This is a genomic window from Acinetobacter kookii (assembly GCF_900096895.1).
In the GTDB taxonomy this organism is placed as follows: domain Bacteria; phylum Pseudomonadota; class Gammaproteobacteria; order Pseudomonadales; family Moraxellaceae; genus Acinetobacter; species Acinetobacter kookii.
In genome coordinates, this window is the sequence record NZ_FMYO01000002.1 from 1 (window position 1) to 57,671 (window position 57,671).

The 57,671-nt window shown below is 44.1% G+C and carries 57 protein-coding genes (1 of these 57 running past the window's edge); 24 read left to right on the plus strand and 33 right to left on the minus strand.

Annotated features, from left to right (window positions below; genetic code table 11):
* Positions 1 to 218 precede the first annotated feature (218 nt).
* The 4 genes from BLP85_RS04620 to tig all read right to left on the minus strand — a co-directional run bounded on the left by BLP85_RS04620 (position 219) and on the right by tig (position 4,584).
* On the minus strand, positions 219 to 932 hold the full coding sequence (locus tag BLP85_RS04620) for a DUF2846 domain-containing protein (protein ID WP_092818973.1): 714 nt from the start codon (positions 930 to 932) through the stop codon (positions 219 to 221).
* A 185-nt stretch (positions 933 to 1,117) separates the two neighbouring features.
* Complete coding sequence (clpX, locus tag BLP85_RS04625; RefSeq protein WP_092818974.1) at positions 1,118 to 2,428, minus strand: ATP-dependent protease ATP-binding subunit ClpX; 1,311 nt, start codon at positions 2,426 to 2,428, stop codon at positions 1,118 to 1,120.
* A 27-nt stretch (positions 2,429 to 2,455) separates the two neighbouring features.
* Positions 2,456 to 3,061: an ATP-dependent Clp endopeptidase proteolytic subunit ClpP gene (gene clpP, locus BLP85_RS04630; protein WP_086198326.1), complete on the minus strand. Its 606-nt coding sequence runs from the start codon at positions 3,059 to 3,061 to the stop codon at positions 2,456 to 2,458.
* Between the two features lie 191 nt (positions 3,062 to 3,252).
* Complete coding sequence (gene tig, locus BLP85_RS04635; RefSeq protein WP_092818975.1) at positions 3,253 to 4,584, minus strand: trigger factor; 1,332 nt, start codon at positions 4,582 to 4,584, stop codon at positions 3,253 to 3,255.
* A 285-nt stretch (positions 4,585 to 4,869) separates the two neighbouring features.
* Between tig and BLP85_RS04640 the strand changes: the two genes are divergently transcribed.
* The 11 genes from BLP85_RS04640 (at position 4,870) to rdgB (ending at position 19,979) form a co-directional block, all read left to right on the plus strand.
* Positions 4,870 to 7,056 carry a TonB-dependent receptor domain-containing protein gene (locus BLP85_RS04640; RefSeq protein WP_092818976.1) on the plus strand — a complete coding sequence of 729 codons (2,187 nt, stop codon included), beginning with the start codon at positions 4,870 to 4,872 and terminating at the stop codon, positions 7,054 to 7,056.
* 212 nt (positions 7,057 to 7,268) lie between these two features.
* A complete protein-coding gene (locus tag BLP85_RS04645; protein WP_092818977.1) occupies positions 7,269 to 9,548 on the plus strand; it encodes a TonB-dependent receptor in 2,280 nt (759 codons plus the stop codon).
* A gap of 109 nt (positions 9,549 to 9,657) precedes the next feature.
* A complete protein-coding gene (locus tag BLP85_RS04650; RefSeq protein ID WP_092818978.1) occupies positions 9,658 to 10,341 on the plus strand; it encodes a Fe2+-dependent dioxygenase in 684 nt (227 codons plus the stop codon).
* 368 nt (positions 10,342 to 10,709) lie between these two features.
* Entirely contained in the window at positions 10,710 to 12,959 is a 2,250-nt protein-coding gene (locus BLP85_RS04655; RefSeq protein WP_092818979.1) for a catecholate siderophore receptor Fiu, read from the plus strand.
* A 109-nt stretch (positions 12,960 to 13,068) separates the two neighbouring features.
* Entirely contained in the window at positions 13,069 to 13,752 is a 684-nt protein-coding gene (locus BLP85_RS04660; RefSeq protein ID WP_092819238.1) for a Fe2+-dependent dioxygenase, read from the plus strand.
* The gene (locus tag BLP85_RS04665; protein WP_092818980.1) at positions 13,749 to 14,855 is read left to right on the plus strand and encodes an alpha-hydroxy acid oxidase; all 1,107 of its coding nucleotides are present in this window, start codon (positions 13,749 to 13,751) and stop codon (positions 14,853 to 14,855) included. The genes BLP85_RS04660 and BLP85_RS04665 overlap by 4 nt, the downstream gene beginning before the upstream one ends.
* Before the next feature lie 266 nt (positions 14,856 to 15,121).
* Complete coding sequence (gene leuA / locus BLP85_RS04670; RefSeq protein WP_092818981.1) at positions 15,122 to 16,819, plus strand: 2-isopropylmalate synthase; 1,698 nt, start codon at positions 15,122 to 15,124, stop codon at positions 16,817 to 16,819.
* A gap of 88 nt (positions 16,820 to 16,907) precedes the next feature.
* On the plus strand, positions 16,908 to 18,068 hold the full coding sequence (gene metX, locus BLP85_RS04675) for a homoserine O-succinyltransferase MetX (protein WP_092818982.1): 1,161 nt from the start codon (positions 16,908 to 16,910) through the stop codon (positions 18,066 to 18,068).
* On the plus strand, positions 18,068 to 18,661 hold the full coding sequence (gene metW / locus BLP85_RS04680; RefSeq protein WP_086175817.1) for a methionine biosynthesis protein MetW: 594 nt from the start codon (positions 18,068 to 18,070) through the stop codon (positions 18,659 to 18,661). Before metX ends, metW begins: the two co-directional genes overlap by 1 nt.
* Complete coding sequence (locus tag BLP85_RS04685; protein ID WP_092818983.1) at positions 18,658 to 19,245, plus strand: tetratricopeptide repeat protein; 588 nt, start codon at positions 18,658 to 18,660, stop codon at positions 19,243 to 19,245. The genes metW and BLP85_RS04685 overlap by 4 nt, the downstream gene beginning before the upstream one ends.
* Before the next feature lie 107 nt (positions 19,246 to 19,352).
* Positions 19,353 to 19,979: an RdgB/HAM1 family non-canonical purine NTP pyrophosphatase gene (gene rdgB / locus BLP85_RS04690; RefSeq protein ID WP_092818984.1), complete on the plus strand. Its 627-nt coding sequence runs from the start codon at positions 19,353 to 19,355 to the stop codon at positions 19,977 to 19,979.
* A gap of 117 nt (positions 19,980 to 20,096) precedes the next feature.
* Here rdgB and BLP85_RS04695 read toward each other — a convergent pair whose 3' ends face one another.
* The gene (locus BLP85_RS04695) at positions 20,097 to 20,978 is read right to left on the minus strand and encodes an AEC family transporter (protein WP_092818985.1); all 882 of its coding nucleotides are present in this window, start codon (positions 20,976 to 20,978) and stop codon (positions 20,097 to 20,099) included.
* A 190-nt stretch (positions 20,979 to 21,168) separates the two neighbouring features.
* On the opposite strand from BLP85_RS04695, the gene tatA reads away from it, so the two are divergent.
* The 4 genes from tatA (at position 21,169) to BLP85_RS04715 (ending at position 25,016) form a co-directional block, all read left to right on the plus strand.
* Positions 21,169 to 21,402 (plus strand): twin-arginine translocase TatA/TatE family subunit, encoded by a 234-nt coding sequence (tatA, locus tag BLP85_RS04700; RefSeq protein WP_092818986.1) that lies wholly within the window; start codon positions 21,169 to 21,171, stop codon positions 21,400 to 21,402.
* Between the two features lie 6 nt (positions 21,403 to 21,408).
* Positions 21,409 to 21,876, plus strand: a complete 468-nt coding sequence (gene tatB, locus BLP85_RS15145) for a Sec-independent protein translocase protein TatB (RefSeq protein WP_092818987.1) — start codon at positions 21,409 to 21,411, stop codon at positions 21,874 to 21,876.
* Positions 21,873 to 22,652, plus strand: coding sequence for a twin-arginine translocase subunit TatC (gene tatC, locus BLP85_RS04710; protein WP_092818988.1), 780 nt, complete (start codon positions 21,873 to 21,875; stop codon positions 22,650 to 22,652). The genes tatB and tatC overlap by 4 nt, the downstream gene beginning before the upstream one ends.
* 156 nt (positions 22,653 to 22,808) lie before the next feature.
* Positions 22,809 to 25,016, plus strand: a complete 2,208-nt coding sequence (locus tag BLP85_RS04715) for a PhoX family protein (protein ID WP_092818989.1) — start codon at positions 22,809 to 22,811, stop codon at positions 25,014 to 25,016.
* Positions 25,017 to 25,058: 42 nt separating this feature from the next.
* Here the strand turns inward: BLP85_RS04715 and BLP85_RS04720 are convergent, their stop codons facing one another.
* Complete coding sequence (locus tag BLP85_RS04720; RefSeq protein ID WP_092818990.1) at positions 25,059 to 25,841, minus strand: NRDE family protein; 783 nt, start codon at positions 25,839 to 25,841, stop codon at positions 25,059 to 25,061.
* 93 nt (positions 25,842 to 25,934) lie between these two features.
* Here BLP85_RS04720 and lgt point away from each other — a divergent pair, with 93 nt between their 5' ends.
* From lgt to BLP85_RS04735, 3 genes are all read left to right on the plus strand, one after another.
* Positions 25,935 to 26,747 carry a prolipoprotein diacylglyceryl transferase gene (lgt, locus tag BLP85_RS04725; protein ID WP_092818991.1) on the plus strand — a complete coding sequence of 271 codons (813 nt, stop codon included), beginning with the start codon at positions 25,935 to 25,937 and terminating at the stop codon, positions 26,745 to 26,747.
* 82 nt (positions 26,748 to 26,829) lie between these two features.
* Entirely contained in the window at positions 26,830 to 27,216 is a 387-nt protein-coding gene (locus tag BLP85_RS04730; protein ID WP_092818992.1) for a hypothetical protein, read from the plus strand.
* Complete coding sequence (locus BLP85_RS04735) at positions 27,216 to 27,581, plus strand: hypothetical protein (protein WP_092818993.1); 366 nt, start codon at positions 27,216 to 27,218, stop codon at positions 27,579 to 27,581. The genes BLP85_RS04730 and BLP85_RS04735 overlap by 1 nt, the downstream gene beginning before the upstream one ends.
* A 128-nt stretch (positions 27,582 to 27,709) precedes the next feature.
* Here BLP85_RS04735 and rplT read toward each other — a convergent pair whose 3' ends face one another.
* Complete coding sequence (rplT, locus tag BLP85_RS04740) at positions 27,710 to 28,069, minus strand: 50S ribosomal protein L20 (RefSeq protein ID WP_004647525.1); 360 nt, start codon at positions 28,067 to 28,069, stop codon at positions 27,710 to 27,712.
* Positions 28,070 to 28,080: 11 nt separating this feature from the next.
* Positions 28,081 to 28,275, minus strand: coding sequence for a 50S ribosomal protein L35 (gene rpmI / locus BLP85_RS04745; protein ID WP_092818994.1), 195 nt, complete (start codon positions 28,273 to 28,275; stop codon positions 28,081 to 28,083).
* A 236-nt stretch (positions 28,276 to 28,511) separates the two neighbouring features.
* Here rpmI and BLP85_RS04750 point away from each other — a divergent pair, with 236 nt between their 5' ends.
* Together BLP85_RS04750 and BLP85_RS04755 are read left to right on the plus strand one after the other, a co-directional pair.
* Positions 28,512 to 29,771: an MFS transporter gene (locus tag BLP85_RS04750; protein ID WP_092818995.1), complete on the plus strand. Its 1,260-nt coding sequence runs from the start codon at positions 28,512 to 28,514 to the stop codon at positions 29,769 to 29,771.
* 103 nt (positions 29,772 to 29,874) lie between these two features.
* Entirely contained in the window at positions 29,875 to 30,615 is a 741-nt protein-coding gene (locus BLP85_RS04755) for a TonB family protein (protein WP_092818996.1), read from the plus strand.
* A gap of 37 nt (positions 30,616 to 30,652) precedes the next feature.
* Here the strand turns inward: BLP85_RS04755 and BLP85_RS04760 are convergent, their stop codons facing one another.
* The 4 genes from BLP85_RS04760 to BLP85_RS04775 all read right to left on the minus strand — a co-directional run bounded on the left by BLP85_RS04760 (position 30,653) and on the right by BLP85_RS04775 (position 32,927).
* Positions 30,653 to 31,078, minus strand: a complete 426-nt coding sequence (locus tag BLP85_RS04760; protein WP_092818997.1) for a YqaA family protein — start codon at positions 31,076 to 31,078, stop codon at positions 30,653 to 30,655.
* 15 nt (positions 31,079 to 31,093) lie between these two features.
* Positions 31,094 to 31,378 (minus strand): hypothetical protein, encoded by a 285-nt coding sequence (locus BLP85_RS04765; RefSeq protein WP_092818998.1) that lies wholly within the window; start codon positions 31,376 to 31,378, stop codon positions 31,094 to 31,096.
* Between the two features lie 65 nt (positions 31,379 to 31,443).
* On the minus strand, positions 31,444 to 32,310 hold the full coding sequence (locus BLP85_RS04770; RefSeq protein ID WP_092818999.1) for a HEPN domain-containing protein: 867 nt from the start codon (positions 32,308 to 32,310) through the stop codon (positions 31,444 to 31,446).
* Positions 32,307 to 32,927 carry a glutathione S-transferase N-terminal domain-containing protein gene (locus tag BLP85_RS04775; protein WP_092819000.1) on the minus strand — a complete coding sequence of 207 codons (621 nt, stop codon included), beginning with the start codon at positions 32,925 to 32,927 and terminating at the stop codon, positions 32,307 to 32,309. Before BLP85_RS04775 ends, BLP85_RS04770 begins: the two co-directional genes overlap by 4 nt.
* 324 nt (positions 32,928 to 33,251) lie before the next feature.
* On the opposite strand from BLP85_RS04775, the gene BLP85_RS04780 reads away from it, so the two are divergent.
* Positions 33,252 to 33,743, plus strand: a complete 492-nt coding sequence (locus BLP85_RS04780; protein WP_092819001.1) for an Hsp20 family protein — start codon at positions 33,252 to 33,254, stop codon at positions 33,741 to 33,743.
* A gap of 91 nt (positions 33,744 to 33,834) precedes the next feature.
* Here the strand turns inward: BLP85_RS04780 and infC are convergent, their stop codons facing one another.
* The 4 genes from infC to BLP85_RS04800 form a co-directional block, all read right to left on the minus strand.
* Positions 33,835 to 34,386: a translation initiation factor IF-3 gene (gene infC, locus BLP85_RS04785; protein WP_092819002.1), complete on the minus strand. Its 552-nt coding sequence runs from the start codon at positions 34,384 to 34,386 to the stop codon at positions 33,835 to 33,837.
* Between the two features lie 5 nt (positions 34,387 to 34,391).
* On the minus strand, positions 34,392 to 36,314 hold the full coding sequence (gene thrS, locus BLP85_RS04790; RefSeq protein WP_092819003.1) for a threonine--tRNA ligase: 1,923 nt from the start codon (positions 36,312 to 36,314) through the stop codon (positions 34,392 to 34,394).
* 234 nt (positions 36,315 to 36,548) lie between these two features.
* On the minus strand, positions 36,549 to 37,703 hold the full coding sequence (locus BLP85_RS04795) for an alanine racemase (RefSeq protein ID WP_092819004.1): 1,155 nt from the start codon (positions 37,701 to 37,703) through the stop codon (positions 36,549 to 36,551).
* 16 nt (positions 37,704 to 37,719) lie between these two features.
* Positions 37,720 to 39,000, minus strand: coding sequence for a D-arabinono-1,4-lactone oxidase (locus BLP85_RS04800; RefSeq protein WP_092819005.1), 1,281 nt, complete (start codon positions 38,998 to 39,000; stop codon positions 37,720 to 37,722).
* 235 nt (positions 39,001 to 39,235) lie between these two features.
* On the opposite strand from BLP85_RS04800, the gene BLP85_RS04805 reads away from it, so the two are divergent.
* Positions 39,236 to 40,876 (plus strand): acyl-CoA synthetase, encoded by a 1,641-nt coding sequence (locus BLP85_RS04805; protein ID WP_092819006.1) that lies wholly within the window; start codon positions 39,236 to 39,238, stop codon positions 40,874 to 40,876.
* Positions 40,877 to 41,022: 146 nt separating this feature from the next.
* On the opposite strand, the gene yjgA is transcribed toward BLP85_RS04805, so the two are convergent.
* From yjgA to mazG, 9 genes are all read right to left on the minus strand, one after another.
* Positions 41,023 to 41,556 (minus strand): ribosome biogenesis factor YjgA, encoded by a 534-nt coding sequence (gene yjgA, locus BLP85_RS04810; protein ID WP_092819007.1) that lies wholly within the window; start codon positions 41,554 to 41,556, stop codon positions 41,023 to 41,025.
* Between the two features lie 2 nt (positions 41,557 to 41,558).
* The gene (locus BLP85_RS04815; RefSeq protein WP_086175841.1) at positions 41,559 to 41,828 is read right to left on the minus strand and encodes an HPr family phosphocarrier protein; all 270 of its coding nucleotides are present in this window, start codon (positions 41,826 to 41,828) and stop codon (positions 41,559 to 41,561) included.
* On the minus strand, positions 41,825 to 42,676 hold the full coding sequence (rapZ, locus tag BLP85_RS04820) for an RNase adapter RapZ (protein WP_092819008.1): 852 nt from the start codon (positions 42,674 to 42,676) through the stop codon (positions 41,825 to 41,827). Before rapZ ends, BLP85_RS04815 begins: the two co-directional genes overlap by 4 nt.
* A 26-nt stretch (positions 42,677 to 42,702) precedes the next feature.
* Entirely contained in the window at positions 42,703 to 43,548 is an 846-nt protein-coding gene (panC, locus tag BLP85_RS04825; protein WP_092819009.1) for a pantoate--beta-alanine ligase, read from the minus strand.
* 2 nt (positions 43,549 to 43,550) lie between these two features.
* The gene (panB, locus tag BLP85_RS04830; RefSeq protein WP_092819010.1) at positions 43,551 to 44,360 is read right to left on the minus strand and encodes a 3-methyl-2-oxobutanoate hydroxymethyltransferase; all 810 of its coding nucleotides are present in this window, start codon (positions 44,358 to 44,360) and stop codon (positions 43,551 to 43,553) included.
* A gap of 47 nt (positions 44,361 to 44,407) precedes the next feature.
* Positions 44,408 to 44,896: a 2-amino-4-hydroxy-6-hydroxymethyldihydropteridine diphosphokinase gene (gene folK / locus BLP85_RS04835; RefSeq protein ID WP_092819011.1), complete on the minus strand. Its 489-nt coding sequence runs from the start codon at positions 44,894 to 44,896 to the stop codon at positions 44,408 to 44,410.
* Entirely contained in the window at positions 44,893 to 46,353 is a 1,461-nt protein-coding gene (gene pcnB / locus BLP85_RS04840) for a polynucleotide adenylyltransferase PcnB (protein WP_092819012.1), read from the minus strand. The genes folK and pcnB overlap by 4 nt, the downstream gene beginning before the upstream one ends.
* 136 nt (positions 46,354 to 46,489) lie before the next feature.
* Positions 46,490 to 46,900 (minus strand): ComEA family DNA-binding protein, encoded by a 411-nt coding sequence (locus BLP85_RS04845; protein ID WP_092819013.1) that lies wholly within the window; start codon positions 46,898 to 46,900, stop codon positions 46,490 to 46,492.
* A 13-nt stretch (positions 46,901 to 46,913) separates the two neighbouring features.
* The gene (gene mazG / locus BLP85_RS04850) at positions 46,914 to 47,675 is read right to left on the minus strand and encodes a nucleoside triphosphate pyrophosphohydrolase (RefSeq protein WP_092819014.1); all 762 of its coding nucleotides are present in this window, start codon (positions 47,673 to 47,675) and stop codon (positions 46,914 to 46,916) included.
* Positions 47,676 to 47,795: 120 nt separating this feature from the next.
* Here mazG and BLP85_RS04855 point away from each other — a divergent pair, with 120 nt between their 5' ends.
* Both BLP85_RS04855 and BLP85_RS04860 read left to right on the plus strand, forming a co-directional pair.
* Positions 47,796 to 48,569, plus strand: a complete 774-nt coding sequence (locus BLP85_RS04855) for an SDR family oxidoreductase (RefSeq protein WP_092819015.1) — start codon at positions 47,796 to 47,798, stop codon at positions 48,567 to 48,569.
* A gap of 368 nt (positions 48,570 to 48,937) precedes the next feature.
* Positions 48,938 to 49,366: a hypothetical protein gene (locus BLP85_RS04860; RefSeq protein ID WP_092819016.1), complete on the plus strand. Its 429-nt coding sequence runs from the start codon at positions 48,938 to 48,940 to the stop codon at positions 49,364 to 49,366.
* A gap of 175 nt (positions 49,367 to 49,541) precedes the next feature.
* Here BLP85_RS04860 and BLP85_RS04865 read toward each other — a convergent pair whose 3' ends face one another.
* The 8 genes from BLP85_RS04865 to pilW form a co-directional block, all read right to left on the minus strand.
* Positions 49,542 to 50,189, minus strand: coding sequence for a 4'-phosphopantetheinyl transferase family protein (locus BLP85_RS04865; RefSeq protein ID WP_171259653.1), 648 nt, complete (start codon positions 50,187 to 50,189; stop codon positions 49,542 to 49,544).
* A gap of 90 nt (positions 50,190 to 50,279) precedes the next feature.
* Positions 50,280 to 51,692 carry a ribosome biogenesis GTPase Der gene (der, locus tag BLP85_RS04870; protein ID WP_092819017.1) on the minus strand — a complete coding sequence of 471 codons (1,413 nt, stop codon included), beginning with the start codon at positions 51,690 to 51,692 and terminating at the stop codon, positions 50,280 to 50,282.
* 162 nt (positions 51,693 to 51,854) lie between these two features.
* Positions 51,855 to 53,003 (minus strand): outer membrane protein assembly factor BamB, encoded by a 1,149-nt coding sequence (bamB, locus tag BLP85_RS04875; RefSeq protein WP_092819018.1) that lies wholly within the window; start codon positions 53,001 to 53,003, stop codon positions 51,855 to 51,857.
* Positions 53,003 to 53,704, minus strand: a complete 702-nt coding sequence (locus BLP85_RS04880; RefSeq protein WP_092819019.1) for a YfgM family protein — start codon at positions 53,702 to 53,704, stop codon at positions 53,003 to 53,005. Before BLP85_RS04880 ends, bamB begins: the two co-directional genes overlap by 1 nt.
* Positions 53,705 to 53,733: 29 nt before the next feature.
* Entirely contained in the window at positions 53,734 to 55,029 is a 1,296-nt protein-coding gene (gene hisS, locus BLP85_RS04885; RefSeq protein WP_092819020.1) for a histidine--tRNA ligase, read from the minus strand.
* 3 nt (positions 55,030 to 55,032) lie between these two features.
* Positions 55,033 to 56,154 (minus strand): flavodoxin-dependent (E)-4-hydroxy-3-methylbut-2-enyl-diphosphate synthase, encoded by a 1,122-nt coding sequence (gene ispG, locus BLP85_RS04890; protein WP_092819021.1) that lies wholly within the window; start codon positions 56,152 to 56,154, stop codon positions 55,033 to 55,035.
* Between the two features lie 24 nt (positions 56,155 to 56,178).
* The gene (locus BLP85_RS04895) at positions 56,179 to 56,970 is read right to left on the minus strand and encodes a helix-turn-helix domain-containing protein (RefSeq protein WP_092819022.1); all 792 of its coding nucleotides are present in this window, start codon (positions 56,968 to 56,970) and stop codon (positions 56,179 to 56,181) included.
* Positions 56,961 to 57,671, minus strand: partial view of a type IV pilus biogenesis/stability protein PilW gene (gene pilW / locus BLP85_RS04900; protein WP_171259654.1) — the 3' portion only. Its footprint extends 51 nt past the window's final position; the window shows 711 of its 762 coding nt (coding positions 52-762); the start codon falls outside the window, past its right edge; its stop codon occupies positions 56,961 to 56,963. Before pilW ends, BLP85_RS04895 begins: the two co-directional genes overlap by 10 nt.

The following is a 57,671-nucleotide window of genomic DNA, read 5'->3' on the forward strand; positions in this document are numbered from 1 at the left end:
CGTTTATTGCGAATTATTCAGGTCAATTTATTTGAAAGGAAACTTTTAAGGTCACTCTTTGTGCCTGATAAAAAATGGCGAAAACAAGAAGAACCTCAATTGAGGTTCTTCTTGTGATATTTGTGGGACAGCAGTGCCCAAATGGGTGCTTTTTTTTTTGCATTATTGATCTCTGCTATATGCAATCAATCAGCTGTCTTTTCAAACCTGAAAGCCCTTTACCACGTAAGAGGATTCCAAATCTTAAACGGCTTGGTCAGTTGCACATCTTCCGCTGGATCATATTTTGCTGGTTTCAGTTTTTGCGCTTTCTTACGTAACTTCCCGCTTTTTTGATCCAGGGCAACAAAGTTATAACTTTCTGACTTCAGCTGGGTGTAGGCAATTTCATTTAAACCGGTTTTTTCCGGCACCATAATTAAAGGTCCGGAAACTTCACGACGGGTACTCAAGTTTTCTTCATCATACTTAATAAAATAAGACTGTCCCGCTTGCACGATAAAATCCAGATATTTCGGCTTTTGAAAATGCTGCACGCCCACGGGGCGGCTGGTTGATATGCGATAGGTTCCGGCAGGCAGTTCTACCCAATAATAGTGATTATTTAATAAGCTTGGGATACGCTCACTATTAATAAACAGACTGGATGCCACAATTTCCTGACGGTTCCATTTGCTGTCAGGACGGTATAGATACACTATGGCAGCCTGCTCATCTTGCGCCTGCACCGGTTGAAAGCGCTGTCCCATTTTTTGATTGACCCAACCGCCAATGCTAAACATGCCAAAACGGTATTGTTCCAATAGTCCCGGTTCATGCTCAGTATCTACAGGTTTTAAGGTTGATGTCACTTGGGTGTGTTCCATAGCAGATTTGCCATGACATCCCAATAAAATAAAGCTTGCACAGACTGCAATACAGACTCCACGCATGATTTTCCCTCACCGCGTATTTTTTATTTTTGTACGAAATTAAATTAAGCACTTCATTGTTCGCTATGTATTGATTTTATTTAGGCGTCCACGCCTAATCACCGAGATTAGCATTGCGTTTTATTTTTGAAAATAAAAAACGTGCGAAAACACAAGTTTTCCGCACGTTTCTGACGAATAGCAAATTAAGCAGATTTAGAATTGACTACTTTTAAATCTACTTTAGAGGCATTTTCAGTCTCTGACTTGGGCTGACGTTCTGCTTTTAGCACGGGTTTTGCTTCACCAGAAATCACTGCATCATTCACAATCACAGTCCCTATATCGGTACGGCTTGGTAAATCATACATGGTTTCAAGTAATGCATTTTCCAGAATTGAACGCAGACCACGTGCACCCGTATTACGCTCCAGGGCTTTCTTCGCTACCGCACGCAGTGCTGAATCTTCAAATACCAGATCCACATTTTCCATATCAAACAAATATTGATATTGACGGGTTAAGGCATTTTTCGGTTCAGTCAGAATCTGCATCAAGGCTTCCTCATCCAGTTCATCCAAAGTTGCAATGACCGGCAAACGACCAATAAACTCAGGAATCAAACCAAATTTCACCAAGTCTGTTGCTTCAACCTGACGGAACAAATCAGACAACTTCTTGGTTTCATCCTTGTTCTTCACTTCTGCAGTGAAACCGATCCCACCTTTTTCCTGACGCTGTTGCACGATTTTCTCTAAACCTGAGAAAGCACCACCACAGATAAACAGGATATTTGAGGTATCAATTTGAATGAACTCTTGCTGCGGATGCTTACGGCCACCTTGGGGTGGAATTGAAGCAACCGTACCTTCAATCATTTTCAGTAAAGCTTGCTGAACACCTTCACCGGATACATCACGGGTAATCGACGGGTTTTCAGATTTGCGGGTAATCTTGTCGATCTCGTCGATATAGATAATACCCTTTTGCGCTTTTTCTACATCATAATCGGCTTTTTGCAACAGCTTCTGTACGATGTTTTCAACATCTTCACCAACATAACCTGCTTCGGTCAACGTGGTGGCATCTGCCATGGCGAATGGCACATCCAGCAAACGCGCTAAAGTCTGTGCAAGCAAGGTTTTACCCGAACCTGTTGGTCCAACCAGTAAAATATTACTTTTCGCCAGTTCAACCGCATCATCATGCTTATGACCGCTATGAGTCACTTTTAGACGCTTGTAATGGTTATAGACTGCAACTGAAAGCGTTTTCTTCGCCACATCCTGACCAATCACATATTGATCAAGTGCAGCGCGAATTTCGTGTGGCTTAGGCAAAGGCTTACTTGCCCAATCACCAGATTCAACCTGCTGGCTGGTTTGGACTAAATCCAGGCATACGTCCACACACTCATTACAGATGTAAGCGTCCTCACCTGCAATCAGTTTCCCGACTTCAGACTGCGTTTTACCGCAAAATGAACAATGCTTTTGTCCTTGAGGATGATCGGACATATTCACTCCAATATAAAAATCTGAAAATTATGGACGTTTGCTTAACACTTCATCCACGAGACCGTACTCTTTAGCAGCCTGCGCTGTCATAAAGTTGTCACGGTCAGTATCTCTGGCAACAGTTTCATAGTCTTGACCACTATGCTCTGCCATTAAACGGTTTAAACGTTCTTTAATGAATAGAATTTCACGTGCGTGAATTTCAATATCCGATGCTTGACCACGGAAACCACCAAGTGGCTGGTGAATCATCACACGGGCATTTTCCAGGCAATAACGTTTACCTTTAGCTCCTGCATTGAGCAGGAAAGCTCCCATAGAGGCTGCCTGTCCCATACAATACGTCACGACATCAGGTTTAATGAATTGCATGGTATCGTAAATCGCCATACCTGCAGTCACTGAACCTCCTGGTGAATTAATATAGAGGTGTATATCTTTATCTGGGTTCTCTGCTTCTAAAAACAACATTTGAGCAACAATTAAATTTGCCATATTGTCTTCGACTTCACCGGTTAAAAAGATGACGCGTTCACGCAAAAGACGTGAGAAAATATCGAAAGAACGCTCACCACGAGAAGACTGTTCAACCACCACTGGCACTAAAGCGTTATCAATTGTTGGAACATACATACGTTATTTATTCCTAAATTTTTTGTTACTCAACTCATAGTCACAATATGAGGGATAATTGCTGAAAATGCAAAATATTCCCAATTAAATAACAGATATTTTTTATATAAGCATTGTGAATTCAGGACAGGTTTACGATAAGCCTGTACATAAAAAAAGGCGCATGATGCGCCTTTTTCAGTCAGCTAAGCTTAACCTTGTTGACGAGCTTGCTGCTCTTTCAATAAGTCTTCATAGCTTACTTTTTTGTCAGTCACTTTAGCAGAAGCCAAGATGTGATCAACAACCTGATCTTCTAATACAACAGCTTCGATTTGAGCACGTTGCTGTTTGTCATTTTTGAAGTATTCAATCACTTCAGTTGGGTCTTCGTAAGAAGAAGCCATATCTTCGATGTAAGCGTCAACGCGAGCAGGATCTACTTCAATTTTAGCGTCCGCTAAAACCTTGCTCACCAACACGCCAAGTTTTACAGATTTTTCAGCTTGTTCTTTGAACAGGTCATCTGGAAGCATGCTGCTGTCAAATGCTTTCGCACCTTGAGCACCAAACTGTTGAGTGAACTGTTGAATCATTTGCTGACGTTGACGATCAATTTCTTGAGACAACATGGCAGCAGGAACTTCAACTTCATTTGCAGCTACAAGGGCATCAAAAGTCGCGCCTTTTACCTGGTTACGAAGACCGTTTTTCACTTCACGTTCCATGTTTTTACGAACGTCAGCTTTTAATTTTTCAACGCCTTCTTCTTCAGTTAAACCGAAGATTTTCAAGAATTCAGCATCAACTTCTGGAAGTTTTTGTTTTTCAACAAGCTTCACAGTGATTTTGAATTGAGCTGCTTTACCCGCAAGGTTTTCAGCCTGGTAGTCTTCAGGGAAAGTAACATCAATCACTTTCTCTTCGCCTTTCTTCATACCAACGATACCGTCTTCGAAGCCAGGGATCATACGACCAGAACCTAAAACAAGTTTAAAGTCAGTTGCAGAACCGCCTTCAAATTTTTCGCCATCTACTGAACCTTCAAAGTCGAAAGTCACTTGCATGTCTTTTTTAGCCATGCCTTTGGTTTCAGTCCAGCTTGCACGTTGCTTTTGAAGGTTTTCGATCATTTGATCAACGTCTTTGTCGCTTACTTCAGTTGCTTTACGTTCAACTTCCAAGCCGTCAAATTTAACGTCAACTTCTGGATAAACTTCTACAGTTGCTTCATAAACAAGAGCGTCTTCCTTGTTTTCAACTTTTTCAATGTTTGGCATGCCAACAGCATTGATTTTCTCTTGCTGGATCGCTTCAAACACTGTGTCACGAATTACATCGTTCACAACTTCTTGATAAATGCTTGCGCCATATTCGCGACGTACTACATTTAAAGGTACTTTACCTGGACGGAAGCCGTTGATCTTCACAGTTTTAGCAGTGCGTTTTAAACGAGCTTCAAATTGCTCGTTCACACGGCTCGTCGGTACAGATACATTTAAACGACGGGCAACGCCCGAAACCGCTTCAGAAGTTACTTGCATGGCTTCCTCGATATAGAAATAGTAATTGCAATTTTGAAAGTGCCACATTATATGACAACATTGAAAGATATACAAAGCAGTATGAATTAACCACTATTTTTGTCTTGTTCTGCGATTAAATTTAAATTGAATGTAATGTAAAAAATCTCCTCTCTTTATTCCCACTTTAATATTTTTGTATATTTTTTATTGCAAATGATAAGTCTTATCATTACCATTAATGCGTTTTATTCTGTCTTGTTTATTTTCAGTTAGTTATCTCGTCCATCTTTGGAATTCTATTGTATGAGTCAGTTCAATCTCCGCCCGCTTGGCCTTGCCATTCTAGCAATTACCTCTCCTTCCATTTTTGCCAATACTGAAACACAATCTGCTCCCCATCAGCTTTCCACTCTTGTGGTATCCGCTACAGGCTACGAACAAAAATTAAAAGATGCGCCTGCATCCATTACAGTCATCACAGCAGAAGACTTGAAAAATAAAAGAATTACTTCGATTGCAGATGCTTTAGTAGATGTGGAAGGTGTCGATATTAGCCCGACCGCGGGTAAAACTGGCGGGCTAAACATTCGTATTCGTGGAATGGACTCAGAATACACCTTGGTATTAGTCGATGGTCGTAGACAAAATAGTACTGGCGATATTTCACCGAATGGATTTGGTGAATCTAACAATAGTTTTATTCCGCCTGTTTCCGCAATCGAGAGAATTGAAGTGATTCGTGGCCCTGCATCTACGCTTTATGGTTCAGATGCAATTGGGGGTGTGGTGAATATCATCACTAAAAAGGTTTCACCTGAATGGACAGGCGCTGTAACACTTGAAGGGACCCTTAACCCGAACTCCTCTGACTTTGGCAACCAGCGTGCTGTAGATGCCTATGTCACTGGTCCCTTGATTCAGAATTTACTGGGTATTCAGCTCCGTGGCCGTAAGGCTGAACGCGATCAATCGCACATAACCACAGATGCCAATTCCGATACCGAATTAACTCAAGGCAATAACCCGACAAAGTCTGATCTGGAAACTATTGGCGTTCGTCTGACTCTAACCCCTAACGATGATCATGATATCTCAGCAGAATATGAACAGACCGAACAATGGTATGACAACAGTAATGGCCAGCTCGGTACTCTAGGTGCCAATGGCGGTTATAACTCTGCGCAAGAATATAACCGTGAAAAAATCATTCTTGCCCATAGCTGGAAAACCAGTGTGGGGACTTTGGATTCAAGTATCAGCAATACACAGACAGAAACGGTTGGCCGCTTAATCCCTTCGCGTGCACAAGGTCTATCACAAGCCGTGACCCCACGGCTGCTAGAAAGTGAAGACACCATTTTTGATAGCAAATTTACCACGCAACATTTTAGTGGACACAATATTACCCTCGGTGGTCAATGGTGGGATGCCAGCATTAAAGATGGTTTACGTGTCAATAAAGAAGTGTCATTTGATCAACTGGGTTTATTTGCAGAAGACACCTGGTCATTTACAGACAGCCTGGCTTTAACTCTCGGTCTACGTTTTGATGATCACAGCACATTTGGCGACTTTTGGACGCCACGCGCTTATTTGGTCTGGAATGCAAATGATAACTGGACCTTTAAGGGAGGCTATTCAGAAGGTTATAAGGCTCCACGTTTGGAACGTCTCACCACGGGTATTTATAATGTTAGCGGTCAAGGGCGTACCCCGGTTTTTGGTAATCCGGATTTAAAACCTGAAACCAGTAATAACTTTGAAATCGGCACGTATTTTAATAACAATTCTAATTTTGATGCCAATATCACGGCCTTTTACAGCCAGATTGAAGACAAAATCGTTACCGGCAATGTTGAACAAAGATGTAATACCAATACCAATAAAACTGTTTGTGAAGAGTTTATGGCATCCATTGGTACACCTTGGGTCATGGATTACTATCAGAGCCGAGGACAAAAACTTCCCGATTCGTGGAATGTTACCCGTCCTACCAATGCAGAAAAAGCGGAAGTCTATGGAATTGAAACCGGCTTCAACTGGGAATTTGCACCGGCATGGAAATTCGGTGTGAATTACACTTGGACAGAAACTGAAATTAAAGACAGTACTTTAGGTAATCCTCCGCTTAACGATACGCCAGAACATATCGTAAATGCCTCATTAAAATGGCAAGCCGATGACAATATTCAGTTATGGGCACGTGGCGAATACCGTAGCGAACGGACACGTTTCACTTCAACTTATGAGAACTTAACTGCTGCAAATCAAAAAGTTTATGATGCTTTAGGTGAGTTTAAAAGTTATGCATTGCTGCATGTTGGTTCCAACTTTAGGGTAAACGACAATTGGGACCTGGGCGTTGCTTTATATAACGTATTTGATAAAGACTTTAATGAGCATGAACTGATTGATGGCAGTTATTACAACCATTACAGCAATACCCAAGAAGGTCGTCGTGTTCAGTTAAGTACGACGTTTAAATTCTAATATTCAAAATCCCCATTAAAAACCCTGCATAAGCAGGGTTTTTCTATATTAAAATAAATCAAATACTTAATTACAAATAGTTACATTATTTCATTCAATATCCCGTTTTAGTTTATCTTAAGAATCGTCAATTCCAATTCAACTTCATAGTGATAAAAAATAAGAATCATTATTATTCTCATACGTTTTCACAGTACCTTTTTGAGTTCGACATGGCCTTCATTAAAACACGCAAAAAAATCGTATCTTCTGCGATTGTTTCCTCACTTTCAGTGATGGCAGCGAATGCATTTGCACAAGATCAAGTTGCTCAACTTGAAACTATTCATGCTCAGGCGGAAGCAGAAACAGCTCAAGGTCTAAAAGTAGATCAATCTGCCAACTCCAAGTTTGTTGCTCCTTTGCTGGATACACCTAAATCAGTTTCTGTCATTTCCAAGCAGCTGATTGAAGATACTCAAGTGACAACTTTGAGCGATGCTTTGCGTACAGTGCCCGGGATTACTTTAGGGGCGGGTGAAGGGGGCAACCCGAATGGCGACCGTCCATTTATTCGCGGTTATAACTCAGAAAGTTCCATGTATGTCGATGGTGTGCGTAACGCCACTTCACAAAACCGTGAAATGTTTGCTGTCGAACAGGTTGAAGTGACCAAAGGTTCAGCCTCTGCAATGGGCGGTGCAGGTACAACTGGCGGTAGCGTTAACATGATTTCTAAAGTTGCGAAAAAAGGCGACTCATTAGAAGGTTCTGTTGGCGCAGGGACAGACAGTTACCAGCGTATTACTTTAGATGGCAACAAAGATTTTGGTAACGGTATTGCTGCCCGTGTAGCAGTAATGGGCCACCATAATGAAAAAGCCGGTCAAGCCGATGGCACTGAATACAAACGTGCCGGTATTGCTCCAAGTATTACGTTTGGCTTGGATACGCCTACCCGTGCGACCTTAAGCTATTACTACCTAAAAACAGACGATACTCCTGATTCAGGCGTACCCTACAACAATCCTACTGGATATTCGCAATATTCAGGAAAGCCAATTGATGTCAAGCAAGGCGTTTATTACGGCTGGGAAGACCGTGATTTCCAGAAACAGGAAAATCAGGTGGGTACAATCAAGTTAGAACATGACCTGACTGACAATTTGACCATTACAAATACCGCGGTTTATAACAGCTCTAAAAATAATTATCTGTGGACCAACCCGGATGATTCTCAAGGAAACATTTATAAGAATGGGAATGTATGGGCACGTGTAAACTCACGTATTGCGGATACCGATACATTTACCAACCAGTTAGCGTTAACCGGAAAATTTAATACCGGTGCTCTTAAGCATAGCTTTAACTTAGGTGCAGAGTATTCGGATCAAGAAACAGATCGTACCCAATATATTCTTAATGGTGTTAATACGACGGGTAGTGTTGATGCGGTAGGTAATCCACTTAATAGCTGTTCTGCTGCCGCTATTACTTCAGGCTGGTGTACTTCTGTTCAAAATCCTAACCGTGGCCCGTGGACTGGATCAATCAGCACAGAGGGTGCCGACCAATATAATATTCAAACAAAATCCACTTCTGCTTATTTCCTGGACAGCATTGAATTCAATCCACAATGGATTTTAGATTTGGGCGTACGTTGGGATAAATTTAATACTGAACAAACCATGACCGCGGGTAGCAAAAATACCCTTTTCTCACCAGGCACTATACGCAAAGCAGAGAATGATAAAGATTTCTTCAACTATCAAGCCGGTATTACTTACAAACCTGTAGAAAATGGCTCTATTTATGCCAGCTATGCAACCTCAGCAAATCCGGTCGGTGTCGATGGTGGTGATGGCTCCGAAGCACTGAGTAACCAAAGCAGTTCTGTAAGCCAGGTACAAGCGGATTTCATCAACAACCTCAAACCTGAGGAAGTCCGCACGATGGAACTGGGTACAAAGTGGGATTTATTTAACGATAAATTAAACTTAACAGCGGCTATTTTCCGTACTGAAAAAACCAATACACGAGCTGTTGATACTGATGGTTTTACACGGAACATTGGTGAAACTCGCGTAGATGGTCTTGAGCTTGGTGCAAATGGGAACATCACGGATAAATGGGCAGTTTCTGCAGGTTATACCTATTTAGATAGTGAATTGGTTGATGACGGTGCGGGTACAAACGATGGCAAGCAAGTTCAAAACGTTGCAAAAAATTCAGCCACCCTGTGGACCACTTACCAGGTACTTCCACAGTTAACGCTGGGTGCGGGTGCAACGGCAATGGATAAAGTCTATGCGAATGCAGCCAATACCAAATACGTTCCAGGTTATGTGCGTTACGATGCCATGGCACGTTATAACGTCAATGAAAATATTGACCTGCAATTGAATGTCAATAACCTGTCTGACGAACGCTATTTCACTAAAGCGTATGCATCTCACTATGCCACTGAAGCTGAAGGGCGTAGCGCAGTATTGTCGCTCAACTTTAAATACTAAAATTGAGCTTTAAAATCCCATAATTTATTTATGGGAATTTATTGAAAATAGCCTCATCATGAGGCTATTTTTATAGCTACAAAATTTATTCATCCAAAGGTGTATTGCCGTGATCCATCATATTCCGCATGTCCTGAGTAAAGAACAAGTTCAATATTTCCGTGATGAAATGGCAAAAATTGAATGGGTCAATGGTAAAGTCACTGCCGGCACGCTTTCAGCAACGGTCAAGCAAAACCAGCAATTGCCTGAAGATCATCCGCTAACGCATCACTTAAGTACCATCATTTTAGAATCATTGGGTCAGCATCCCTTGTTTTTATCTGCGGCCATTCCCCTCGACATTATTCCTCCCCTGTTTAACCGTTATGAAAACAATGAAGCCTTTGGTTTTCATGTCGACAATTCCATCCGTCGTATCCGTGGCAGCAATGAGCGCTTACGAACGGATTTGTCCTGCACGGTTTTTTTGAGTGAACCGGAAGAATATGAAGGTGGCGACCTGGTGGTAGAAGACACCTATGGCTATCATGAAGTTAAACTGCCCGCGGGCGATATGATTCTCTACCCTTCCACCAGTGTGCATGAAGTCACGCCGGTAACCTCCGGCTGCCGTCTCGCTTCGTTCTTTTGGGTACAAAGCATGATCCGTGATGATGCTGAACGCCACATGCTGTTTAATCTGGATCAGTCCATTCAGAACTTGCGTATGCAGTTGGGTGACAAGCACGAAGAAGTGATCAAGCTGACCCAGCTTTATCATAATTTAATGCGTAAATGGGCGGAACTCTAAGTTTAAAATCATGAAAAGCCCATGATTCAAGTGCTGCATGAATGCGAGGATAATTTTAATTTTCCTGAAACTGAGCAGCAGAGTTAAGCATTTCATTGTCAGTGAGCATAAAAATCACAGCCCAATCATTATTCTTTTTCAGTAGTGCAATGGATTCAGTACATCGATTGCACTTTTTTAAACAGTATTTCAAATAAAAGCGGATAATCTCATATAAATTTATTGCAAATAATAATAATTATCATTAATATTTGCACCATTGTTACATTCCATAACAATACGTTCACTTTTAGTTCCAGATTACTGACCACAAAAGTTGCAAAACAGTATTGGAATTCTGTCTTATACGAAACTAGGGATGACTGACCATGGCACACATCAAAAGCCGCAAACACCACAGAAACGCTCAACTGGTTGCATTAGCGGCCTCGTTCCCGCTCATGACTCATGCAGCGGCGAATAATGGCGTAACCCAGCTCCCAACCATTACCTTGGAATCTAAAGCAGAAAATAAATATAAAGCCGATAGCGTCAGCTCCCCAAAATATACCCAGCCACTGGTCGATACCCCGCAAACCATTTCAGTGATTAAAAAAGAACTATTAAAAGAACAAGGTGCAACGTCTTTGGTTGAAGCCTTAAGAAACACCCCGGGAATTACCCTGCAACTGGGTGAAAATGGCAATACCAGTGCCGGTGATGCCTTCCAAATGCGCGGCTTTTCGACTCAAACTTCTACCTATGTCGATGGTATCCGCGATTTGGGTGCGGTCACCCGCGATGTCTTTAACGTGGAACAGATTGAAGTGGTCAAAGGCCCGTCTGGTGCGGAAGCCGGCCGTGGCGCGGCATCCGGGTATATCAACCTGGCCAGCAAACTGCCTCAAACTGAAAATAGCCGTGAAGTTTCTGCCACTTACAATACTGCAGAACATGCCCGCCTGACTGCCGACATTAATCAGGTGATCAACGATAGCGTGGCGGTTCGCTTAAATGCCATGGGACAGGACGGCGGCGTTGAAGGTCGCGATTTTATTGAAAATAACGGTTGGGCCATTGCACCCTCGATTGCCTTTGGACTGGATAGCGATACCCGTTTGTATCTCTATTCACAGCATATCCGTCAACGTAACATTCCGGATGGCGGTATCCCGACCATTGGTATGAAGGGTTTCTACAACGCCGATTCTGCTTTAGCTTCAGCGCCTAAAGTCAACCGTGAAAATTATTATGGCCAGGCCAATGACCATGAAGATGTCGATGCAGACATGTACACGGCAAAAATTGAAAGTGATCTGGCTGAAAACGTCAAGCTGACCAACATCACCCGTTTGGGTAAAACCAGCATGAACCGTGTTTTAACCGGGATCAACACCGGTTCAGCGGGCTTAAGAACCAATGGTTCAACTGATCCGAAAGACTGGGAAGTTAACCGTTCACGTCAGGGTGTCGATCAGGAAAACAAGATTCTGGCTAACCAAACGACTTTAAACCTGAATTTAAAAACCGGTGCGATTGAGCATGATGTGGTTGCAGGTCTGGAATTCTTAAAAGAACAGCAACACAACAAAACCATGGCCACACAAATGCCGGGGCAAGCGACGGTAGCAACCTCTTGGGCCAATCTTTATGATCCAGATCGCAATGAAGCAATGCCAGCACTGATGTATAACGGTGGCTATACCCATGGTGAAACCGATACAGCTGCCGCCTATTTATTCGACACGCTTAAATTTGGTGAGCGCTTCCAGCTGAATGGCGGAGTACGGGTCGACTATTATGATACCGAATATGATGCTTTGACCTTGCCATCGGGTAGCAGCAGCTTGGTTCCTGCAAGTTTTGGTGCGAATGACACCTTGGTCAGCTGGAAACTGGGCGGCCTATTTAAACCTACCGCTAAAAGTAGCGTATATGCTTCTTATGCCAAATCCCTGACCCCTCCGGGAAGTGCCAACTTTAGTCTTTCAGCAGAAGGAATTAACAGTGCGGCTGCAAAACCGCAAGAAACCCATCACTATGAAATTGGCACCAAGTGGGATCTGCTGAATGATCAGCTGGCACTTAATGCTGCTGCCTATTACACTGAAAATGAAAACCAGTTTACCCAGGATGCGATTACTCAAGAATCCATTCAGCAAGGTAAAACGAGCGTAAAAGGGGTTGAACTGAGTGCTGTGGGTAAAATTACCGAAGCATGGAATGTGTCTGCCGGCGTTGCGCACATGAAAACAGAACAAGAAGATCAGCTGAGCGTGAATGCAACCACTGGCGCAATTACCCGAACCAACAATGTGCGCTGGTCACCTGAATGGACAGCAAGCTTATGGTCGACCTATGATGTTGCCGGCTTTAAACTGGGTTTAGGCGCACGTTATGTGGATGAGCAAAAGCGTGTGATTACCGATAGCACGGCAGCGGCGAATATGCCAAACATTCCGGGCTATGTGGTGTTTGATGCCATGGCGGGCTATAACTTCAATAAAAATGCCTCGGTCAACTTGAATGTCTATAACCTGGCAGACAAGGAATACATCAGCACCTTGAACAATGGTGGTGGCCGTGTGATATTAGGACAACCGCGTTCAGCAGCCTTAACCTTTAACTACAAGTTTTAAGTCATTCGCCAAGTCTTAGCAGATTGAGTATAAATGTAGTGTATTAGAGCTCTAATGCACTACATTATTCTTTTGGATTCAAGTTATTTAAGGGATGCAGATCAAGCTGATGATGTTACATATTCCTGAAATTCTGAGCAAACAGCAGGTTGCCGATTTACGCCAACAATTAGATAGCAGTCAGGCCTGGGTTCAGGGTCAGCACAGTGCCGGCTTTCAGGCACAGAAAATAAAAAATAATTTGCAGATTGATCCCAACAGCATTGCTTATCAATCCTTTTCGGCCAAAATTCTCCAGGCCTTGCAACACAACATCCTACTCAAATCGGCAGCATTGCCCAAGCATATTCTTCCGCCTTTATTTAACTGTTATCAAGATCAGGGGCATTATGGCAATCATGTCGACAATGCCGTGCAATATTCCAGCAGCATCGGACAAGCTATTCGGACTGACGTTTCCATCACCGTGTTTTTATCTGAACCGGATGAATATGCAGGCGGTGAACTGATTGTGGAAGATAATTATGGCAGCCATGAAGTCAAGCTTGATGCTGGGGATGCCATACTCTACCCGGCCACCAGCTTACATCGGGTGGAAGCAGTGACTCAAGGCAAGCGAATTGCGGCTTGTACCTGGATACAAAGCATGGTCAAAGATGACTGGCAGCGCAGCATGCTGTTTAACCTCGACATGAACATTATTAAATTACGCCAGCAGATTGGCGATAACGAAGAAATTCTGGGTTTAACCAGTCACTACCATAATTTATTACGCCAATGGGGCGATCTATGAAAACCGTTGCGCCCGTCGCTCCCCTCTCCCAGATTCCGGCCTATTTACAGACCGTCGCCGATTATGAAATTGAAGCACAGAAGCATCTTTCCGACATGGTGTGGCAATACTTGCAAGGCGGCGCCATGGATGAAGTCAGCGTTCGGGATAATCTGGATCAGTTTCAACAGATTCACTTATTGCCCCAAATGCTCAAAGACCTGACTCAAGGCCATACCCGCTGTAAAATTTTAGGGCAGGAATATCCGCATCCGATTTTTCTGGCCCCGATTGGGCACCAGCAACAGTTCCATCCTGAAGCTGAAGCAGCAACTGCACTGGCAGCAGAAGTGCTTGGCAGCAATATAGTGCTCAGTACCTTCAGCAATACCGACATGCGCCAGCTGAAACAGGACAATCCGTACAAATGGTTTCAGCTGTACTGGCAAGGCGACCGGGAAAAATCGCTGGCTTTGGTGAAGCTGGCCGAACAGCAAAATTTTAAGGCGCTGGTGATTACCGTGGATTCTCCGCACACCGGCATCCGTGACCGCGAACGCCGGGTATTTTTCCATTTGCCTGAGGACATGCAGCATCCGCATACCCCGGCACATATTCCCTTGCCTGAACTGCATGAGGGAGACCATCCCGTGTTTAATGGCTTAATGAAGATTGCACCGACCTGGGAGGATATTGCCTGGATGGTTCAGCACACTTCATTACCGGTCATTTTAAAAGGCATCGTCAATCCGCAGGATGCCCGGCTGGCCATTCAGCACGGCGTACAAGGCCTGATTGTGTCGAATCATGGCGGTCGTGTTTTAGATAGCTGCATTCCTCCACTCACCGCCTTGCAACTGATTAAAAAAGCGGTACCTGCCGATTTTCCACTGCTCTATGATGGCGGGATTCGCCGTGGTTCAGATGTGTTTAAAGCGATTGCGCTGGGCGCTTCGGCGGTTTTCATCGGGCGGCCTTATATTTATGGGCTGGCAACTGCAGGTGCATTGGGCGTGGCGCACGTGATTAAAATACTGAAGGAAGAATTTGAGATTACCATGGCATTAATGGGAACAGCCACGCTAAACGACATTAACAGTGATTTTATTTTCCAGAAAAGATAAAATTATTGAAAAATATTTTCTTAACTTTGATTCTGCATGCAAAAATAGAAAAATATTTCCGGAATAAATGGATTAATATTAAGTTATAGATTTACACAGTCTGTGGCAAAACTAACCTATAAGAAAGCATTGGTTTTATTACAACTTTCGACTAATGTTTTCCAGTGTCAGACTTGTAAATTGCTAAAATAGACACAATCTATATCAGTAGCAGGTTGCCGTTATCCACGACTTTAAGCAATCGGTGCTACACAAGGAGTTACCTCATGATGTTGGCTGATCCAAGTAAAAAATATCGTCGCATGTACCAGCGTGTCGACTTGCCAGACCGTCAATGGCCAAATAACGAAATTACCAAAGCGCCAATGTGGATGAGCACCGACCTTCGTGACGGTAACCAGGCCATTTTTGAACCGATGGATATGGATCAAAAGTTCAAGATGTTCCAGATGTTGGTCAAAATCGGTTTCAAACACATTGAAATCGGCTTCCCTTCTGCATCGCAAATTGACTTCGACTTCACCCGCAAATTGATTGAAGAAAATCATATTCCGGATGACGTTTACATCGAAGTGTTGGTGCAGGCACGTGATCATTTGATTCAGCGTACTTTCGAATCCTTGGTCGGTGCAGAACGTGCCATCGTGCATATTTACAACTCAAATTCTCCAACTTTCCGTCAAAAAGTCTTGAATGTGGATGTGGAAGGTGCTCGCCAGTTGGCGATCAATGCTGCGCAAAAAGTGAAAGAATACGCTGCGCAATATCCTGAAACTGAATGGGTATTCCAGTACAGCCCGGAATGTTTTTCTGCGACTGAATTGGAAGTGGCAAAAGCAGCCTGTGATGCCGTGACTGAAATCTGGGAAGCTTCACCTGAAAACAAAGTGATTTTAAACTTGCCTGCCACCGTAGAGGTATCTACACCGAATGTGTATGCCGACCAGGTGGAATGGATGCACCGCAATATTGAACGTCGTGATGGCGTGATTATTTCCGTGCACTGTCACAATGACCGTGGCTGTGGTATCGCTGCGTCTGAATTGGCGATTATGGCCGGTGCTGACCGCGTTGAAGGCTGTGTGTTTGGCAATGGTGAACGTACCGGTAACGTCGACGTTGCTGCGATTGCCTTGAACATGTACACCCAGGGTGTGGCACCAAACTTGGATTTCTCCAACATCAACGAAATTATTGCCACTGTTGAAGAATGTACCGGTTTGCCAGTGCACCCTCGTCATCCATATGCAGGCGACTTGGTGTTCACCGCATTCTCTGGCTCGCATCAGGATGCGATCAAGAAAGGGTTTGAATTCCAGAAAAACGAAGAAATCTGGGATATGCCTTACTTGCCAATTGACCCGAAAGACTTGGGCCGTGACTATGACGCCGTGATCCGTGTCAATTCACAGTCTGGTAAAGGCGGTATTTCTTACTTGTTAGAATCCAATTACAACGTGGTGTTGCCACGCCGCTTACAGATTGAATTCTCGCAAGTGGTTCAACAGGTAACGGATGAACAGGCCAAAGAAGTTTCTGCACAAGACATCTGGACCTTGTTCAAAGACACTTATGTAGCAGCGAAAGATGCTCATTACTCTGCCAAAAACTACAAATTGTCAGATGAAAATGGCAATCAGGTCATTGAGTTGGATATTGAAGTAAACGGCGAAGTTCAGCACTTGCGTGGTGAAGGTAACGGTCCGATCTCAGCCATCTTGAATGCATTACAGTTGCCAATTGACGTGTTGAACTATGAAGAACGCAGTATCGGTTCTGGTGCAAGTGCCAAAGCATTGGCCTTGGTTGAACTTCAGGTCAAAGGTACCGGTAAATCTGCATTCGGTGCCGGCGTGCATGACAACATCGTGACTTCATCTATCGAAGCGATTATTGCCTGCACCAACCGCTTGATTGACCAGGGTGTATTGAGTACCGATCAGGTCATTGCTGCTGCCGTATAAGCTTTATCAAATAAAAAACTTTAGAAAGGATACCCTCAAGTGGTATCCTTTTGTTATTCATTCTAAAGATTTAAGGCGAAAATTTCCTGTGTCTTTTCCAGCTGACTCAGTGGGCTTAGTTACCCCGCAAAAGTTTATTTTTGAAGAGCCGTTAGAGCTCGAATGTGACCGAATTCTTCCACGTTTTGAGCTCATGGTCGAAACTTATGGCGAACTCAATACTGACAAATCCAATGCCATCCTGATTTGTCATGCCTTGTCTGGCCATCACCATGCGGCAGGTTATCATCATGAAGATGACAAAAAACCGGGTTGGTGGGACGCATGTATTGGACCAGGCAAAGCCATTGATACCTCTAAATTCTTTGTCGTCGCCCTGAATAATATTGGCGGTTGCAGCGGTTCAACCGGCCCGATCTCGCCGAACCCGGAAAATGACAACCGTCCTTATGGCCCTGATTTTCCTCTCGTCACCGTGCGTGACTGGGTCAAAACCCAGGCCCTGCTCTCTGACCGTTTGGGCATTGATGTCTGGTATGCCATTATTGGCGGTTCTCTGGGCGGCATGCAGGCTTTGCAATGGTCGGTGGATTATCCGGACCGTTTAAAAAAATGCGTGATCATTGCCAGCGCGCCAAAACTGTCGGCCCAGAATATTGCCTTTAACGAAGTGGCGCGTCAGTCCATTTTGTCCGATCCGGACTTCCATAATGGCCGTTATCTGGAAAATGACAGCTATCCGAAACGCGGGCTGATTCTGGCACGTATGGTCGGTCATATTACCTATCTGTCTGAAGAAGCCATGAAACAGAAATTTGGCCGTGACTTGAAGTCGGGCAAATTTATGTACGGTTTTGACGTTGAATTCCAGGTCGAAAGTTATTTGCGTTATCAGGGCGAGCAGTTCAGCCGTAACTTTGATGCCAATACTTACCTGATTATGACCAAGGCGCTGGACTACTTTGACCCGTCCCGCGAGTACGAGCAGTCCTTGAAAAAAGCCATGGCCAATACCAAGTGCAAATTCCTTGTGGTTTCATTTACCACTGACTGGCGTTTTACTCCGCAGCGTTCACAAGAAATTGTCGATGCCCTGATCAGCAACCATAAACCTGTCAGCTATCTCGATATTGATGCAGAACAGGGTCATGATTCGTTCCTGTTCCCGATTCCGCTTTACGTTAAATCATTACGTGCATTTTTAGGTGGTGCAGAACACCTTGAAGCCACACCTAAGGAGACTGTGTAATGCGTATTGATCATCAACTGGCAGAAAAATGGATTAAACCCGATTCCAGCGTGCTGGATTTAGGCTGTGGCGATGGCGAACTGCTGGCACATATGAGCAAAAAGCACAATATTCGTGCATATGGCTTAGAAATTGATCAGGAAAAGATTGCAATTGCGGTAAGTCGGGGGTTAAATATTATCCAACAAGACTTGAACCTCGGTTTAAGCCGCTTTGCAGACCAGTCCTTTGACTATGTGGTGATGGCACAGGCCTTGCAAGCTGTAGATGCACCAGACGTATTATTGCGTGATATGGTGCGTGTAGGGAAACAGGCCATTATCACCTTTCCTAACTTTGCGCACTGGAAGACCCGTTCTTTCTTGGCATTAAAAGGAAGGATGCCGGTTTCGGAAGCTTTACCGTATATGTGGTATAACACGCCAAATATTCATTTATGTACTTTCCGTGATTTTGAAGCACTTTGTGCGGAAAATGATATCCGGATTATTAATCGACTCGCCGTCAATGGGGATCAGCAAGGTAGTTTACTCAGTAAACATATCCCGAATCTGTTTGGTGAAGTCGCTATTTATCGAGTGAGCGCACTATGAAAAAAATATTATTAAGCACACTATTTGTTGGACTGTTTAGCATTCAAGCTCATGCAGAATATGTTGCCCCTACAGCTTCGGTTTCAAGCCAGGCTGCGCAATATTCAGTCATGGATATCAATAGCCTGACCAAAGCTGCCAAAGCCGGTCAACCCGCTGCACAATTTTATCTGGCCACCAAATATCAGCAAGGCAGAGAAGTTCAAAAGGATGAGCAGCAAGCTTTTTCCTGGTACAAAGCTGCTGCCGATCAAGGTCTGACTGCTGCCCAATTAAATGTCGGTCGCATGCTGGCTGATGGTATGGGCACCAAAAAAGATGAAGCTTTGGCACGTAAATATTTTGAAAAAGCAGCAAGCCGTGGCGATAACCGCGCCAGCTTTAATCTGGCCATGATGGAAGAGCAAAAGAAAAACTATGTTGGCGCATATCAGTGGTATGAATTGTCTACCCGTGACGGCATGCTCGACAATAAAGTGATTTCACTGTCTGAAGGCAAGAAAACTGCTTTGGCTGCCAACTTGAGCCAGGAACAGATTCGTCAGGCACGTGACCGTGCAGACCAATGGATTCAGGCACAATAATTCTGCCTGATTCTATAAAGCACCTTCGGGTGCTTTTTTATTGGCTGATTCTTCGTCCCTATTTCAGGTAAAATTGAACTTATTTTAAAGATTAGAGTTTTTATCGAATGTCTGCACAAGATTGGTTATCTCAAGGCACACTTGTTCTTGCCAGCAACAACAAAGGGAAAATTGCCGAATTTGAAAAAATGTTTGCCGAGTTAAATCTGCCTGTAGAAGTAATTCCTCAAGGCAAACTGAATATTGAAGATGCGATTGAAGATGGTTTGAGCTTTGTGGAAAATGCCATTATTAAAGCGCGTCATGCATCCAAAATTTCAGGCAAACCGGCCATAGCCGATGACTCTGGTATTTGCGTTCCGGTACTGGGCGGTGCGCCGGGTATTTATTCTGCACGCTTTGCCGGCGAACATGGCAATGATGCAGCCAACAATGAAAAGCTCTTAAGCCGACTGAAACCGCTTCGTAAAGAAGGTGAAAGTATTGAGGGCATGTTTGTTTGTGTACTTGCACTGGTTCAGCATGCTGAAGATCCGCTGCCTCAAATTTTCCAGGGCATCTGGACAGGTGAAGTACTGGAAGCTCCTCGCGGCGAAAATGGTTTTGGTTATGACCCGCTATTCTGGTTGCCTGAACTGGGTATTTCCAGTGCCGAGATGAGCAAGGAAGATAAAAATAAAATCAGCCATCGCGGTCAGGCGATGGAGCTGTTTAAGGCAAGCCTGGAGAAGTAATTTCATTATTTATTCTCCCTCCTAAAAGGAGGGATGAGAAGCTCAGCTTCGCAAGGGAGGTTAATCTTTCAAAACCCTCTCTCTAACTCTCTCCCAAAGGGAGAGAGAACTCTTCATTTATAGTGCCGGCACTAATACATGCAGCAGTACCCCATAAATCCCGATCAATATCGCACTGGCTACAGTACCCGATGCAATATATTTTGCTGAATAGCCCGTCCCCTGATAATGCGTTTCCAGCGCCACAATATTCGCTGCTGGCGGCAATAGAAAGAACATCAACATTACGGCATAGGTCAGCATTTGATGCGGAATAGGCAAAAACAGATAAGCAGCTGCACACAATAAAACCGCCAATAACATCCTGCTACTGATGAACAGCAAACTACCTTTCAAATCACGCCAGCCAATCCTGACCTTGCTCAGCCACATTCCCAAAACACACATACCGGCAAAGGTCACCAAGACTTTATTGGCTTGGTAAATCAGCTGTATTAGGGGATGAGATTCATAGCTGCTGAAGTCCCAGAATGACAAAACAGCAGCCGTGGTCAAGGCAATGACAGGGGGTGACAGTATGACATTTTTAATAATAAATCCCGTATCCTGCCAGGTTTCACTCACCGCCATCACCGCACAGATATTGCCAAACAAAGAACCGCCGATATATAAGGCGACAATGGTACTGCTGGCTTCCGGTCCAAAAACGGCTAAAGCAAAAGGAAGGCCTAACCATGCACCATTCAAGTAACTGAAACACAGGGCTCGTAATTTGTCTTTTTGAAAATAATAAAAACCACTGAAGAAAACAATCGAACTGAACAGGCTGAAACCAATCAGCCACAGACTGCCTTCTTTATAAAACACCATATTGTAAATGATCAGCAGCGGTATAAAGAGACGGGCCAGCAAAGCTGCCAATAATGGCCGTATCGGCTTTAAAACATGCACTCCCCAATATCCGGCAAGAAAAGAAACAAGAGGAAGGATCAGTGCCATGAGGGTGCAAACTTGGTTTTTTACTTAAGAAACCCATCCTAGCACAGCTGATATTCAAACATGATCTTGCAGGGTTTATTTTTCATATTCATCTTGCCATGAATCTTTGTCTTAAAACCGAAACAGAAACGTCACGGCAATGTCATACAGACCTGTTGAGATAGTTCTCAATAAAAATGAGGATATTTTCATGGCAGGATTATCAATTTGGCACGTTGTCATTTTTGCAATTGTAGTGATTTTATTGTTTGGCACATCCAAACTGAAAAATCTGGGTAAAGATGTCGGCGGTGCAGTCAAAGATTTTAAAAAGTCGATTAAAGAAGATGAAGTCACGACTTCTGCATTAAATGAACCGCGCACCCTTGAACATCAAGGCAATCCTGCAGATGTCAATTCCACAGCAAAAACACATTCAGGCTAAAACGTTATGCTCAATATCGGTATGACTGAACTGCTGGCTTTTGGCATCATCAGTTTGTTGGTGCTCGGACCGGATAAGCTGCCGGAAGCTGCACGTTTTGCTGGAAAATGGTTTGCTAAAATCAAACGTATGATCAGTAACGTACAAAATGATATTGATCGAGAGCTGCGTTTGTCTGAACTACGGGAACAGATGCAACAGGAAATGCAGCGTATTCAAGAGCTGGAACAAAAGATGCAAGCTCAAATGCATGAACTACAACAACAATCACAACCTGCAGCAGAAGAACAAGCACAAAATGCAGTGCCACATAATAAAAATGCTCCCACTTTTTATATTTTTATTCAATCACAACAGCCCTGTAGTATTTATCTAAAAACACCGGGTTGTGCCAAGCAGACAATGATCCAAGCAGCACCCTTAAACAGCATGCCTGCAAGTGCACAGTTCAATCCGTTAAAGGTGGCCGTATGAGTACTCCCCTAGAGCACCAGTTACCCGCTCCCCTGGCAACGCAACAGCAATCAGCGCTTGAAGAAATGCCGATTACCCAGCATTTAATGGTACTGCGTAAACATCTGTTTAAAATGATTGCCTTGCTGATTGGCTTATTTTTTTGTTTATTGCCTTTGGCCAATAAAACCTACCAGGTTTTGTCGGAGCCGTTACGCGCACAGTTGCCTAGCACCTCGACCATGATTGCCACCGATGTCACGGCAACGTTTATGGCTCCCTTTAAGCTGAACTTTTTTGTGGCCTTGTTACTGGCCATGCCTTATATCCTTTATCAACTGTGGGCCTTTGTAAAACCTGCCTTATATGAAAAAGAAAAGAATCTGGCTTTACCCTTACTGATTGGCAGTATCTGTCTATTTTATATCGGAATCAGCTTTGCCTATTTTGTTGCCCTGCCTTCTATTTTGCATTTTTTTATCAGTGTTTCACCCGAAACCGTTGCCCCGATGACAGATATTAATAGCTATCTGGCCTTTTGTTTAAAGCTGTTCCTGGTATTCGGATTTACTTTTGAAATTCCGGTGATTACCTTGCTTTTAATCTTAATCGGGCTGGTCAGTACCGAACAATTGGTGGAAAAACGTCGCTTTATTGTGGTGGGCTGCTTCTTTGTGGCGATGTTTGTTACCCCGCCGGATGCCCTGTCGATGATTATGCTGGCCGTTCCAATGTGGCTGTTGTTTGAAATAGGTTTATGGCTGGGTAAGCTGCTGGAAAAACGGCGTACCGTTTAAATTCAACCGCGATGTTGTTAGCAGACAGAGGTCTGCTTTTTTCATAAAAACGACTTATTTTCTTCACCAGACTGTCATTCAAACGTCAGGACGCTGTCATATTTTTCACCTAAGTTTAAAACAACTTTACAACAACCATACATTTGGAAAATTATCATGACAGACTTTACGCCATATCATGAAGATCAAGAATTAGACAATAACACTTCTGAAAATATCCATTTTCGTGACATTTTAGAGCAGGCGATTACACGCCGCAGCCTCATCAGCAAAACTGCGAGCGGCGCAGTTGCCTTGACTTTGGCTTCAACTTTGACCGCTTGTGGCAGCGATAATGATAATGATACTGTTAGTGTAAGTAACCCAGGCACAACAACTCCTCCTGTTGATCCAACCAAATTACCGCAGAAATTGAGCTTTACTCCAGTCGCGAAAAACCTGAATGATATCGTGACGGTACCAGAAGGTTATGAAGCGAAAGTACTGTATGCAATGGGTGATTCCATCAATCAATCCTATGCTGCATGGGATGACAGCCAAGTTCCTTCAGGTCCAAGCTTCCAGTTCCGTTCTGGTGACTGTCATGATGGTATGAGCTATTTTGGTCTAAATACTACAACAGGCCGTTATGATGACACTAAATCTGATCATGGCTTATTAGTTTTAAACCATGAGTACATTAACCAGACTTTCTTACACCCGACAGGTCCGACCAATAAGGGAACGGGTCCTCGTCCTGAAGATGAAGTCATCCGTGAAGTCAATGCGCATGGCGTATCGATTATTCATCTGAAAAAAGACAGCAAAACCCAAGCCGTTGAAATTTTGAAAAATTCAATTTTCAACCGTCGCATCACCGCTTCTACCCCTATGACTTTTACCGGCGTTGCTGCAGGTTCAACTTTACTTTCAACCCGCTTCTCTCCATCTGGTTTAAAAACCCGTGGTACTCAAAATAACTGCGGTAATGGCTATACACCTTGGGGCACCTACCTGACCGCTGAAGAAAACTTCATCGGTTATTTTGTGCGTAATGCAACAGATGATACGTTGCGCAGCGCCAATGAAATTGTGGCATTAAACCGTTACGGTTTAAAACAAGGTGCTAAATCGCGTTATCAGTGGGAAACTGCAACAGGCAGCCTGGAACAGCAGGACATGTATGATCGCTGGAATGCATCAGTAATTGTTGGTAAATCTGCGAGTGAAGATTATCGTAATATCCCGAATACTTTTGGCTGGATTGTAGAAATTGATCCATTCGATAGCCGTCAGGACCCTGTAAAACGTACCTCGCTGGGCCGTTTTGCACACGAAGACTGCCGTACCAGCCGCGCCATTGAAGGTCAGAACCTGGCATTTTATATGGGTGATGACTCACGTGGTGAATACATCTATAAATTCGTTTCTGATGCGAAATGGGATGCAAAAGATGTCAACGGTGGCTATGCAGCCGGCGATAAATACATGAATAGCGGGAAACTGTATGTTGCCAAATTCAATAGCGATGGTACAGGTCAGTGGATTGAGCTATCGATGAGCAACCCGGCAATTTCTGCTTACACGACTTATAAATTTGCAGACCAGGCAGATGTCGTAACACATGCCCGTATCGCTGCAGATGCTGTTGGCGCAACCAAAATGGACCGTCCTGAATGGGTTGCGGTCAATCCGAACAATGGTGAAGTGTATGTCACTCTCACCAATAACAGTAACCGCGGTACCAACTATGTAACCGATGCCGCTAACCCACGTAACTATACAGATCCTGAAGGCGGCAAAGGTAACGTGAATGGTCACATTATCCGTTTCCGTGAAGATGCCGATAATACAACAGCCACCACATTCAAATGGGATATTTACCTGTTTGGTGCTGAAGCAAAAATGCTTGAAAATGTTAACCTGTCTGGCCTAACTGACAATAATGACTTTTCTAGCCCGGATGGCATGTGGTTTGACCCGCGCGGCGTACTCTGGATTCAAACCGACGACGGTGCCTACACTGACGTGACGAACTGCATGATGCTGGCTGCATTGCCGGGTACGATGGGTGATGGTGGCAAAGCAACTGCACTTTCAGGTGCGGGTACGCAAGATACCTTTATGGGTGCCAAAGTGACCGATGAAAATTTACGTCGCTTCCTGACTGGTCCGAAAGAGTGTGAAATCACTGGCGTAACCATGACACCGGATTACAAAGCCATCTTCATTAACGTTCAGCATCCAGGTGAAGATTCAACTGCTTATAATAATGCAACCAGCCACTGGCCTGCGACACAAACAGATCCAAGCAATACCACTGCACGTCCGCGTTCAGCAACGGTCGTGATTACCCGTAAAGATGGCGGAGTGATTGCTGGATAAGTTGCCAACATTCTTAAAATGCCGACCTCGTGTCGGCATTTTTTATTTACTCAAAGGTAAATCTATCTGGATAATATTGCCCTGGGTTTCCCCTTGCTGGGATTTTTCCTGCCACAGCCAGACATCGTTTTTCAGCCTTAAAAAATTGGAACAACGCGTGCCATACACCGGGCTTTGAATAAAGGTCGAAGAGAGTAATTCTTCCATCTCCAGACTGATGCCGGTTTGTGGCAGCAGTTCAGGAATAATTTTCCGTTCATCTTCCAGAATGTCCCATACCGCAAATTCCAGATCGGTTTTAGGGGTATCCTTATGCTGCAGCATCGGTAAAAATTCCTGGGTAAAGCGTTTACGCAGATGACGGGTCTTTTCCCAATGTTCGGTCATTAAACCATTTGACACCACATACACGCCTTGGGCTAAAACCTGCGGTGCTTCGCCACGGTTACTCATATAAACCGCCTGATTTGAATCCCCTAAAAACAAGTTAAAGCCGGCATAATCACACTGGCGTTTTTCCAATGCTTGCGCAAAGCGGATCGGCGTTAAATCGGATTCCAGAAAAGCCTGTATCAGATGACCGCGTGAAGTCGGATACTGTGTTTTATCACTGGCATCCCTGAAATTGGTCAACACTGCCCAGCGACCTGAGGCGGTAATCCCCATCCAGGTCCCGCCGGACTGCAAGTCTTTTCCGGCAATAATCGGACTGTTTTCCCAGCAATGCAATGCTGCACTCGGCCGCTGATAAAACTCATCCCGATTGGAAATCAGGCATAGCGGTGTATCATCCAGGACTTGCCAAGCTAAAGCTATAATACACATAATTCATGCTCTTTATCTTTACACATTGAATGTACAACATTTTTCCTAGGTTTCAGCTAAAATCTGTGCAAAACAGAATCACAAGGAACAGGAATGCTGACCTACCCGAATATAGACCCGGTTGCGGTATCGCTGGGACCATTACAAGTCCACTGGTATGGACTGATGTATTTACTGGCATTTTTATTTGCCTGGGGACTGGCAACCTATCGGACCAAACAGCGTGATGGCTGGACGCCAGACATGGTCTCTGACCTGATTTTCTATGGTGCCTTAGGGGTCGTGGTGGGTGGCCGTGTAGGCTATGTGTTCTTTTATGGCTTTGAACAGTTCCTGGCCAATCCGCTGTGGCTGTTTCAGGTCTGGACTGGCGGCATGAGCTTCCATGGCGGATTCCTGGGTGTCATGCTTGCCATGCTGTTCTGGTGCAAGAAATACCAGAAAACCTGGTTTCAGACGCTGGACTTTATTGCCCCTTGTGTCCCGACTGGCCTGATGTTCGGTCGTATTGGCAACTTTATCGGCGGTGAGCTTTATGGCCGTCCGGTCTCTGATCCAAACTTTGCACTGGGGATGATCTTCCCTACCGATCCATTGCAGTTGGTCCGCCATCCCTCACAGCTTTATCAGGCGTTGGGCGAAGGTTTAATCCTGTTTATTGTATTGTGGTGGTTCAGCTCCAAGCCGCGTCCACGTATGGCGGTTTCTGCCCTGTTCCTGATCGGTTATGGTATTGCACGTTTTGTGGTGGAATTCTTCCGCGAACCCGACAATGGCCAGCTGTTTATTGGCTGGATGAGTAAAGGCCAGTTCCTGACTGTCCCGATGATTTTGATTGGCCTGTGGATGATGTGGTATGCCTATCAAAAGAAAATCTATGACTGGGGTCCAAATAAAAATAGTTAATTTCTAGCGAGGCAAAAGCCTCGCTTTTTTATGGCTGTTTTTGCTAAAGTGCCATTAGCTCTTACTTATCTATCAGAAAAATATGCTCGAATTCTGGTTTAATCCTAAAGTTTCCATCCTTCATAAACTGCTGATCTTTGTGGGGATTGCCATCGCCACAGGCGTGCTGTACTGGATGGAACCTCTCAAACCGGATGCCATCCTGATGTTCATGGGTACAGGGATTATTTTCCTGATTTGCCGTTACTGCAAAATTCATTTTGCTGCCAAAAACCCGACCGGCCTGTTCTATCGACTCTTGGTCTGGATTCCAATTGCCCTGCTGCTGGCCCTGATTTTCATGCATATGCAAAATGGTGAAATTCTCATTCCAGGTGCCCAAGGCACTGGTTTTATGGCTTTGGCCATCTGCCTGTTTTCACCCTTGTCTTTACTGAATAAAAATGATTCTTTGGATGAGCAAAAATAATGCTGGAATTCTGGTATTCAGACCAATGTAGCCGCCAGCTGAAACTGATGGTCTGTATTGCGACCTGTGTAATCGTTTATCTCTGTTCCACCGTACAGCAGCTTTCGCCGATGTTGACAGGAATAAGCGTGGGCATTGGTATGGGAATTCATGTTTTAAGAGCATTAAGTTTAAAAATTGCCGCAGATAATCCTTATAAGAAAGGTTTTGCAATTCTTGTATTCATCATGCCACTGATGGCCATAATTACCTTGCTTTCTGTGTTGCCCACACAACATAAACTGATGCTCGCCATTCAGGCGATTGGCTTTGCTGCCATTGGCCTCTTTATATTATCGACCTTTCCTAAGCGCAGGTTTGATTAAATTGAAATAAATTTGTTTCGAATGTATTGCAGACAGTTAAATCACCCGAAATCCATATCGCATGTATTTTAAAGCCGAAAATAAAAAAGACCGCTAAAAAGCGGTCTTTTTCAATCATCAAGCGATGATTAAGCAGCTAATGCATCTTTAGCTTTAGAAGCCAAAGCAGCAAATGCAACTGCGTCATGCATAGCGATGTCAGCAAGTACGCGACGGTCGATAATCACTTGAGCTTTTTTCAAGCCAGCGATCATACGGCTGTACGACAAACCATTTTGACGAGCACCGGCATTGATACGTGCAATCCACAAAGCGCGGAATTGACGTTTCTTTTGACGACGGTCACGGTAAGCGTATTGACCAGCTTTGATTACTGCCTGGAACGCTACGCGATAAACACGTGAACGCGCGCCATAGTAACCTTTAGCACGAGCAAGAATTTTTTTGTGACGGCGATGAGCCTGTACACCACGTTTTACACGAGCCATTTATAATCTCCTTAGATGTATGGGCACATAGCACGAACTGAAGCAACGTCACTCACGTGAACCATTACACAGCCGCGCAACTGACGGATACGTTTAGAAGACTTTTTGGTCAAAATGTGGCGTTTGAACGCTTGTTTACGCTTGAAACCGTTAGCAGTCGCTTTGAAACGTTTAGCTGCACCACGGCGAGTTTTTAACTTAGCCATAACAACCTCTTTAAACACCTGTTCGGCACGTCTGCACCATTGCAAAAACGACCTGCAGGTAAGGGAGCGAACATTCTAAAGCATCTTTGTTCAAAACAAAAGCAGATATACCGAAAATAGTATGCCAATCATCTGTTTCACTTAGTCTTATTTTCACTATCAAAAGCGGGATGTTTTTATTAATAAATCCACTATTCGGCATTATAATTATCACACCATAAGAATACTGGACTGCTATGAACCCTGCACAGGATGCTTTTGCCGCCCTGCGTTATCGTGACTTTTCCATTGTCACGATTAACCAGTTCTGCCTGACGCTCGCCATTTTAATTCAAGAAATTATTGTCGCGTATTCGCTGTATCAGATTACCAAAGACCCTTTGACGCTGGGTTTGATTGGCCTGGCCGAAGCCATTCCCTTTATTGCCTTGTCCTTGTGGGGTGGCTATTTCGCCGACCGCTTTAACAAACAGACCATCATGAAAATCTGTCTGTTCTTTGCCGTGCCCTTGCCTGTGGTTTTATGGTGGCTATTTCATGCTTATGGCTTGGCTCAAATTAGCGTAAATGCCCTGTCTTGGGGAATTTATGCGGTGATCTTTGCGTTGGGAACCATCCGTGGCTTCTATAATCCTTCTGCCACTTCACTCAAGCCTTTTCTAATCCCGCGTGAGCTTTATGCGAATGGCGCGACCTGGACCACCATTGGCTGGCAAAGCGGCGTGATTATTGGTCCCATGCTTGGTGGTTTTATGCTGGCTTTTTTAGGCCGTGAAAACAGTTTATGGACCGTAGCCGGGTTATTGGCCATCTGTTTTATCCTGATTAACCTACTACAAAAACGCAGTTTTCCCAAAATTGAAACGGATAATTTAATCGAAAGTTTGGGAGATGGTTTCCGCTTTATCTGGAAAACCAAAATCGTGCTTTGGGCCATTTCGCTGGATCTGGTTTCGGTGCTGTTTGGCGGGGTCATTGCCTTACTGCCGATCTTTGCCGAAGATATTTTAAAAGTCGGGCCTGAAGGTTTGGGTTACTTGCGTGCAGCACCTTCGATTGGTGCACTCATCACCATGATTGCCTTAACCAGATTTCCACCGACCCAAAATGCATGGCGGAATATGTTACTCGCGGTTGCCGGGTTTGGCATGTTTACCCTGCTGTTCGCCTTCTCGAATAACCTGTGGCTGTCTTTATTTGCTTTAGCCATGACCGGTGCCTGTGACAGTATTTCAGTGGTCATCCGCCAGACCATTCTGCAAATTTATCCGCCAGAAAATATGCGTGGCCGTGTCGCTGCGGTGAATGGCATGTTTGTTTCATCTAGCAATGAACTGGGCGCTTTTGAATCTGGTTTAGCCGCGAAATATATGGGCACCATTATGGCAACCGTCTTTGGGGGCTGTATGACCATGGTTGTAGTGGCGCTGAGCTGGGCAAAAACCCGCGATTTATTTGGCGTCGACATTACCAAAGTGCATGATCATGAACATTAATTGAATTTTTAGACTTGCCAGTATTTCCAATTCAGGAAATACTGCGTACTCAAAATACCCGGCTACCGCTGCAATATCTGGTTTGACTAAGAAATAAATATTTATGAAACAAATACTGTGTTTTTCTCTACTCATGTGCTTACCCTTCAGTACTGTTTACAGTGCTGAATCCAAAGCAACCAAACAGCTTGCCGTTCAGAAAAGTGCAGCCCTTCCCGCACATTTGACCACACGCATTCAGTGGACCAAATTTCCGCGTCCAAACTATAAAAATGAAGATTTAAAAGACCAGAACCGTAGCGCCATTATCCGTATTTATGCCGATGAAACTGGCAATATCAGCAATGCCAGCGTACAGGAAAGTACCGGCTTAGCCCATCTGGATAACCTGTTGGTTCAAGCCGTGCGTGAAGCACGTGTCAAACCCCATATGGAAAACGATACGGCGACACCGCTTATTGGCTATCAAACCTTTAGCTTAAAGTTAGACCAGGAGGATGTTGAAACCTGTCCCTATCAGTTTGAATCGAAAAATTGGCAGGCTCAACAGCAGAACAGAAAAACAGCTTTTTCATACCGCGCCCAGCCTCAGCTAGACCTCGATTCGGAATTACTCAATGGTCACAATCGTAGCGTTAAATTCAATTTTAAGGTGAATAAACACGGTGATGTGAAAAAAGTCAAAGTTACTCAGGGTTCGGGGATTTATGCTTTAGATCAAAAAGTTGTTCAAGCCGTATCCAATAGCCAAGTTAATGTAAAACGCACGGCCAGCACGTTATGGATGTATAAAAAATCCAGTTTTAAAGATGAAATTAAGTTCGACTTAAATCACTGTGAATAAGCAAAATAAAAACGGGATGCGCAAGCATCCCGTTTTTTTAAAACAGCCTAAAAACCAAATAGATAAACAAGTAACGCCCTATTTTAGCTATCGAAACCATCAACAGGAATCGGGCAAAATTTTCTTTTAGCAGACCGGCAATCAGGGTAATCGGATCGCCAATTATGGGCACCCAACTCAGCAATAATGACCAATAACCATATTTGTGATATTTCGCCTGTGCTTTCATCATTTGCTGCTGTGAAACAGGAAACCATTTTTTGTCTTTGTAGTGTTCAATCTTAAAACCGAGCCACCAGTTCACGCAGGATCCCAAAATATTTCCCAAACTTGCAACAAACAGTAGCCACGGAACTGAATGGCTACCCTCCGCCAAAAAAGCCAATAAAACCGCTTCGGACTGTAGGGGCAATAAGGTTGCCGCACCAAAGGCCGAAATAAACAGCAACAGGTAAGCCGGCATCAGGCTGCGACCGGTTTAAAGCCCGAGTTTCTTCTTGGTTGAGGTATATTCATAAACTGTCCAAAGCAAAGCCAGAATCAGAACCAGATAACGGCTATAGCTATAGCGCTGTGTCAAAGGCTGGATGGCTGCGTATAAAGCATTCTGGTCCTGGGTATTTAAAGTCGCCATAAAATTCTGGATGTGCACGGCTTCGGCAATAAAAAGGATTAGACAGGCCGCTATACCAAAAATAATGCTCCAATAGATTTTGGTATTGTGTTCCAGAATACGCGTTGAATTTAAAAAGAATGCTTTCATAAGGTGCTGATCCAATAAAAAACCACCGCATGGGTGGTTTATTTAACAGTTGAGACTACTATAACTTACTTCTGCGCAATTATGAAACGAGGAGGATTTTGTTGGTAATAACGAGTAAATTTAATTACTTCCCCGATAAAACTTCTTGCTCTTAAAGCAAAATCAACTATATCTAAAAACTCTTTATCTATTGCGGAATATCTAGATTTAGCAAAATCAGGAAAACCAATAATATATTTTGTTAAAGAATCTTTTTGTTTTTCATCAGCACAAGGTAAAAGTTGGATGAGCTTTTTTAGATCATGACCCGCTATATCTTTATTACTGAGTATTTTTTCCTCTATACCATTGTGTAGCAAAACTGCCTTAATTGTTAATTCAGCCAACAAATGTATATTTTGAAATATCGTATTATTTTCAAAATTATTTATAAGACCATATGTCACAAGCTCAAGATGATTTCTTGCCTCATTCCATAATACACCTTCTAATTTACTTGCTTTTTTCCCCTGCAATGAAATCAATCCGAATCGAACAAAGTGATCAATACTTAAAATTATTTCTTTATAAATTTCATGATCTCGAAAATAAAAAGTCTCAAATTCAGAGATATCTTTAAAATTCAATAATTTTTCAGGATCTATCACAGGAAATCCATCAAATGCATATAATTCAAATTTTTTAACTCGATCTAAACTAGTAATAAAACCAGTAATTTGAGGTTTCCATCCTAAAATGCCCTGCGGAAATTTTTCTCTATAGTATGCTTGCAAAGCTAAGTGATGCGGATCACCTAATGAATCATCACATTTCCGCTTATATAATTTCGGATAGATTACTGTTGCAAATCTATCCGCTCTATTATGGAAAGCTACTTTCTGTTTGATTAATTTCTTTTCAATTTCAAAAAGATCATTTATATCAATTTTCATGTAATTTGAATCGACAATGCTTTCTGAATGGCTGGACGTGCAGTCAGTCGATCTACATATTCTTTTACATAAGGATAATCTTCAAGCTGAATTTGCTGCCATTCATGGCGTAATATCCACGGTAAAATCGCCATATCGGCAATCGAATACTCGCCCGCCACATACTTCTGCCCGATCAGCTGCTTGTTCAGTACCCCGTACAGACGCTTGGTCTCGGCTACATAACGGTCTATGGCATAAGGAATTTTTTCCGGCGCAAAACGGCCAAAATGATGGTTCTGTCCCAGCATCGGTCCCAAACCACCCATTTGCCACATCAACCATTGTTCAACTTCAACGCGCTGTTGCTCATCGACAGGATAATACAACCCGGTTTTACGGCCCAAATACTGCAAAATTGCTCCGGACTCAAATACTGAAATGGCTTCACCACGCGGTCCATCCTGATCCACAATCGCGGGAATTTTATTGTTGGGAGAAATACGCAAAAAGTCAGGTTGAAACTGATCATTTTCTAAAATATTGACTGGAAAAATTTGATATTCCAAACCCATTTCTTCTAATGCTATTGTAATTTTATGACCATTGGGCGTTCCCCAATAATAGAGATCAATCATGTTTGCTACCTTTTGCCTTTTTCGTTTTACATGACGTTATTGAACTGCGTACTTAGTTATAGCATGTTTTTTATGGAAAAATCTTAAATCCTTAGCAACGCTTAGAAGTAAAATTACCAATCTCAACACTTATTCTGATTTAGCCTGACCAGATTTCTGCATCCTTTAAAAAATGAATTTCAGTGATTGAAAATATGCCAAACAGTCTTATATAAAAATAAGGCAATGATCTTTTCAGAGATTGCTTGAAATACTGTGAATGCAATAGCAAACAGGATTTTTTCCTGTTTGTAAAAACTTCGTGATCCTCAGGAGGTTCTATCAATGAGCAGTTTCAGCCTTAGTCCGCTATTCCGCCGAAGTATTGGCTTTGATCGCTTCAATGACCTGTTCGATTATGCAATGCAAAGCGATACTCCAAATTATCCACACTATAATATTGAAAAAACAGGCGATAATAATTACCGTATTGTTGTTGCCACTGCCGGATTTAATCAGGACCAGCTCGAGATTAATCTGGAAAACCAGTTATTGACCATTACCGGCAAAGCCGTGGACGAGTCTTCAGACAGCACGGTCGAGTTTCTGCATAAAGGGATTTCCAGCCGTTCATTTAAACTGTCGCTACGCCTGGATGAACATATAGAGGTCCAACAAGCCGATTATGAAAATGGTTTACTGAAAATCGATTTGCAACGCAGTGTTCCCGAAGAAGCCATGCCGCGCCAGATTCCAATCGGCAGCAAAACCACGCAGCAGCTCGCTTCACCTCAACAGGAAAACGGCGAAACAAGTCCTCAAGAAACAGGTCAATGACGGCTCTTTTGAATACTGTTAAAAAGCCAATTCAAAAGTCATAGCCATAAAAAAGCCCTGCTTTTGCAGGGCTTTCTTCGTCAAGAGAGGCTTACTTTTTCTTTTTAGGACCAAGCAGCATACCCATTTGACGACCTTCCATTTTTGGCGCTTGTTCAACTACACCGACTTCAGCCACATCTGCTTCAACTTTTTGCAATTGAGCCAGACCAAGCTGCTGGTGAGCCATTTCACGACCACGGAAACGTAAAGTGATTTTTACCTTGTTGCCTTCTTCAAGGAACTTGATAATGGCACGTAATTTTACGTTGTAATCACCAACATCAGTCGCAGGGCGGAGCTTGATTTCTTTCACCTGTACTTGATGCTGTTTTTTCTTCGCTTCTTTCTGCTTTTGCTTCAGATCAAACAAATGCTTGTTGAAGTCCATGATTTTGCACACAGGTGGCTCAGCATTTGCAACAATCTCAACCAGGTCAAGATCGGCAGCTTCAGCTGCACGTAAAGCATCATTTAAGCTTACGATGCCTTTTTGCTCGCCATTTTCGTCTACAAGACGGACTTCTTTCGCACGAATTTCATCATTCAAAGCAGGACGGTTTGATTTGTTACCGCCCTGTTGATTACGGTCAGGCTGTTTAATCGCTTTTACTCCACAATGTACCGGCCGCGTTCGGCAACGGCTGCTTTCACTAGGTCAACGAAGGCATCGATTGACATAGTACCCAAATTTTTTCCTGAGCGGGTACGCACATTTACTGTACCTTCCTCTACTTCACGGTCCCCAAGTACCAGCAAGTAAGGAATACGCTCTAAAGTACGTTCACGAATCTTAAAGCCGATTTTCTCATTTCTCAAGTCGGAAATGGCACGAATTCCGTTTTCTTTAAGTTTAGCGACGACTGACTCACATGCTTCCGCTTGAGAATCGGTAATGTTCATTACACATGCTTGTGTAGGCGCCAACCAAGGTGGCATAAAGCCTGCATAGTGTTCAATCAGTATACCAATAAAACGTTCGAAACTGCCAAGAATTGCACGATGTAACATAACAGGCTGATCACGGTCGTTATCTTCTGTTACGTAAGATGCTTCCAGACGCTCCGGCAAGTTGAAGTCACACTGAATGGTACCGCACTGCCATACACGGCCCAGACAGTCTTTCAATGAGAATTCAATCTTCGGACCGTAGAATGCGCCCTCACCCGGTTGCAGTTCCCATTCAAGACCAGCAGCATTCAAAGCATCTGCCAGAGATTTTTCCGCCATGTCCCAAAGTGCATCATCACCGACACGTTTTTCCGGACGTGTAGAGAGTTTCATTTGAACATCTTCAAAACCGAAGTCTTTATAAACGTCTAAAGTCAGTTTAATAAAGTCTGCAACTTCAGTTCCAATCTGTTCTTTGGTACAGAAAATGTGCGCATCATCCTGGGTAAAGCCACGCACACGCATAATACCGTGTAATGAACCTGATGGCTCGTTACGGTGACATGAACCAAACTCAGCCAGACGGATTGGCAGGTCACGGTAAGATTTCAGCCCCTGGTTGAACACCTGTACGTGACATGGGCAGTTCATTGGTTTTACCGCATAATTACGGTTCTCTGAATGCGTGGTGAACATGTTGTCTGCATAGTTTGCAGCATGTCCTGATTTTTCCCAAAGCGTGAAATCGACCACTTGTGGGGTACGGATTTCAAGATAACCATTCTCTTGCTGAACTTTACGCATGTACTGCTCAAGTACCTGATAAATGGTCCAGCCGTTTGGATGCCAGAACACCATACCCGGTGCTTCTTCCTGCATATGGAACAAGTCCAGGGCTTTACCGATTTTACGGTGATCGCGCTTTTCAGCTTCTTCAATACGCTTGATGTAAGCTGCAAGCTGTTTCTTGTCCGCCCAGGCTGTACCATAGATCCGTTGTAGCTGTTCGTTCTTCGCATCACCACGCCAGTAAGCACCCGAGATTTTAGTGAGTTTGAACGATTTTAAGAATTTGGTATTCGGTACGTGCGGACCACGGCACATATCCAGATAGTCCTGATGGTAGTACAAGCCCATTTGTGTTTCTTCAGGCATGTCTTCAATCAAGCGGAGTTTGTATTCTTCGCCACGTGCAGTGAATTCTTTGATGACTTCATCACGCGGTGTCATTTTTTTGATGACATCATAGTCTTGGTCGATGAGCTTTTTCATGCGCTCTTCGATTGCCGCCAAGTCGTCTAGAGTAAATGGACGCGGCATCCAGATGTCATAGTAGAAACCCTCTTCAATGACCGGACCAATCACCATTTTTGCTTCTGGGAACAATTGCTTAACCGCATGGCCAACCAGGTGTGCACAAGAGTGACGAATGATGTGTACACCATCTTCATCTTTAGGCGTGATAATTTGTAAGGTTGCATCTTCGGTGATGAGATCAGACGCATCAACCAAGCGATCGTTTACACGACCAGCAACTGTATTTTTTGCAAGACCCGGACCAATGCTCAGTGCAACGTCCATCACAGATACGGCTTGATCAAACTGTTTTTGATCGCCATTTGGCAAAGTGATAATTGGCATAAAAAATCCTTAAGGAGTGATGCCCCGTACCATAGGGCATGTCACCGCGAGATTATGATCGAGGGAGAACCTCAAAAGATAAAAACGGTGGATAAATAAAAATCGCCTAGAATTTTACACGTCTTATCCACAGGATTAAACCTTTTCACCTATAAAATTCGCAATTTGGCACATTTTGAATTTATTTGCCAATGCCTTAGCTCTCGCTCAATGCAGCAATTTCCACTTCTTTTTTTATTCTCTAAAGCTATCCCATGCTTCGAACTTGCCCTGTGCATAGGCATATAGCTGGGCAAATTGCGGAATTACCGCTTCGCTCTGGGTGGGTCTTAAAAACACATAATCATCCCGATCGATCTCACAGGATTTCGGCACCAGCAGCATTTCCTGATTGCTACTGCGTCCATATAAACCATGCAGCTTGCTTTTTTCAGGATAAAGATAATCGGCCTGCCAGTAACCGCCATACACAAACAGAGCCTTATATTTATGCGGAAAATGGTTCAGGACTTCCAGACCCGGCAATTGGCTATAGCGCAAAACTTTTAACACGGGTGTGGCTATCCATAATGCGCATTGCAGTTCAGCCAGACTGGCCAGCTCGAAATCGCCAGGCTTGAGCAGCAGCGAGCCAAAAGCCAGATCATTACAGACACTCTGCTGACAATGCTGCATAAACGTGGGACTGCCGCCACCGTTAAAACATAAATCTTCATGCCATAAATTGGGGAATTGCTGCCGAATAATGTCGATGTACTGTTGATAACTTTGCTGCGATTGTTGATAACTCTTTTCCGCAGACTTTAAAAATCTGGGCAATTTGGCGACATGCGCGTCATAACCCATTAAACCGGTGAATTTAAGATGGGCCGAATGTTGCTGGATCAGCTTGAGCAAGGCCCGAAATTGCTGCGGGTTTTGTACCCCACCCCGATGCAGTCCCACATCAATCTCAATATTCACATTCAGGCAGATGTTAAACCATTGTGCCAGCTGCAAATATTGCTGCAAGCGCCCCAGATCATCAATCAGCCACTGAATATCTGGCTGCCGATCACCTGCCGCCTGATAAAACTGCTCTACAGCGTGTATCGGCATCGGTTTGCCCAGCAGAATATCAGCCTGGGGGAATGGTGCATGAATACTGAAAATGTGTGGAAGATGAAACAGCATAAAGCGCCGGGTGTTCAGTTTTTCACTGGCCAGTTTAAGCAGTGACAGGCTGGCTAGGGATTTCACCACTAAACGCGGTTTTAATTGTGCAGACAAGTGTGGCTGCACAATATCCAGATTATGCTGATACGCCGCCAGATCCAGAATCAGTTGTGGCGTACCTGTGCCCTGCTGTTGTAAATCCTGCGTCAGTTGCTGAAAGTAGTCGAATTGCATCACCCTCTCCTCGTTTTCAGAGCAGAAATAATTGCTTTAAATAGGGATTCAGCCATTTTTGCTGAGGGTCCAATTGCTGGCGCAATGCCATAAAATCATCCCATTTCGGGTAAAGATCGCGCAGCGAGGCTGCGGTCATGGAGTGCAATTTCCCCCAATGCGGCCGGCCCTGGTATTTCTGCAAAATAGGCTCGACCAAATCAAATATCGCGTGATAATCCTGCTTGTAAAACTGGTGGATGGAAATGGAAACCGAATCGCGCTGATAAAAAGGACTTAACCAGATATTATCACCTTTGACATAACGGAACTCGATGGGAAAAAACATCGCGACCTGATGCTTCCTTAAAGTCGCTAAAACTTCCTCCAGACATTGCAAACCGAGTTCGACAGGAACCTGATATTCCATTTCATTGAATCTGGTATGGCGCGGTGTGGGAAAAATCTGGCTGGACCAATCCACATGACGAGTCGGTTTGACAAAGACCCTCAGCAGTTTTTGCAGATAGGGATTAGATGCCGGAATCACCCGGGTCAATTCAGAACACAGCGTTAATAAGGCATCTTCCGAAGGCCATGAATCCTGTCGGGGTTGAATGGCTTCATCCGTCTCATCCAGGGTTTTGAGCATCACCTGATCCGAATGAATGAAGGCCCAAAATTCAATATGCCGGTGCTGATTTTTCCATTGATCGATATGGGTAAATACGTCCTGAATTGGACATAAGCGAATCTGCTCTTTTAATTTATAACGGGGCCGATTTTGCAGGGTAATTTTGGTCAGCACTCCCAGGCTGCCCAGGGCGACACGTCCGGCTTGAAAGATGGCGGTATTTTGCTGATCATCACATTGCAGCAACTCGCCCTCTGCAGTCAACAATTCAAAGCCTTTCACAAAGGCAGATAGACAGGGCAAATTTATGCCGGTGCCATGCGTGCCGGTAGAAATCGCACCGGCCAGACTTTGCTGGTCAATATCCCCCTGATTCATCAGTGCCTGATTGATAGGAGCAAGATATTCGCCTAAATCCTCCAGGCGTGTACCCGCTTGAACGGTGCATTGGCTCTTATCTTCATCAAAGGCTACCACACCCTTTAGCTGATCGAGATTAAGCAGAATTTTATCCGTCTTGACCAAAGCACTAAACGAATGTCCTGCCCCCACAACACGAATATGGGCATAGGACTTCACTATTTTTCGTAATTCATTCACATGCCGAGGTTGCAAAATTTCTGGATGTGCCTGTTGGCTTCCAGACCAGTTCTGCCATCGGTTATCCGCCTGTTGTATTTTCATTATTATTCCCTGGCTGATGTTATTTTAATTGCCCGTTTAGAGTAAAATACCTAAAAAAGCAAATATGGGAACCCATGCGTTCAAAAAAAATCCATGCTATAAAATAATATTTTAATTTTCAATATGTTAAAAATTATCAAATAGCACTCGACTAAAGCATAAATGCAAGATTTCCAAGAAGTGCATATCTTTTTCAAAAGGATATCAAAATAAATATATATAACGGAGTTTTAACATGGTTAGCGCATACGATGAATTACCGCGTACCCCCGCAAATTTTGTAGCGTTGTCCCCTTTACGCTATCTGGATCGGGCTGCTTATATTTACCCGAACCAAAATGCGATTATTCACGGTAAGCGCCGTATTACCTGGCGTGAAAAATATAATCGTTGCCGTCAGTTTGCGCACCAACTCCAAAAACTCGGGATCGGTAAAAATGATACCGTTTCGGTACTGCTGCCCAATGTCCCTGCAATGGTTGAAGCACATTTTGCCGTGCCGATGGCCGGTGCCGTACTGAATACCTTAAATACCCGTCTGGATGCCAAAACAGTTGCCTTCATGCTGGAACACGCCGAAAGCAAGGTGCTGCTGGTTGACCCTGAATTCAGCAAGCTTGCCACAGAAGCCTTGGCGCTGATCCCGCAAGAAATTTATGTTATTGATGTAGCCGATGAAGAATATGAGGGTGAAGATACCCGTATTGGCCAGATCGAATATGAAGACTGGATTGCGCAAGGCGATGCCAATTTTGAATGGCATTTGCCAGCGGATGAATGGGATGCCATCAGCTTAAGCTACACCTCGGGCACCACGGGCAACCCGAAAGGCGTGGTGTACCATCACCGTGGTGCTTACATTAATGCCGCCAGTAATATCATTGCCTGCGGCATGATGCCTCGCGCGACCTATTTATGGACGTTGCCATTGTTCCACTGTAATGGCTGGTGCTTTGCCTGGACCATGGCGGCCAATGGCGGTACCAACGTCTGCCTGCGCAAAGTCGATGCTGAACTGATTTTTAAACTGATTGCCGAACATAAAGTCGATTATTTCTGTGGCGCACCGATTGTTTTGTCAATGCTGATCAACACCCCGGAAGAGAAAAAGACCCAGATTAATCACCGTGTCGAAGTAATGGTTGCCGGTGCTGCGCCGCCGGCTGCGATTATTGAAGGCATGCGTAATATTGGCATTAATGTCACTCACGTCTATGGTTTAACTGAAACTTACGGCCCTTCTGCACTCTGTGCCTCACAAGCGGGCTGGAGCGAACTGTCGATTCAGGAACAGGCACAACTGCACTCCCGTCAGGGCGTTCCATACCCATTACAAGACGGTATGAAAGTGCTTGATCCGGACACCATGCAGGAAGTTCCGCATGATGGTAAAACCATGGGCGAAATTATGTTCCGCGGTAATATCGTCATGAAAGGCTATTTAAAGAATCCGGAAGCAACGGCCGAGGCCTTCGCTGGTGGCTGGTTCCACACTGGCGACTTGGCGGTTTGCCAGCCGGATGGCTATGCCAAGATTACCGACCGCTCTAAAGATGTGATTATTTCCGGTGGTGAAAATATTTCCTCTCTCGAAGTGGAGGAAGTACTGTACCAGCACCCTGCGGTCCTGACGGCAGCAGTCGTAGCGAAACCGGATCCGCGCTGGCAGGAAGTTCCATGTGCCTTTGTGGAGCTCAAACAAGGCAAAACGGCAACAGCTGAAGAACTGATTGAGTTCTGCAAACAACACTTAGCACGCTTTAAAGTACCGAAAGATGTGGTGATTACCGAGATTCCAAAGACATCTACCGGCAAACTGCAAAAATTCATCTTGCGTGACTGGGCCAAAGAACGTGCTACAGGTGAGTTTCAGTAATTTCTTTTTAACATCACAATAACCTCCATCCCGACCTTCCTCCTACAAGGAGGAAGGAGAATGCGGAACCTTAGAAAAAGAAAACTATTGAGGCATAAAAAAGCGACTCCATCGGGTCGCTTTTTTATTATCAGCAAAGCTCCAGATCAATTATCTGAAATCAAAGCCACTTGCTGAATATAGTTAAACAGTTTTAACTTGGATGCTGCCAGCTCTTCTTCGGTTGCCTGATTTTTGATATCACGATGGATACGCAAAATATGCTGGCGAATCGCATGATGCTCGGCGGCATTGTGCGCTTTTATGAACTCTTTAATCACCGGATCACCTTGCGCGATCATACGATCGACCCAACGTTGCAACTGTGCGGTTTTTTTCGCACCCTGCTGCGGGGTAAGGTAAGACAAAATCATGGTTTCATCTTCATTACGCAATAATTTTCCTACACGCTGAAACTGACGGCGACGCGCTTCATGTGAAGTAATGCTTTGCACATCCAGTAAAGCATCAATCAGACGTTCTTCCACCGGAAGGTTTTTAATTTGTTTGATACTCAACTGAGCCAGTTGCTCACCCAAAGCAGCCATGCGCTGAACTGCTTTTTTCTGTTCGGTTTTACTCGCACGTCCTTCTAAACTTTCAAAGTCATCTTCAGTAAAACGGTTCGGTCGACGTGCCACGATTAATCTGCCTCGTAAAATTTTGCTGCAAATAATGCCTGAATTTCAGATAAAGCCTGTTCTTCATCTGCACCTTCAAGCACTAAGCGTAAAGTTGTGCCCTTGCCTGCACCGAGCATCAGCAAGGACATAATATTTTTTGCATCTACCAATTTGTTGCCTTTACCAATTTGAATCGATGAACGAAATTTGGTGGTAACTTCGATTAGCTTTCCAGACGCACGCGCATGTAAACCTAGTTTATTAATTACGTCAACAGTTGTGTCAATCATGACCAGTGCTTCATTTCTCTGTGGAGGACTTGAATAGACCATTTTTCCTCAAGGGCTTTTTTGAGTCTATCTACGATATATACGGAACGATGCTGCCCGCCGGTACAGCCAATGGATACCGTCATATAGTGACGATGCCCTTCTGCAAAGGCAGGCAACCACTTATCTAAAAAATGATAAATGTCTTGGAACATTTCATTGGTTTGTTCACTTTGCAGCAAAAACTGTTGCACAGGCAAATCTAAACCTGAATATTTGCGCAATTCCAGATCCCAATGTGGATTAGGCAAATGACGTACGTCAAATACATAATCGGCATCAAGTGGAATACCGTGCTTATAACCAAATGATTGTAAAATTAAAATGAGGTTATCTGATTGTCCAAGTTTAGACAACAAGGTGTGTTTCAGATCATGGACGCTTTTATCGGTGGTATCAATATGCACCGTTGAACGCAATTGTATGGGAAGCAATAAAGTTTTTTCTTCCTGTATACATTCAATCAGGCTTTTAAAACGACCGGCTAAAGGATGTGGACGGCGCGATGCACTAAAACGGGAAATCAGTTCCTGGTCCTGGGTGGTCAAATAAATGATATCCACCGAACCATGCTTCTGCAGTTGTTCAAAAACATGGTCGAACTCTTGCAGGTCTGCACGGGTGCTGCGCACATCTACGCCCAGTGCCAGCTGTTCCAGGTTATTGTCACGATCCAGCTTTTCTACAATTTCCGGCAGCAATGCCAGCGGCAAATTATCAATACAGTAATAGCCCAAATCTTCAAGCACCTGTAAAGCAGATGATTTTCCTGATCCGGATTGTCCTGTAACGATTAAAATACGCTTCATGGCAAGGCTGTCCTTAATAGTGAAGTCTATGCAGTATGCTTAACCTGCAAGTTGTCAATCAGTCGGGTTTTGCCCAATTTGGCTGCCACAAACAGCACCACATCCTGATCAAAAGCTTCTATTTTTTGTAATTCTGGAGTACGCGCTTCCACATAATCCACAATAAAACCAGCTTGTGTCAACTTTTGCTTCATATTTTCTAACACTTCAGCAAGACTGACACCACTGTGCAATTGCTGTTCGGCAGCAGTTAAACTTTGATAAATGGTCGGCGCAATGGCACGGTGTTCTGCACTCAAATAACCATTACGCGAACTGAGCGCCAAACCATCTTTGGCACGGGTAATCGGTACACCAATCACTTCCAGCGGAATGTTCAGGTCACGAACAAACTGACGAATCACTGCCAGTTGCTGATAGTCCTTTTCACCAAAGAAGGCATAGTTGGGCTGAACAATATTGAACAGTTTAGTGACCACCACCGCCACGCCATCAAAATGACCCGGACGCTGCAACCCGCATAAGTCATTGGTAATATCAGACACGCTAATATTGGTTAAACGTGGCTTATTGCCATACATCTGCTCAACGCTCGGCGCAAAAATAATGTCACAGCCGACATCTGCCAGCAAATGGCTATCCTGCTCCAGAGTCCGTGGATAGCTGTCAAAATCTTCGTTGGGTCCAAACTGGATCGGATTGACAAAGATACTGACCACGACAACATCACAGATTTTTTTGGCTTCACGCACCAGGTTTAAATGCCCTTCGTGCAAATTGCCCATGGTCGGGACAAAACCGATAATTTTTCGTGCCGATCGAGCTGGACTCAGTGAAGCGCTTAATCCCTGAATGGTGGTTTCTGTTTTCATGTTTACAGCTCGACTTGAAAAGTTTGTTCTTTAGCAGGAAAAGATTGATCTTGTACCGCTGCATGGTAAGCCTTAAAAGCATCCAGAATTGCAGTTTCCCCGGCCTGTTCTTTCATAAAATTACGGACAAATTTGGCCACATGACCACCGGTCAGTCCAAGCATATCTTGAACAACCAGCACCTGGCCGTCCGTGTCTGCCCCCGCGCCAATACCAATCACAGGCGTATGCGGGAACAACTCACTAATTTCCTTACCCACCTGCGCCGGAACACATTCCAGTAGCAGTACCGCAGCACCAGCGTCCACCACAGCCTTACAATCGGCAATCAGCTGATCGGCGGCTTCACGGGTACGCGCCTGAACCTTATAGCCGCCAAACACATGCACGGATTGTGGAGTCAGGCCCAAATGCACACACACAGGAATACCATTGCGGGTCAAGACCTGAACGGTTTCCGCCAGCCATGCGCCCCCTTCTATTTTCACCATGTGCGCACCAGCTTGCATCACTTGTTTGGCACTGATTAATGCATCATTCAGCGTGGCATAGCTCATAAATGGCAAATCAGTCAGAATAAAGGCATGCTGGTTGCCGCGTCGAACGGCTGCCGTGTGATAAGCCATATCCTGTACTGTCACAGGTAAGGTAGAATCACAACCCTGAATGGTCATTCCTAAAGAATCACCCACCAGAATTGTATCAATTTCAGCAACTTCCATTGCTTTCGCCATACTCGCATCGTAACAAGTCAGGCAGGAGAATTTGCGGCCTTGCGCTTTAAATTTTCTTAAGTCACTTAGACTAATCATCTGGATCTTCCTCTTATGACGACTTTCTCAAGCGGTCATGCAAAAAATTAAATATTTGCCCAATTTCCATCATCCAATACGCTAAGCGTTGGATGTTGCAATATCGGTAAATCTTTTAATAATTGTCCTTTGATTTGTAAATTTGCCTCTAAATCGAGTAATGGCATCAGCACAAAATCCCGCTCCATGACACCAATATGTGGCACGGTCAAACGCTCATTCTGAATCTGTTCTTCGCCATACATCAGGAGATCCAGGTCCAAAGTCCGTTCGCCCCAACGGCGCAGTCGAACCCGACCTGATTCCTGTTCAAAACGCTGCAATTCATCCAGCAATGCAAGGGGTTCCAGGTCTGTAACCAGCTGTACAGCTGCATTTAAGTAGTTGGGCTGGTCTTGCGGCCCCATTGGAGGGCTTTGGTACAACCGGGAGGTTTTCACGGCTCCCAGCGTTGCCAGCTTCTGTACGGCTTCTGCCAGAATTTGACGTGAATCCCCCAGGTTACTGCCTAAGCCGATATAGGTTACTGTCATCATTGTGTCGGTCCAAAAATCACCTGGCTTAAATCACGCTTGACCCGTTTGCGTTTTAAAATTGGATGGTCATAACCAATTTCCGAGCCGCCTGAGGCAACATTTTGAACGGGTTTTTCAGATTTTGCCCGACTCTTGCGTTCACGACGACTACGCGGTTCAGGCTCGTTCACCAAAGGCTCAATTTCAGTAACTGCCGCAACCGGTTTCGTTTCTACCACATCTTCTGTAGTTGCCTTGCGGCGGCTTTTTGCACGCTGGCGGTTATATTGACTGATGGCGCGTTCTTTTTCATCCGTAGACATCTGTTGATACGCATCCCACCATAGGCCCATACCCTGAGTGGTATCGTCACCCGATTTCTCACGCAGTAACAGAAAGTCAAATCCGGCACGGAAACGCGCATGTGTTGATAAAGCCTGAATTTGCTGCGGCTTCGGATTAAGCAAACGCGTTTGCATTTCCCACACTTCACGAATAAAGGTTTCTGCAAAACGTGGAATGATGGTCCGGGTGGCCTGGCGTTTTAAAACATCCAAACCGGCTTGTGCTCTTGCCTCTGCCGGAACGATCCCTTTACCCAAATAAAAGTCACAACGCTCTAAAAAAGGTTTCCACAACAATACCGCATAGAAGAATGCAGGATTGATGGTCTTGCCAATTTGAATACGCTGATCGGTATTGATCGCAGCACGTTCAATAAAGGTGGAGATATCCGGGCTGATGTCTGCAAACAGCTGACGCCAAATACCGAAATCTATCAACATGGGCAGCACCCGGTTCAAATGCCCCATGGTGAATAATTTTTGTGATTCATCATATAAGCGGTGCGGAGAGATATCACGCAACAGCTGGGTCATTTCAGGGGTAAAAATCTCTAAAATTTCAGGGGCAATATTAAAATTTAATTTTGCAGCAAAACGCAAAGTACGCAGCATCCGTACCGGATCTTCTTCGAAACGTAAGGTTGGGTCACCCAACAAGCGCAAGGTTTTATTTTTTATATCATCAATGGCATGACAGAAATCCAGCACAATCCCTTTACGCGGCTGGTAATACATCGCATTAATGGAAAAGTCACGGCGGGCAAAATCCTGTTCAATGGTGCCCCAGTTATTGTCACGTAAAATCATGCCTGAAGCAGAAGTGACGGCTTTTTTAGGCGGTGCACGGAAAGTGGCGACTTCGATCAGCTCGCGGCCGGCATAGACATGAGCAAGCTCAAAACGTCGTCCGATAATACGGCAACGTCGTCCGAAAACTTCTTTTACCTGAGCGGGGGTTGCATTGGTGACCGCATCAAAATCTTTAGGATTCAGACCTAAGATCAAGTCACGGACACCTCCACCGACGATATAAGCTTCATAGCCAGCCTTGGTTAAAGCATCGATAACATCTAATATGGAAGAAGGTAATTGAGCGGTTGATAAACCACATTTTGACGCGCGCAAAGTTTGCAAAAGACGCTGTCTCCTACGTCTGAACGTAAAATATCTAAGATGACGCTAATCATATCTCTAACACAATCAAAGGGCAATTTGATTATCTCGATGCTCAATACTTTGTTCAATATTCTAAGCGGCTATTGCCATTCTTCTACAAGCCTAAACGGTCTTTATTCTTGCTAAATAGCGCAGGTCCAATGCCTTTGACCTGTTGCAATTCTTCAATATTTTTAAATTTTCCATTTTTTTGCCGATAGGCAATAATTGCTTCAGCTTTCTTTTGGCCAACCCCGGACAGTGCTTGTAGCTGTTCAGCATTGGCCTGATTCAGATTGATTTTGCTGGTCGCTGAAGTCGCGGAGTTTAAAGCAGGTCTGGACAAATAATAATCCCGGGTTGAGACGCGCGGTATTTTTAACCGTGCATCCTGAGCCTCTTGTTCAGCCTTCCATTTTAAATATTCCTGGTCGAACTGTTGAGCATAGCTACTGGATACACTCAACAAAGACAGCAAACCAAAAAGATAAAAAAATCCCTTCAGGGTAGATATTATTTTTTTCATATTGAGAGGCCTATTATTTTAATTGTTGTTTTGCTTGCTCCCAAAGCAGATCCATTTCTTCTAATGACAGGGCTTCAATATTCTTATGTTGTTGCTGAGCCTGATCTTCTATGAAAGCAAAACGTGTTCTAAATTTATGAATGGTACTTAACAGTGCCATTTCGCTCGAAAGCCCTAGTTTACGTCCAACATTGATCAGTGAAAACAAACAATCGCCAAATTCGTCGAATATTTCGTCGGAATTGTGATTTTGCATGGCCTGCTGTAATTCGCCCAATTCCTCGTTCAGTTTCTCATAAGCATCTGACACTTCAGGAAAGTCAAAGCCGATTTGGGCAGCTTTTTTTTGAATTTCATGTGCTTGCTGGATGGCAGGTCCATGCTTGATTTCATCTAAACGTGATTGTGCCTTGTCCTGCTTTTCCTGCTGTTTAATTTGCTTCCAGAGTATGGCTACATCTTCCGCGCTCAATTGTGAATATTGCTCGGCCTGAAAGACATGAGGATGACGGCGAATCAGTTTTTCAGTAATGGCATTGACCACATCATTGAAATCGAAAGCACCCTGTTCGCTGTACATTTGCGCCTGAAACACCACTTGCAGTAGTAAATCGCCCAGTTCATCGCGCACTTCATTTGCATGTCCCGCCCTGACCGCAGCTTCAACTTCATAGGCTTCTTCTATGGCATATAGGGTTAAGCTTTGTGGGGTTTGCTGCTGATCCCATGGACATTTTTCACGTAACTCTCGCATCACTGCCAATAATTTATCCATGTTTTCATTACTCCCATCCTTTCAGATTAAACAACTATCTCCACACTCCATTTCTGTTATGCTGAAGATAAATTCATTAAAAATGAAGCACAACAATACAAAACGAAAAGGAAAATTCAGATGCACAGTATCTTCATTAGTGGTGCAGCACAAGGCATTGGGGCTGCTATTGCGACACTGTTTTATCAACACGGTTATAAAGTCGGCATTTATGATATCAATATTGATCAGGCTCAAGCGCTGGCTCAACAGTTAGGCACACGGGCTAAGGCCGGTTTACTCGATGTTTCTGATTATAGCCAATGGCAGCACACTTTAAGCGAATTTAAGGCCTGGTCTGGTGAAATTAATGTCTTAGTCAACAATGCAGGCATTCTCTACTCAGGTGCTTTTGAACAGACCGATATTACCGCACATCATCGAACCATCGATATCAATGTCAAAGGTGTGTTGAATGGTTGTCATGCCGCCTTGCCCTATTTACAAAAAGCCTCCTTTGCCCGTGTGATTAACCTGTCTTCTGCCTCTGCCATTTATGGGCAGCCAGATTTGGTGACATATTCAGCCAGTAAATTTGCTGTACGTGGCATTACTGAAGGATTAGATATTGAGTGGCAAAAATATGGCATTCGGGTATTAGATGTGATGCCGCTCTTTGTACAAACGGCCATGGTTAAAGATATGGATGCCGGCAGCATTAAAAATATGGGGGTACACTTAAGCGCTGAAGATGTAGCAAATCAGATCTATCGACAAGTTCAGGTAAAAGACAGCATATTTACCCCGACTCACCAACCTGTAGGCTTCAAATCTAAAATCCTGTTCAGCCTGTCTAAAGTGAGTCCTCAGTTTGTAAATCGGATGAGTAATATGTTTTTGGCGAAAAGGGAATAAATAAAATCAATATTAAAAGAGCTTAATGTACAGGCTCTTTTTTTAAAAAAATGTTTAATTTGAGTGCAGGGATTTATAATATCAAGCCGAGCAAAAAAATAAACAATAAAAGAATTCTGTCGTTTAGCGCATATGTTTGTGGCTAAAAAAAAGTATGACAAAACTTTCTGAAAAATAGGATGTGCGTTCTTATATATGCTTTAAAAAACCTAAAATTGCAAAAAATTGATCAGAAGAAGAAAGCCCTACTCCCCATAACAATTGGTAAAACTTTACTTAAAAAACAACTATGGGCAATAGCACTATTTTGACTAAAATTATTTCTATACTCCCCCTTCATATGAATTTAATAAGATAAGGCGATAATAATGAAAAATTTTCTTCTTATTTCAATCAGCAGCTTAAGTTTAATGGCATGTTCGACTATGCCATTTTCATCCGATAAACATACGTCTCAGAATAATTCAATCAATGCAGTACCGAATGGCAATGCCACCAAAGAGGTTTCGATTGATGGCAGTTATACCGGTGAAATTGTTGGAGATTACCAGAATTCCAAATTTTCCCAGTTAAAAATTGGCATGTCTAAAGGTCAGGTAGAAAGTTTAGTTGGTGCTTCAACTGATCAAAGAAGCTATCAGACTGCCAAAGCCTGGATACCCGTTGCAGGCGCTTTTTCTAAAGATCAGTTCCGTATTGAGACCTATTACAAGGAGGCTGGACGTTTAATTTATGCCTATAATGGAACGAAATTATATCGAATCGAAGTGGATCGTAGCGAAGATGGCCTTCAGTAATTCCTGTATCTTTTTATGAATGCTCTGCTCTAGCTGCGTTGAGCATATTCCTTAAAAAACGGGTGATATTACCCACTCGTTTTTTTAATTTTTTTGATCTGCCATTTATCCCGATTCAATTTTCCACTTTAAATCTGTTACCGCCTTATCGTAATAAGGATAAGAAAAACATATGTTAAGGTGACAAAAAGATTTTGATTTCAGGAAAAGTAAAACCCTTACAGGAAGCTTCTGATCGCCAGGCAACCGTGAGCATGACATGGCCCAAATGAAAGTTCTGATAGGCAAATGTTCCAATTAAAGGATGACTGCATAATCCGCCGTCATGCACTGGATGAACCTGGGTATTTAACTCGTTTAGATTTAAGCGTACGCCCAGTCCGGCAGCTTTCAATACGGCTTCCTTGGTAGTCCAGACTTTAAACCAATAGCCTGAATCCTGTTGCAAGTCATTCCAGTGCTTTAATTCATAAGCATGAAAGGCATGATTCGCCAATGCTTCAAACCTGACCTTGCGATCCAGATCTTCAATATCCACCCCGATATCGGGCATGTTTCTACTGGTCGCCAAAGCATAATTTTTTTGGCTATGACTGTGATTAAAATAAAATTCAGGAAAATTGACCAGGTACGGCTTACCATGCTCAGTGGTTGCCAACTGCTCATGCTGAATGCTGACCTGTAATTGTTCGGAAAGTAATTGATTGCGGAAATGATGGATTTGCTGTTTTTGCAGCTGAATTTTGCGCTTGCGATCGAGTGCATGATCCAGATCAACAATCTGCTCCAGTGCATTTACCTCCACCCGTATCACTCTGCTCACTTCAGATCACCTTTCAAAAATAGATGCCTATCTTAAAATAAAAAAGCCCAAAGATCACTTTGGGCTTTTCATACCATTTAAACCAGGTGCTTAACCACGTTTAAATTTCTTCTCGGCTTTCTTGAACTTCTGAACATAGCGACGCTTACGGGCTGCAGTACGTTCATCAATCTGAGATTTACGTCCTTCAAACGGGTTTTCTGAGGTTTTAAACTCAATTTTTACTGGTGTACCTTCAAGTTTGTACACTTTACGGAACACGTTTTCCAAATAACGACGATAGTCCGCAGGGGTTTTATCCACCTTGTTACCATGAATGACAATCGTTGGCGGGTTTTGTCCCCCAATATGTGCATAACGCATTTTGATTGCACGACCTTGGACTTTCGGTGGATGATGTGCATCGGTTGCATCATTCAAAATTTGCGTGATTTTTGCCGGTGATACTTTCAAGTGGGAAGAATCATATGCACGGTGAATCGATGGATATAAATCACCTACACCCGTACCATGCAGTGCAGAAATCAAGTGAATTTTCGCCCAAGGAATAAAGTCAAAGCGGCGTTCCACGTCGAGCTTGCATTGCTTACGGTCATACTCGGACATGTTGTCCCATTTGTTGATCGCAATCACCATCGCACGACCGGCTTCAATCGCATAACCGATTAAATGCAAATCCTGCTCGACAATCCCTTCACGCGCATCGACCACAATCACAACCACGTGTGCATCTTTCATGGCCTGTAAAGTTTTCACGATCGAGAATTTCTCGATCATTTCATCCACTTTACCTTTACGGCGTACACCGGCTGTGTCAATCAGGGTATACTTGCGGCCATCACGTTCGAACGGAATATAAATCGAGTCGCGCGTTGTACCGGGCTGGTCAAATGCCACCACACGTTCTTCACCCAGAAGACGGTTGACCAGTGTCGATTTACCCACGTTTGGACGACCAATAATTGCCAGACGCAAGCCTGTATCACGGTCATGTTCATCCAGGTTTTCATCTTCAGGTACATCTTGCAGCACTTCTTCAAGCATCTGCTGTACGCCGCGACCATGGCTGGCAGCAACTTGTAGCGGTTCGCCCATCCCCAGTTTGTAGAATTCAACCAGTGCAGCTTCGGCATGTACGCCATCTACTTTATTGGCAACCAGGAATACTTTTTTGCCCAAGGTACGCAAGTCACGTGCAATCTGCTCATCAGATGCAAGCAGTCCGGCACGTGCGTCGACCACAAAGATGATCATGTCGGCTTCGTGAATGGCTGTTTTGGACTGTTCAGCCATATACGAGTCGATTCCACCTTCAGTTTCACCAATACCACCAGTATCGACAACGATGAATGATTTATTTTGATAAGTCGCGTCACCATATTTGCGGTCACGGGTCAGACCGGCAAAGTCAGCAACAAGCGCATCACGGCTCTTGGTGATCTGGTTAAACAACGTTGATTTTCCGACGTTCGGACGACCAATGAGCGCAATTACGGGTTTCATAGATTAACCTTTATTCAAGATCAGCCAGTAGGTCTGGTCTGAACAATCAGAAACAATGGAAGAAATAAGTAGCCAAAAATAAATAAAACACGGGGCATTGAATGCTCAATCCCCCGTGTAAAAAAATACGGTTAGCTTAGTTTAACATAAGGCTGAAAAAAATTAACGGTTCTGCCAGATGCTTAAGGCACCCTTACGGGTCGCTACATAAAGTTGGTTATCAATCACACGCAGGGTACGCACTTCCCCACTGGTTTTTGAACGACCAATCAGCTGGCCTGTTGCCGGATCAATGAGATGCAATACGCCGTCCAAATCACCTACCACCAGGTCTTGACCCAAGATCACCGGATTGCTGAGCTGACGATTCAGCAAGCTGTCATTTTGCCATAATTGCTCACCGGTAGTCAGCGCATAAGCTGTGATTTTTCCATCGGCCTGAGCCACATAAACGGTGTTCTTGAAAACTTCAGGACGCTGGATACTGCTGGCATCTTCGCTCCACACCACTTGTTGGCTCGCCAGATCCATCACCGTTACCTGTCCCTGGTAGCTGGTTGTTACCAGGAATTGTCCAGCCACAACAGGATCGCCATCCAGATCATTCAGGCGCTGAATATCCGAACGTCCCTCGCTGACAGCTACACGACGCTGCATACGCGGCACACCACTGATAATATCCAGTGCATAAATATAGGCGTTTGATGAAGCAATCAAAACGGTACGCGGGTCAAGCGCAACCGGTGTAGCAATACCACGCAGGCTGAACTGTACATTCGGCAGATTATAGGTCCAGACTTGCTGACCTGTCGCCAGATCATGCGCATAGACCGTATCATCATTGGTAATGGTAATCACACGACCTGACTGAATGAGTGACGCAGATAAAATGGCACCCGACAACTGTGCAGTCCATTTTTGCTCACCTGTGGCCTGATCCAGAGCAAACAACTGGCCTTTTTTATTGCCGACAACCACAATGCCTTCACCGGCTTCTATGCCCGAGCTCAAGCCCTGCTTGGAAACTTTTTGCTGCCATAAGCGCTGTTTACCCTGATAGGCAGCCACTTCACCATTTGGATCGACAGCAAAAACCGCGCCGTTATCGGCATCTAAACGCAGGCGTAACGGGTCTGCTTTACTGGTCGAAGAAACGCTCTGAGAAAATACGGGAACAAGAGTCTTTGCTTGCACCAATTTAGGCAATGGATTCGGTTTAACCTCTTCCACCTTAGTTTTATTGGTCGAACAACCAGCAAGTGCAAATGTTAAAATTGTTAGTGCAAACGGTATTTTGTATTTTCTATCCATCACGACTCATCCACTTGTGTTTCTAAAATTGGGCGTTCAACATCAGGATCATCAACTAAAACGCCGACACTTTCGAGTTTAATTTGTAAAATTTGACGTTCTTGCTTACGTTCAAGCAACGCATCCCATGCGCTCATATACGATTTTTTAGCATTTTCGATATCATTTTTAGCCACATAGACATCACCACGCGCTTCATCGGCAGTCGCCTTAAACGCAGGATCGGTCACCGCAGCCAATGTTTTAATGGCATCATCATATTTCTTTTGTGCCAGCTGGGCATAAGCCAAACGCAGCTTAACCACTTGCACTAAACCGGCATCATCCAGTTTGGAATTTTCAACTTTTTTCAAGGCACGTTCTGCATGTGCATAATCGGCTTTGTCATAAGCCAGCTTGGCCATTAATAATTGGGTTTGAATGGCCTGTACAGAATCTGGTGCTTCTTTAACAATTTTATCCGCAGTTGCAGACAAGGCATTAAATGCATTGGCATCGCCTGCTGCACCTTTTGCATCGTCCATTAACTGCTGAACCTTGGCTGTTTCCATTTGAGACTCAGCCAGATTTTTCTTCTGCCAATATTCCCAGCCGAAAAAGGCAATCAACGCAATTAAAATTCCGCTAATCATGGCAGAACCATATTTTTTAGCGAAAGATTTTAAGTTATCAAGTTGTTCTTCATCACTCAATGCGTTCATGGGATTACCTTTTCCTTATGTTATTCGGCTTATTTTGAAGAAAATTTTTCAATGATAAATGGCACAAAGTCAGCCACTGCAATTTCGGTCTGTTCTGCTGTTGCCAGTTCCTTGACCAGAATGTGCTGCGCTTCCACCTCACGCTGACCAAAGATTAAAGCATAAACTGCCCCGGCCTGATCGGCTTTTTTCATCTGGCTCTTCATTGAACCCTGTGAACCGGTTTTCAAACGGATGCTGCTATTGGCTGCTTCCAGCTGGTCACGGATCTGTTCGGCAAGAACCAAGGCTTGACCTTGAGTTACAGGGTCTGAAACCAGGAACATTTCACAGTCACGGACGGGGGTATTATCTTCTACCTGTTCAAGTAGCAGCAACAACCGCTCCATACCCATGGCAAAACCAACCGCAGGTACCGATTGATCAGCCTTGCCTTTCAATTGACCCACCAGACCATCATAACGGCCACCGGCACATACGGTGCCTTGTGAACCCAAATGTGTCGTGGTCCATTCAAAAACAGTTTTGTTGTAGTAGTCCAGACCACGTACCAGTTTTTGGTTAATGACAAAACTTACGCCTGCATCCGTCAAATATTGCTGTAATTGTTGAAAATGCGCCAGGGTTTCTTCACCCATAAAGTCATGCAGTTTAGGTGCATTTTCAAGAATCGACTGAGTTTTGGCATCTTTAGAATCCAAAATACGCAGCGGGTTTGTGGTCAAACGGCGCTGAGAATCTTCATCCAGGTCTGCCTTATGCGACTCTAAAAATTCGACCAGTGCTGCACGGTATGCCGCACGTTCATCTGACTCACCTAAAGTGTTGAGTTCAAGCTGAACCTTGTCGGCCACACCCATGCGTTTCCACAGACGTGCCGTCATCAGAATCAGCTCGGCATCCTGGTCTGGCGTTGCCACACCAAAAGTTTCCACGCCAAACTGGTGGAACTGGCGGTAACGGCCTTTTTGCGGTTTTTCATAACGGAACATTGGACCGATATACCATACACGAGGTGTCGCGCCGCGCAGCAGGTTATGCTCCAGCATGGCACGTACACAGCCCGCAGTCCCTTCCGGACGCAGCGTCAAGGACTCAGGCGGATTACCCTTGTCCAGAAAAGTGTACATTTCTTTTTCGACGATGTCGGTTGCATCACCAATTGAACGCTTGAACAGATTGGTCTGCTCAACCATCGGCAAGCGGATTTGCTGGTAGCCATAAGCATCCATAAGCGATGCTAAGTGTTGTTCAAGACGTCTCCACGCGGGGGTTTGCGTTGGAAGAATGTCATTAAAACCTTTGATTGCGACAATTGAACTCATGATCTACTCAGAAAAACCTGTGCGAATAATCTCTTTAGATTTAGCTTCTTCAAGCTCGGAAACACGTTGACGAACCATAGACTCGATTTCATCAACCAATTGATTGGTATCGATTAAATGGCTTTTCTCGCCATTACGATACACCAGTGAACGTGGACTTGCACCTACTACGCCAATATCGGCTTCTTTGGCTTCACCCGGACCGTTCACTTTACAGCCAATCACGGAAACATCCATGGGGGTACGAATATCTTCCAGACGTTCTTCCAGTGCCTGCATCACTTTAATCACGTTAAATTCCTGACGTGAACAGCTTGGGCAGGCAATGAAGTTAATGCCGTTGGAACGCAGACCCAGTGATTTTAAAATATCAAAACCGATTTTCACTTCTTCTTCAGGCTCAGCTGCCAGCGAAATACGCATGGTATCGCCAATGCCTTCCATGAGCAGACCGCCAAGTGCGATTGCTGATTTTACTGAACCGGTACGGTAAATCCCTGCTTCGGTCACACCCAGATGTAATGGATTGTCAATCTGCTGAGATAACAAACGATAAGCATCCATCGTCAGGAACACATTGGATGCCTTAACAGATACTTTAAATTCGTGGAAATTTAAACGATCCAGAATATCGATGTGACGCATGGCAGATTCAAGCAAGGCCTGACCTGTAGGTTCACCATATTTTTTCTGGATATCTTTTTCCAGCGAACCGGCATTCACCCCGATACGCATGGAAATGTCATGATGTTTCGCCGCAGCCACCACTTCACGAATTTTCGCTTCCGAGCCAATATTGCCCGGGTTAATCCGCAAACAGTCTGCGCCCAGATCGGCAACAGCCAAAGCAATTTTATAGTCGAAGTGAATATCGGCAACCAAAGGTACATTGACCTGTTTGCGAATTTCACCAAATGCGGCAGCCGCTTCCATTGACGGTACGGAAACACGCATGATATCGGCACCGGCATCTACACAACGCTGAATCTGTGCAACCGTTGCAGCCACATCACAGGTTTCAGTATTGGTCATGCTCTGGATGCTGATCGGGGCATCCCCACCTACATACACAGAACCGACACGAATTTTACGAGTGGGACGGCGCTTAATCGGATTTTCAATCATTGATATCGCTCTATTCTTTACGCATTAACGTGACAAACGGAAATCTGCTTTTCCGTTGACGGTATAAGGTGACAAGGCAATTTTTTCGTTATTCAAAGTCAGGGTAACGGCTGAAGCATCATCCAGACGAATCTGGAAAGGCGTTTCACCATTCAATTTCAATGTCGATGCCTGACGGCCTGTTGCCAGTACTTTACCAGTTGAATCGACAATATGCACAGAAGTTGGACGACTAAACTCAAGCTCTAGCTGATCACCCGAAACCACAGTCGAGTTATCCAGATTCAACACTTGTACGTCGGATTCGGCAGGTACAACTTCCTGGCTCTCCGCGTCTTTGCTGGATGACCAGTTTTGTATCGCCATAACCGCAACAGCAAGAGCAACCAGTGCCAGCAAAGCAAGTAAAAGGCGTTTCAACCATTTCTTGTTACGGTCACTCTTGGAACCTGGGAGCTTACCCATGATTTTAATCGGTGAGTTGTTTAAGGCATGATTGGGTAACAATCCAGTATCATTTTGATAAATATCATCAAAACGTTGAATAATAGAACTTGCATCCACCTTCAGGTACTTCGCATAGGTACGATAGTAGCCCTTAATAAAGGTGGCTTCTGGCAAAGCCTTATAATCATCTTGTTCTAAAGCGGTCAAAGTCTTTACAGGGATATTTAAATCTTTGACAACTTCACTTAATTCACGCTTTTGTGCAATTCGAACTTGACGTAAGTACTCGCCTGGACGCTGAACATTTCCTAATGCAGTGGGTACTACGCTTGAACCATTCGATTGCGGTGAATTAGGATTTACTTCCATACGGCCTCAGTACTGTGCTGTAATTGCAGATAACGTTGGTATTCCGGACTCTCGGGAAAAAGCGCACGCAACTGATTGACAAGCACCTGCGTTCCCATTGGGTCACTATTTGCCCGCGCAATTCGGATACCAATCCAAAGCGCACGCGCACCTTGATTCTTTTGACCGACACTGCGTACAAACTGTTCATACAATTGTGTTGCGGCAGCGGTCTGCTGTTTCAGATAAAAAATTTCAGACAACTCTAACATTGAAATATAAGAGTCACGATTTACTTGCAGGGCCTGTTTGAATGTTTTTTCAGCATTCACCACATCACCGAGTTTTAAATAAATCCGTCCTGCATTTTCCAATGCTCTGTAGCGTTGATCATAGCCCAATGTAGTTCCTGCCACATTGAGTTGTTCAAGCGCGTCATTATAACGCTCAATTTGATACAAATAAGTACCGTAGTTGTTACGCGCCTGTGCATTTTTAGGATCAGCAGAAATTGCCCGCTTAAAATAGCTTTCTGCTTTATCCATGCTGACTTTACTGCCCTCTTGTTGCAGTAAAACGCCCATCATCATATTCGCGGTTGAATCACGTGAATCTACTTCAAGCGCTTGATCCAAGGTTCGTTTTGCAGAATCCAGATCACCCGATTTAATATATTCTGCCGCCAATTGAGTGCGAATTTTCACTGCCTTTTCCGGGTCTTT

Coding starts and splice junctions, on each gene's coding strand:
- BLP85_RS04780 (WP_092819001.1), top strand. CDS start 33,252: ATGAGCAGTTTCAGCCTTAGTCCGCTATTCCGCCGAAGTATTGGCTTT.
- ispG (WP_092819021.1), bottom strand. CDS start 56,154: ATGATTGAAAATCCGATTAAGCGCCGTCCCACTCGTAAAATTCGTGTC.
- BLP85_RS04735 (WP_092818993.1), top strand. CDS start 27,216: ATGCTGGAATTCTGGTATTCAGACCAATGTAGCCGCCAGCTGAAACTG.
- BLP85_RS04715 (WP_092818989.1), top strand. CDS start 22,809: ATGACAGACTTTACGCCATATCATGAAGATCAAGAATTAGACAATAAC.
- BLP85_RS04620 (WP_092818973.1), bottom strand. CDS start 932: ATGCGTGGAGTCTGTATTGCAGTCTGTGCAAGCTTTATTTTATTGGGA.
- tatC (WP_092818988.1), top strand. CDS start 21,873: ATGAGTACTCCCCTAGAGCACCAGTTACCCGCTCCCCTGGCAACGCAA.
- thrS (WP_092819003.1), bottom strand. CDS start 36,314: ATGCCAATTATCACTTTGCCAAATGGCGATCAAAAACAGTTTGATCAA.
- BLP85_RS04655 (WP_092818979.1), top strand. CDS start 10,710: ATGGCACACATCAAAAGCCGCAAACACCACAGAAACGCTCAACTGGTT.
- BLP85_RS04765 (WP_092818998.1), bottom strand. CDS start 31,378: ATGAAAGCATTCTTTTTAAATTCAACGCGTATTCTGGAACACAATACC.
- BLP85_RS04775 (WP_092819000.1), bottom strand. CDS start 32,927: ATGATTGATCTCTATTATTGGGGAACGCCCAATGGTCATAAAATTACA.
- rdgB (WP_092818984.1), top strand. CDS start 19,353: ATGTCTGCACAAGATTGGTTATCTCAAGGCACACTTGTTCTTGCCAGC.
- hisS (WP_092819020.1), bottom strand. CDS start 55,029: ATGAGTTCAATTGTCGCAATCAAAGGTTTTAATGACATTCTTCCAACG.
- bamB (WP_092819018.1), bottom strand. CDS start 53,003: ATGGATAGAAAATACAAAATACCGTTTGCACTAACAATTTTAACATTT.
- BLP85_RS04640 (WP_092818976.1), top strand. CDS start 4,870: ATGAGTCAGTTCAATCTCCGCCCGCTTGGCCTTGCCATTCTAGCAATT.
- der (WP_092819017.1), bottom strand. CDS start 51,692: ATGAAACCCGTAATTGCGCTCATTGGTCGTCCGAACGTCGGAAAATCA.
- BLP85_RS04685 (WP_092818983.1), top strand. CDS start 18,658: ATGAAAAAAATATTATTAAGCACACTATTTGTTGGACTGTTTAGCATT.
- BLP85_RS04665 (WP_092818980.1), top strand. CDS start 13,749: ATGAAAACCGTTGCGCCCGTCGCTCCCCTCTCCCAGATTCCGGCCTAT.
- BLP85_RS04760 (WP_092818997.1), bottom strand. CDS start 31,078: ATGCCGGCTTACCTGTTGCTGTTTATTTCGGCCTTTGGTGCGGCAACC.
- BLP85_RS04750 (WP_092818995.1), top strand. CDS start 28,512: ATGAACCCTGCACAGGATGCTTTTGCCGCCCTGCGTTATCGTGACTTT.
- folK (WP_092819011.1), bottom strand. CDS start 44,896: ATGATGACAGTAACCTATATCGGCTTAGGCAGTAACCTGGGGGATTCA.
- BLP85_RS04645 (WP_092818977.1), top strand. CDS start 7,269: ATGGCCTTCATTAAAACACGCAAAAAAATCGTATCTTCTGCGATTGTT.
- rpmI (WP_092818994.1), bottom strand. CDS start 28,275: ATGGCTAAGTTAAAAACTCGCCGTGGTGCAGCTAAACGTTTCAAAGCG.
- lgt (WP_092818991.1), top strand. CDS start 25,935: ATGCTGACCTACCCGAATATAGACCCGGTTGCGGTATCGCTGGGACCA.
- BLP85_RS04895 (WP_092819022.1), bottom strand. CDS start 56,970: ATGGAAGTAAATCCTAATTCACCGCAATCGAATGGTTCAAGCGTAGTA.
- BLP85_RS04695 (WP_092818985.1), bottom strand. CDS start 20,978: ATGGCACTGATCCTTCCTCTTGTTTCTTTTCTTGCCGGATATTGGGGA.
- BLP85_RS04855 (WP_092819015.1), top strand. CDS start 47,796: ATGCACAGTATCTTCATTAGTGGTGCAGCACAAGGCATTGGGGCTGCT.
- panB (WP_092819010.1), bottom strand. CDS start 44,360: ATGATTAGTCTAAGTGACTTAAGAAAATTTAAAGCGCAAGGCCGCAAA.
- panC (WP_092819009.1), bottom strand. CDS start 43,548: ATGAAAACAGAAACCACCATTCAGGGATTAAGCGCTTCACTGAGTCCA.
- BLP85_RS04755 (WP_092818996.1), top strand. CDS start 29,875: ATGAAACAAATACTGTGTTTTTCTCTACTCATGTGCTTACCCTTCAGT.
- tatA (WP_092818986.1), top strand. CDS start 21,169: ATGGCAGGATTATCAATTTGGCACGTTGTCATTTTTGCAATTGTAGTG.
- BLP85_RS04845 (WP_092819013.1), bottom strand. CDS start 46,900: ATGAAAAAAATAATATCTACCCTGAAGGGATTTTTTTATCTTTTTGGT.
- BLP85_RS04660 (WP_092819238.1), top strand. CDS start 13,069: ATGATGTTACATATTCCTGAAATTCTGAGCAAACAGCAGGTTGCCGAT.
- BLP85_RS04800 (WP_092819005.1), bottom strand. CDS start 39,000: ATGAAAATACAACAGGCGGATAACCGATGGCAGAACTGGTCTGGAAGC.
- clpP (WP_086198326.1), bottom strand. CDS start 3,061: ATGTATGTTCCAACAATTGATAACGCTTTAGTGCCAGTGGTGGTTGAA.
- leuA (WP_092818981.1), top strand. CDS start 15,122: ATGATGTTGGCTGATCCAAGTAAAAAATATCGTCGCATGTACCAGCGT.
- mazG (WP_092819014.1), bottom strand. CDS start 47,675: ATGGATAAATTATTGGCAGTGATGCGAGAGTTACGTGAAAAATGTCCA.
- BLP85_RS04720 (WP_092818990.1), bottom strand. CDS start 25,841: ATGTGTATTATAGCTTTAGCTTGGCAAGTCCTGGATGATACACCGCTA.
- rapZ (WP_092819008.1), bottom strand. CDS start 42,676: ATGAAGCGTATTTTAATCGTTACAGGACAATCCGGATCAGGAAAATCA.
- BLP85_RS04730 (WP_092818992.1), top strand. CDS start 26,830: ATGCTCGAATTCTGGTTTAATCCTAAAGTTTCCATCCTTCATAAACTG.
- BLP85_RS04795 (WP_092819004.1), bottom strand. CDS start 37,703: ATGCAATTCGACTACTTTCAGCAACTGACGCAGGATTTACAACAGCAG.
- BLP85_RS04815 (WP_086175841.1), bottom strand. CDS start 41,828: ATGATTGACACAACTGTTGACGTAATTAATAAACTAGGTTTACATGCG.
- BLP85_RS04805 (WP_092819006.1), top strand. CDS start 39,236: ATGGTTAGCGCATACGATGAATTACCGCGTACCCCCGCAAATTTTGTA.
- rplT (WP_004647525.1), bottom strand. CDS start 28,069: ATGGCTCGTGTAAAACGTGGTGTACAGGCTCATCGCCGTCACAAAAAA.
- BLP85_RS04860 (WP_092819016.1), top strand. CDS start 48,938: ATGAAAAATTTTCTTCTTATTTCAATCAGCAGCTTAAGTTTAATGGCA.
- tatB (WP_092818987.1), top strand. CDS start 21,409: ATGCTCAATATCGGTATGACTGAACTGCTGGCTTTTGGCATCATCAGT.
- clpX (WP_092818974.1), bottom strand. CDS start 2,428: ATGTCCGATCATCCTCAAGGACAAAAGCATTGTTCATTTTGCGGTAAA.
- BLP85_RS04770 (WP_092818999.1), bottom strand. CDS start 32,310: ATGAAAATTGATATAAATGATCTTTTTGAAATTGAAAAGAAATTAATC.
- metW (WP_086175817.1), top strand. CDS start 18,068: ATGCGTATTGATCATCAACTGGCAGAAAAATGGATTAAACCCGATTCC.
- BLP85_RS04880 (WP_092819019.1), bottom strand. CDS start 53,704: ATGAACGCATTGAGTGATGAAGAACAACTTGATAACTTAAAATCTTTC.
- tig (WP_092818975.1), bottom strand. CDS start 4,584: ATGCAAGTAACTTCTGAAGCGGTTTCGGGCGTTGCCCGTCGTTTAAAT.